Source organism: Mariniluteicoccus endophyticus, from assembly GCF_054780035.1.
The window spans coordinates 1-51858 of sequence record NZ_BAAGXC010000006.1 but is presented as its reverse complement, the minus strand read 5'-3'; the positions used below and the strand labels follow the sequence as shown (position 1 = coordinate 51858).

Below are 51858 nucleotides of genomic sequence, written 5' to 3'. Positions count from 1 at the left end.
TGAAGGGGCTGCCCACGGCGATCACCGCGATCTGGCCGGAAGCGGTGGTGCAGACCTGTGTGGTCCATCTGGTCGGCAACAGCCTGCGGTATGCGTCGAAGGCGGACTGGTCGAAGATCACCGCCGCGTTGAAGCGGGTCTAGGTGGCACCGAACCCCGACGTGGCCGCCGACGAGTTCGAGGCCTTCGCCCAGACGTGGGAGGGCAAGTACCCGGCCATGGTGCAGATGTGGCGGCGGTCGTGGGAGGAGTTCATCCCGTTCCTGGACTTCCCGCCCGAGATCCGCAGGATCATCTACACCACCAACGGCATCGAGTCGCTGAACGCCCGGTTCCGGGCCGCCACCCGTCGACGCGGCCACTTTCCCGACGAGGAATCCGCACTCAAGGTCCTCTACCTGTCGATCCGCCACAAGGAACCCAACCGCCCCAACCCGACCGGTCAGGTCTCCGGTTGGAAGAACATTCTCAACATCTTGTCCCTGACCTACGGCGACCGCCTGGGTCTGAACTGACCAACCTCACTTACACAAAGAATCTGACAGACCCGGTCAATGAGATCGCGGAGTCGATGCGCGTCAACGGATGGCAGGGTGCACCAATCGACGTGGTGGAACTGAATGGCCAGCGTGTTGTGGTGGATGGGCACCATCGCCTCGCGGCTGCGCGCCGCGCAGGCATTGATGTCCAGTACCGGGTTGTCGATCCATCAACGGTGATTGGTCCAGGTCGGTACACGTCGATCGACGACATCCTCCAATCGACGTACTCCGTGGGCCGGGATAGGTTGCGATGACTCCCGGTGAGATCGTCGAGGCATTCGTGCAACTGACGGCCCAATGCCTAGATGCGCTTGTCGTGAGGTTCGAAGGGACCGAGCGGCCAACGATCTGGACGGGTGTGCTTCTTCAACCTCGAGACGGGAGCCATCTGGTGCGATCCGGTGCGCTTGACTGCTTGGGGACCTTTAGGCTCCATGGTCGTGGCTGTCGGTTCGAGTTGGAGTCGGGTGCGGATGTTGATGTGGATTGGGACGCTGAAGGCCGGGCGGTATTCGATTCTTGGCGAGTCCTGATGTATGCCCGCTCGATCGGTGAGGCTTCTGTAGACCAGGAGAGCTTGCGCCAGGCTGCTTTGGACGCGGTCGCGGTTGTCGCGATTGGCCCTGACACGTTCACGTGGCCGCATCGGCGGTATGACCTCACCGTTGGTGGCGTGTGATGCGGCGCGTCCTCTTGGCGTTCGTGGCGGCGCTCCTGGCGTTGGTTGGGTTGGTGTCGCCAGCGGCTGCCGCCCGGCCGGTTTCGGTGGTGGGTGCTGCCACCTACGCCTACGACTCTCCGGTCTACGACGCACCTGCAACTGCGAGCGATCGTGGTTCGCAGGTCGTGGGTTCCACCGATACCACCGACAACGGATCCGTGACGGTCGTGCAGGTTGAATCGCCCCGGGTTTCGTGGAGGGCGGGTTATGCCGTGCTGGCGGTTGCCGGGGCACGGTTGAGTGCAGCGTAGTAGGTGGTTTCGTGCTCGGCGGGCGGGGTGTCGTTGCAGTGGCCGTGCAGGCGTCGGTGGTTGTACCAGTCGACCCAAGACCAAGGTCGCGGCCTCGACGGCCTCGATCCCGCTCCAAGGGCCCTCTCGCCAGATGTGCTCCTTCTTGTAGAGCCGGTTCACCGCTTCGGCGGCGGCGTTGTCGTAGGAGTCGCCGATAGACCCGACCGAGGCCTCGATCCCGGCCTGCGCGAGCCGTTCGGTAGAGGAAATGGCGACGTACTGGACGCCGTGGTCGCTGTGGTGCACCAGCCCCTCGAGGGTGTCCTCACCTTCCTGACGGCGTGACCAGATGGCCTGCTCCAGGGCGTCCAACGCGAGGTCGGTGCGCAGGTGGTTCGCGACTCGCCAGCCCACGATGCGTCGCGAGTACAGGTCGGTGACGAACGCGACGTACACGAACCCCGACCAGGTCGACACGTAGGTTATGTCGGCGACCCAGCGGCGGTTGCGGGGCGGGCGCGGTGAAGTCTCGCTCGAGCCGGTCCGCGGGGAACTCGACGGCCTTGGTGGGGCGGCGCGTGGTCGTGGGGTGTCGCTTGTTCGGCACGCCGGCCAACCCCAGCGCTCCCATGCGTCGCTCCACGGTGCAGCGGGCGACGTGCTCGCCGGGATACTCGCGCGCCAAGGCCTTCCACATCTTCCGGACGCCGTACACCCCGCGGTTCGCAGCGTGCACCGTGGTGATCCGTTCGTCCCAGACCGCGTCCGTGCGCGAACGCGCCGATGGCGGGCGGGACTTGCGGGCGTAGTAGGAGCTGGGGGCGATCTGGTGGCCGGCCTCGGCCAGCGTGGAGCAGATCGGCTCGACCCCGTGCTCATCACGGTGCTCGTCGATGAACGCGTCGACGTCACTCAGCGGCGGTCGAGCTCCGCCTGGGCGAAATACGCACTCGCCTGGCGCAGAATGAGATTCGCGCGCCTGAGCTCGCGGTTCTCCTTCTCGAGCTCAGCGATCCGAGCGGCGTCAGCGCTCGTGGTCCCAGGCAGCTCCCCGTCGTCGACCCGGGCCGCCTTGACCCAGTTCGGCAAGGTAGCGCCGTTGATCGCCAGCTGCTCACCCACGGCCAGACAGGCCTTGTTCTGCGACAACCTCGGCTCAGCAGCGAGACGATCACGCACCAGGCGGATCGCTCGCTCACGCAACTCCTCGGGGTACTTCTTCGGTGCGGGCATATCTGCATCCTCTCGGCAGATCAGACCCTCCACCACACCCGGGGCGACTCAGAGGGCTACCGCGACGTGTTGGGAATGTGGGTCGGCCCTTCGGGTGGGGAGGGTGCGAAGCAGTGGATGAACATGCTGACAGACCTGAAGAATCGTGGGATTCTCGACGTGTGCATCGTGTGTTGCGACGGGCTGAAGGGGTTGCCGCCGGCGATCACCGCGATCTGGCCGGCCGCGACGGTCCAGACGTGTGTGGTGCATCTGATGAGGTCGAGTCTGCGGTATGCGTCGAAGGCGGACTGGCCCAAGATCACCGCGGCGTTGAAACGGGTGTATGTCGCGCCGAGCGTGGACGCCGCCGAGGACGAGTTCGAGTGGTTCGCCGAGGCCTGGCAGGGCAAATATCCGGCGATGGTGCAGATGTGGCGCAGGTCGTGGGAGGAGTTCATCCCGTTCCTGGACTTCCCGCCCGAGATCCGCAAGATCATCTACACCACCAACGGGATCGAGTCGCTGAATGCTCGGTTCCGGGCCGCGACCCGGCGCCGGGGACACTTCCCCGACGAGCAGTCCGCGTTGAAGGTCCTCTACCCCGCCATCCGGCACAAAGAACCGAACCGGCCCAACCCCACCGGCCAGATCGCCGGCTGGAAGAACATCCTGAACGTACTAGCCCTGACCTACGGCGACCGCCTGGGTCTCAACCAACCAACACCACTTACACAAAGAATCAGACAGACCCCCCTGGCCCGGATCTTCCGAGTGCGGGCCGGTTCGAAGTCAACCGAGTTGTTGGTGGTCAGGACGTTGTCATACGCGGGGCCGTAGTTGATGGGATCCCGCGCATCGGAACGGCGTTCACGCCATGACCGCCCTGTCTGTTCGGCTCGTCGGTCTGATTAGGCTCGTCGCAGAGAATCTCTCGGCGTCAGATCGCGAAGCCCTCGTCGCCCAGGCCGACGCAGCTACCGTCATCGCGGAAATCAGTGGCCGTTCGGTTGATGTCGACGTTTCACATGACCTCCCCGCCATATCGCTGCCGAATGGTCCGGTTCATCCCGTCCCCGCCGTCGTTGTTGATGGCAAGCTCTGCGGCGAGCTGATCGTCTGGGTCCGCGGTGGACGTCTCATTGGGGTTGAACAACCGTGGTTCGGCGATGAACCGCCGACCGAGTGGCCAGAGGTGGCTTCTCTTGACTTTGCCTGAGACGTCCCGGGGCGACTCAGAGACCGTCCGATACGATCCGCCTGCCCACTGGAAATGGTTCTACGACTTCTACCACCGGTCCCACCTCCCCCTCCGGTAGATCGGGTCTGATGCTCCTATCTGGTGTCAAGCTGCTGTGAGCCATTCTCGGTAGCGGTGGGCGAGGTCGTCGCTGCGTCTCTTGCCGAGTTCGATCTCTCGGAGATTCGTGCGAGACCGACCGTCCGATCACGCACTGTGCCGATGAGGCGCGGGTGTAGGCTGCCCGTCGCACAACTTGAAGGACGTGCGGATCAGGGAAGCCGGTGCGATTCCGGCGCTGACCCGCAACCGTGAGGCCCTCGGGCCGAGCCGGAGCACTGCCCCGCGCGTCGACTGATTCACCGAACCCGTCGTGGACTGCGGGGAAGGGCCGGTACGCCGGGTCTTCGCGTGGTCTCCGACCACCGAGGAGCCCACATGTACGCCCTTCGTCGCCTCGCCGCCGCACTGCTGGTGGCCATCGGCGCCCTGTCCCTGATCGCGCCGCCCGCCCACGCGGAGGACGGCTACCGCTACTGGTCGTTCTGGCAGGCCACCGGCACGACGTGGGACTACGCGCAGAAGGGCGCCGACGGCATCGTCCCCGACGACGGTCAGGTCCTCGGCTGGCGCTTCGCCTCGGCGGGCATGAACGACCGGCGCACGCCGCGCGCGGCCGGTGACTTCGCCCAGATCTGCGCCGCCGCCCCGGCCGAGGACGGCAAGAAGCGCGTCGCCGTCGTCATCGACCAGGGCACGCCCGCCGACGCGCCGATCGCCGCCACCGACAAGCCCGACGGCAAGGTCAACGGCACGTGCGTCGTCGCCGCCCCCGAGGCCACCGCCGCCGACGTGCTCGCCCAGGTCGCCGACGTCCGCAAGGAGAAGGGCAAGACCTGCGGCATCGGCGGCTACCCGGCCACCGCCTGCACCGACGCCGTACGCATCGACGCGCCCGCCAAGGACGAGACCCTGCCGCTGACCGTGACCGCGCCGAAGGGCTCGTCGAAGGCCACCGCGGCCCCGGCCCCCGCGCCCGACACCGCCGAGAAGGCCACGCCGGTCCTGCCGTGGGTGCTGGCCGCCGCCGTGCTGCTCGTGCTCGCCGCCGGCACCTGGTGGATGCGCAGGCGCCGCACCGACGAGAACGCCTGACGTGCAGGCCGTCCACTCACCGCGCAACCCCCGGGCCCTCCACCCGGGGGCGTGGTGGCTGTGGGCGGCCGGGCTCGCCGTCGCGGCGAGCCGCACCCTCAACCCGGTGCTGCTGGTCCTCGTCGCCGCCGTCGCCGGGTTCGTCGTCGAGGCCCGGCGCACCGACGCGCCGTGGGCCCGCGCGTACACCGTCTTCCTGAAGGTCGCGCTCGTCGTGATCGCGCTGCGCGTACTCCTGCAGGCCGTGCTGTCGACCTACTCCCAGGGCTCCCACGTGCTCGTCGTCCTGCCGCAGCTGCCGCTGCCCGAGGGCGTACGCGGCGTCAAGGTCGGCGGAGTCGTCACCTGGGAGGCCGTCCTGTCGGCGCTGTACGAGGGCGGCCAGCTCGGCATCATGCTCGCCTGCCTCGGCGCCGCCAACGCGCTCGCCTCCCCGCTGCGGCTGCTGCGGTCGCTGCCCGGCGCGCTGTACGAGGCGCAGGTCGCCTGCGTCGTCGCGCTCACGTTCGCGCCGCAGATGGTCGCCGACGCCCGCCGCGTCCACGCCGCCCGCCGCCTGCGCGGCCAGCGCGTACGCCTCGCCACGGTCTTCGGCACCACGATGATGCCCGTCCTGGAGTCGGCGCTCGACCGGGCCGTCGCGCTGGCCGCCGCCATGGAGTCCAAGGGCTTCGGGCGTACGCGCCACCTCGGCCGCGCCGCCCGCGTCACCACCACGCTGGTCTCGCTCGGCGGCATCATCGGGCTGCTCGTCGGCGCGTACGGGATGGTGTCGGCGGCCATGGCGCCCGCCGTCGCCCTCGGCGCGCTCGCCGTGGGCGTCGTCCTGCTGCTCGGCTCGCTCGCGCTGGGCCGCGACCGCGCGGTCCGCTCGCGCTACCGGCCCGACCCGTGGGCGCTGCCCGAGTGGCTCGTCGCCGCCTGCGGCGCGGTCCCCGCGCTCGTCTTTGTCGTCCTCGGCACGCTCGGCCTCGGCGGCCTGAAGCTGCCCGGCCCGCTCGCCGCCCCGCCGGTCGAGGTCCTGCCCGTCGCCGCCGTGCTCGTCGCCGCCCTGGCCGCGTTCGCCGCGCCCGACCCCCGCGTACGCGCCGTCCCCGCGGCCGCCGAGGCCGCCGAGCCCGCCCCCGAGCGGGGGCCGGACCCCGAGGAGGTGCCCGCATGATCCGGCTCACCGACGTCGCGCTGACCTACGACGGCGCCGACCGGCCCACGCTCCACGACGTGACGTTCGAGGTCGAGGAGGGCGAGCTCGTGCTGCTCGTCGGCGAGACCGGATCCGGCAAGTCGACGCTGCTCAAGACCCTCAACGGGCTCGTGCCCCACTTCACCGGAGGCCGGCTGTCCGGAACCGTCGAGGTCGCCGGCCGCTCCACCCGCGACTGGCGGCCCCGCGATCTTGCCGACGTCGTCGGCTTCGTCCACCAGGACCCGCTCGCCTCGTTCGTCACCGACACCGTCGAGGACGAGCTCGCGTACCCCATGGAGAGCCTCGGCACCGCCCCCGACGTGATGCGCGTCCGTGTCGAGGAGACCCTCGACCTGCTCGGCCTGGCCGGCGTACGCCGCCGCACGCTCACCACCCTGTCCGGCGGCCAGCGCCAGCGCGTCGCCATCGGCGCCGCGCTCACCGCCCACCCGCGCGTGCTCGTCATGGACGAGCCCACGTCCGCGCTCGACCCGCAGGCCGCCGAGGACGTGCTGGCCGCCGTGCAGCGCCTCGTCCACGACCTCGGCCTGACCGTCGTCATGGCCGAGCACCGGCTCGAACGCGTCGTCCAGTACGCCGACCGCGTCCTCGAGCTCGGCGGCGGCACGGTCGTCGCGGACGGCGACCCGGCGAGCGTGATGCGGACCGCCGCCGTCTCCCCGCCCGTGGTCCACCTGGGTCGCGCGCTCGGCTGGGACCCGCTGCCGATGAGCGTCCGCGACGCCCGCCGGCGGGCCGCCCCCGTGCGCGCCTCCCTCGCCGACGCCCCCGCCCCCGCGCGCCCGACCGGCGCGAACGGACCGGTGCTGGCCACGCTCGACCACGTGGCCGTGCGTCACCCCGGCCCGGTCGTCGCCCTCCGCGACGTGTCGCTGGCCCTGCGCGGCGGCGAGGTGTGCGCCGTCATGGGCCGCAACGGGGCCGGCAAGTCCACGATCCTGTCGACGCTCGTCGGGCTGGTGCGGCCCGCGTCCGGCTCGGCCCGCGTCGGCGACCTCGACCCCGCCCGCGCCCGGCCGCGCGACCTCGTACGCCGCGTCGGGCTCGTCCCGCAGGACCCCGCCGACCTGCTGTACGCCGCGACCGTCGCCGACGAGTGCCGCACCGCCGACCGCGACCTCGGCGTACCCGCCGGGACGTGCCGCGACCTGCTCGACCGGCTCGCCCCGGGCATCGACCCCGCCCAGCACCCGCGCGACCTGTCCGAGGGCCAGCGCATGTGCCTCGCCCTGGCGGTCGTGCTCGCCGGCGACCCGCCTCTGCTGCTGCTCGACGAGCCGACGCGCGGCCTCGACTACGGCGCCAAGGCGCGGCTGGCCGCCCACCTCGCCGGGCTCGCCGCCGAGGGCCGCGGCGTGGTCATGGCCACCCACGACGTCGAGCTCGTCGCCGAGATCGCCCACCGCGTGGTCGTCGTCGCCGACGCCGACGTGGTCGCCGACGGGCCGACCGCCGACGTCGTCGCCGCCTCCCCGATGTTCGCGCCGCAGGTCGCGAAGGTCATGGCGCCCGCGCCGGTGCTGACCGTCGACGACGTGCTCGCCGCCACCGGGCGGGCGGGGGAGTCGCGATGAGCCACAACACCATCCCGTTCGGCCTCCGCTCGGCCGTGGTCCTCGCCCTCGCCTCGCTGGTGGGGCTCATGGCCTTCACCTGGCCGCTGGTCGTGCCCATCCAGCAGGCCGCCGCACGCTCGTCGTCCCACTCGACCGACGCGCCGTGGCTGTTCGCGCTGCTGCTGCCGCTGCTGGCCGCGGTCGTCCTCGCGCAGATCATCGACGGCGGGATGGACGCCAAGGTCGTCGCCCTGCTCGGGATGCTCACCGCCGTCGTCGCCGGCCTGCGCGCGCTGAGCCCCGGCACCGCCGGTCTCGAGCCCGGCTTCTTCATGCTCATCGTGGCTGCCTACGCGTTCGGGCCTGGCTTCGGGTTCGTCCTCGGCGCGCTCGGCATCGTCGCCGGCGGGCTGTTGACCGGCGGCATCGGACCGTGGGTGCCGTTCCAGATGTTCGCCTCGGGCTGGGTCGCGCTCGGCGCCGGCCTGCTGCCCAAGCCGCGGCGCGAGGCCCGCTGGGGCCACGTGGTGCTGCTGGCGGCGTACGCGCTCGCCGCGGGGCTGGCGTACGGGCTGGTGATGAACCTGTGGTTCTGGCCGTTCGCGCGCTTCGAGTCTGGGCTCACGTTTGACCCGGGCGCGCCGCTGGCCACCAACGCCGTGCACTACGCGCGCTTCTGGCTGGTGACCTCGCTGTTCTGGGACCTGCCCCGCGGGGTGGTGTCCGCGCTCCTCGTGCTGGCGTTCGCCAAGCCGCTGCTGCGGGCGTTCGCCCGGGTCGGTCGCCGCGCGGCGTTCGGCGCCGAGGTCGCGTTCGACTGAGCCGGATCGCACGCGCGACGCGCCCTCGACGGCTCCTGCCGGCGTGTCATGTCGCTCCGCGTGCGATCGAGCTCGCCCTCAGGTGCGCAACGCCTCCCTGACCCAGGCGACGACCTGCCCCGGCTGCTCATCGAGCATCTCCGGCGTGATCCGCAGCACCCGCCACCCCATCGCCTCGAGGTCGTTGTGGCGACTCCGGTCGTGCTGGAACGCCTCGAACCCGCCGTGAAACTGCCAGGAGTCGATCTCGACGGCCACCTGCTCCCGGTGGAAGGCGACGTCGAGGTAATACCAGTGGTGGTTCGCCCTGACCAGGGCGTTGCCGGCCCACCCCGTGATGCCTGCCCGCCGCAGGAGCTGATGGAAGTTCGCCTCCGGGCATGACCAGGGTGTCGCTCGTGCGTCCCTGGCGGCCCGCCGCCGCGCGGCGTTCCCGCGGGTGCCCCGGTGAGCCACAGCCGCGACCTCGAGCGCCAGCGGCGTGACCTTCTTCTTGCGGAGGGCGGTGTGGATGGGGCCGGAGCCCTCCACGGCGGCGATCTGGAGCAGCGAAAGTGCGGGTTCGACGTGGGGGACGGGCGTGTCGAGCACGTGCTCGGGGGCGATGACGCCCCTGGAGGCACGGAACCAGCCCTCGCTCACCCGCCACTGGCGCGGCGAGCTGAAGGTCAGCTGCTCGGGCCACGTGTCGCGGCGCAGGTGAAGGGCTGCGGCCGACGCGCCGGTCAGCACGGCATCGCGGTCGTAGGCGTGGATCGCGGCTGCCCTGACCGCGGGGCGCCGTTCGGTGCCGGCCCGGACATAGGTGCCGGGCAGGATTCGGGACAGCTCGCCCGCGCGGGCGGCCCGCCCGACGCGGTTGCGGTTGGACTTCGTGAGGCGGACGACGGCCTCGCCGCCGAGGAGCGAGTCGATGGACATGCCTGAGAATGGTTCGCGGGAGTGCGGAAACGTCTCGCGCGGACCTGACCTGGGGATGGGCTTTCCCCGATCGACCCGAGTCACCTGTGGACAGCGAGCTCGATCGCACGCGGGGCGAAACGACACGCCGGCGGGAGGCGTCGGGGGTGCGCCCTCAGTGCGATCCGGCTCAGGCGGCGGGCAGGCGCAGCGTGAACTCCGTGAATCCCGGGCGCGAGGTGACCTCGGCGGTGCCGCCGTGGGCCTCCATCACCGACTGGACGATCGCCAGGCCCAACCCGGTCGAGTCCTTCGACACCCCCGAGCGCGTGCGCGCCGAGTCGGCGCGGACGAACCGCTGGAAGACCGTGGGCTGGATCTCCGGCGCGATGCCCGGCCCGTCGTCGGTGACGGTGATGACGGCCCGGTCGCCGTCGCGGCGCACCGCGACGGTCACCTCGGTGCCCTCCGGGGTGTGCTTGCGGGCGTTGGCGAGCAGGTTCGCGACCACCTGGTGGAGGCGGTGCGGGTCGGCGTGGGCATATACCTCCACCTCGGGCAGGTCCACGCCCCAGTCGTACGCCGCGTCCGCCGCCTGGGCGTCGCTGACCGCGTTCAGGACCAGGTCGCGGAGGTCGACGCGGGTCAGCTGGAGGTCGGGCTTGGAGTCCATGCGGGCCAGCAGGAGCATGTCCTCTACCAGGCCCGACATCCGCTCGGCCTCCGACTCGACGCGCGACATCGCGAAGGCCGTGTCGGGCGGCAGCTGGTCGCGGTCGCGGCGCGTCAGCTCGGCATAGCCGCGGATCGCGGCCAGCGGGTTGCGCAGCTCGTGCGACGCGTCGGCGACGAACTGGCGCACCTTCGACTCGCTCGCCCACCGCGCCGACAGCGCGCCCTCGACGTTGTTGAGCAGGTGGTTGAGCGCCGAGCCGACCTGGCCGACCTCCGTACGCGGGTCCGCGTCCTGGGGGGCCACACGCACCGGCAGTGCGACCTCGCCACGGTCGAGGTCGAGCTGCGAGACCTGCTGGGCGGTGCCGGCGAGCCGGTTCAGCGGGGCGAGCGCCGACACCACGAGACGGCGTACGGCGAACACGGCCAGCGCGATGCCCAGCAGCGTCAGCAGCACCGCCATGCCAACCATCTCGGCCAGCGTGTGCTTCATGTCGCGCAGGGGCAGGGCGACGATCTGGACGCCGTCGGGCCGCTCCACCGCCTTCACCCGGTAGTCGCCGAAGCCCGGCACGTCGACGGTCTCGCTGCCGCGGTCGGGCTCGACCTGGAGCAGGCGGGCGATGGCCTCCGCCGACAGGGTGCGCTGACCGTCGGCGTCGTCGGAGACCACCGAACCGGTGCCGAAACCCGTCGACGTGTTCATCCGTACCACGATGGTGCCGACCGGCTGGCCCATCACCGCGGTGGGCGGGCCCCCGCGGTCACCACCCCACTTGTCGCGGGGCCCGCGCTCGACCTGGCGCGACGTCGCCGCGTCGAGCTGGCGGTCGAGCGAGCGCGTCATCAGCTGGGACGTCGACAGCACCGTCAGCGTCGACAGCAGGATCGCCGTGAGCGCGACCAGGACGGTCACGTGCACGGCGAGGCGGCGACCGAGCGTGCCGCGGCCCAGCGGCGAGATCGGCTCGAGCTCGGCGCCCCGGCCATGCTGTGGGTGGGCGATCGGCTGTGGGTGGGGCACCGGCTGCGGGTGGGGGAGCGGCTGCGGAGGCAGGGACATGGCGTACGCGGCCTCAGACCGCCGGGCGCAGCACATAGCCGGCGCCGCGCATCGTGTGGATCATGGGCGCACGGTCGTGATCGATCTTCTTGCGCAGGTAGGAGATGTAGAGCTCGACGACGTTGGCCTGGCCGCCGAAGTCGTAGTTCCACACGCGGTCGAGGATCTGCGCCTTCGACAGGACCCGGCGCGGGTTGCGCATCAGGTAGCGCAGCAGCTCGAACTCGGTCGCGGTGAGGTTGATCTGGTCGCCGCCGCGGGTGACCTCGTGGGAGTCCTCGTCGAGGGTCAGGTCGCCGACGACCAGCATCGAGTCGGCGCGCACCAGCGAGGCACCGGAGCGGCGCAGCAGCGCGCGGAGGCGGGCGATGACCTCCTCCAGCGAGAACGGCTTGGTGACGTAGTCGTCGCCGCCGGCGGTCAGGCCGCCCACGCGGTCGGCGACGGCATCTTTCGCGGTGAGGAAGATGACGGGGATCTCCGGCTGCTCCGCGCGGATGCGGCGCAGGACCTCCAGGCCGTCGAAGTCGGGCAGCATCATGTCGAGCACGATCGCGTCGGGCCGCACCTCGCGGGCGACCTTCACCGCCTCCGAGCCGGTGCCGGCCGTGGAGACCTCCCAGCCCTCGTAGCGCATCGCCATCGACAGCAGCTCGGTCAGCGACCGCTCGTCGTCGACCGTGAGCACGCGGATGGGCGAGCCGTCGGGGCGGGTGAGCGCGGGTTCCTTCGTCGTCATGCATCAACTGTGACACCGCTGTGTGGGGCTGGGCTATGCGAATCCTGTGTGAAGTCTGTGAGGGGTCGGCTGGAGCGCGGCGCACGGCTGTGGTGGGGTGGGCACATGATCGAGCAGCGGGACCTGGGCGGGCTGGACTGGTTCGTCGTCCGCGGCGAGGTCGAGGACGCGTACGCGGAGCTCGGCGAGGCCTGCCGTGACCGCATCCGCCGCGCCGTCGGCAGCGCGGCGGTGATGGGCCCCGTGCACCGCCGCGCCGAGCGGTCCCCGTTCCTCGGCGACGTACTCGCCGCGACCCGACGCTCGCCCCGGCACGCCATCCTGCGCGGCCTCGCCCGCGGCGCCGACGTGCCCGTCGCCGAGATCGAGCTGCTGAACCTTCGCGGCGACCTCGGCACCGACGGCCTCGGCTGCACCGACGTGGCGCTGCGTACGCCCGAGGGCGTCGTCTCGGCCCACAACGAGGACAACGAGGCCGACTTCGACCCCGTGGCGCTCACCCTGCGCGTGTCGGGTGAGCCTGCGCGCTGGGTGTTCTGGACGCCGGGGATGGTGCCCGCCAACACCTATGTCGTGGGTGAGCGCGGGTTGGCGTACGGCTGCGACTCGATCACTGTGCCCCGGCCCGCTGCGGCTCAGGGGCGCCACTTGGCCGCGTACGCGCTGGCGGGCGCTGGCTCGCTGGCGGAGGTGCGCGATCTGCTGCCGCGTACGCCGTCGGCCGGTGGCTTCCACTACGCGGTGACGGACTGGACCACCGGCGCTTACGCGGGGTTCGAGCGTGTCGCCGACCGGTGTGTGGAGATGCCAGAGGCGCCGGTGCAGTGGCACACCAACCACCTGCGTGTGCTCGACGGCGACGAGCCTTCTGAGAACAGCCTCGTCCGCGGGCGCACGGCCTCGGGCTGGGTGATGCCGTCAGGTGATCCGGTCGGGTGGTGCCTCGACCAGCTGGCGCGTACGCCGATGCCCGACGGCGTGCACCGTCCCGGCGCGACGCTGGGGACGATGGTGCTCGACACGCGCCCGCCGACCGCGCGGCTCACGATCGCCGCGGGCGGGCGTGACCCGGTCACGTGCGAGATCGGTGACCTGCTTGTGTGATCTCAACCGCGCCACCTGTAGAAGATGCCGCGACGTCGTCCCGCCGGGCTGGAGGGCTCCAACACTCCTTGTTCTGCGGAGCCTTCAGCTCGTCGACCGAGGAGTCAGGCCGGGTCGTAGTCGCTGACGTTCGTGGAGCCTGTGGCGCGCGGCTTGGCGGCGTCGATGTCGTCGAGCTCATCGTCGGTGGTGCGCTTGAACAGCTGGTCGATGGCGAGGCGGCCGGCACCGAAGACGGTGAGCAGCAGCGCCAGCCCGGCCTGGACGCCGAGGTATTCGAAGCCGCCGTTGCTGAGGAACGGGCCCTTGAAGTAGCGGGTCCACAGGATGATCATCACGAACTCGACCGTGAGCGCGAGCGAGACAAGCGGTGTCAGGAGGCCGAACACGAGGAACAGGCCACCGATGATCTCCAGCAGGGTGCCGCCCCAGGCCATGACCATCGGCTGAGGGGTGCCGAACTGCGCGAGGAAGTCGATCTGCTTCTGCATGCCGCCGTCGCCGGTCCACCGCTGCCAGCCGCGCAAGATGAGCAGGGCACCGAAACCGACGCGAACGATCAGCAGGGCCAGGTCGCGCAGGGCGTGGATCAGGCCGGCCATGGGGGTTCCTCCTCGAGTGGATGCCTGACCACCCTAACGGCCCGGACGCCGATCTCCGCGCGGAAACGCCACGGGACCGTACTCGCCGTTGGCCCCGCAGGCGTCGCCCGTCGCGGTCGCGGGACGCGTCGTAGGCGGGATCGGTGATGGGTGCCGCGTCCCGTCAGTGCTCGCGCGAAGCGCCGGGGGACCTGACGATGGCGGGGTGCGGCGGCGTACCGTGGCCCTCGACCATTCGAGGAGGAACCATGACCACCAACGTGAAGGCCTGGGCGGCCCCGGCCGCCGCCGCGCCGCTGGAGGCGACGACCATCGAGCGTCGTGACCTGCGCCCCGACGACATCCGCATCGAGATCCGGTACGCGGGGATCTGCCACTCCGACATCCACACCGTGCGCGGCGAGTGGGGCGAGCAGCGCTACCCGATCGTGCCCGGCCACGAGATCGCGGGCGTGGTCACCGAGGTCGGGTCGGCCGTGACGAGGTTCGAGGTCGGCGACCACGCCGGCGTGGGCTGCATGGTCGACTCGTGCGGGGAATGCCCGCCCTGTTCCGCCGGCGAGGAGCAGTACTGCGACCGCGGTGCCGTGTTCACCTACGCCTCCCACCACCCCGACGGCGAGGTCGCCCAGGGCGGCTACAGCCAGCAGATCGTCGTCACCGAGGGATTCGCCCTCCACATCCCCGACTCCATCCCGCTCGACCGGGCCGCGCCGCTGCTGTGCGCCGGCGTCACGACGTTCTCGCCGCTCGAGCACTGGGGCGTCGGCCCCGGCACCCGCGTCGCCGTCGTCGGCATGGGCGGTCTGGGCCACATGGCCGTCCAGATCGCCGCGAAGATGGGCGCCGAGGTGACGGTGCTGTCCCAGACCGAGGACAAGAAGGCCGACTCGCTGCGGTTCGGCGCGAAGGACCACCGCGCCACGGCCGACGGCGAGGTCTTCGGCGAGCTGAGCCGCTCGTTCGACCTCATCCTCAACACCGTGTCGGCGAAGATCCCGCTGAACAAATATCTGGGGATGCTCGACCTCGACGGCACGATGGTCAACGTCGGCCTGCCGACGGACAAGCTCGAGTTCAACGTCGGCCTGCTGACCTCACGTCGCCGCTCCATCGCCGGCTCCAACATCGGCGGCATCGCCGTCACCCAGCGCATGCTGGACTTCTGCGCCGAGCACGGCATCGCCGCCGAGGTCGAGGTCATCGGCGCCGACCGCATCAACGAGGCGTACGACCGCGTGGTGCGCTCCGACGTGCGCTACCGCTTCGTCATCGACACCGCCACGCTCTGACGGGCCACGCCCCGACCGGGGCGGGAATTGCGCCGGCCGGCGGTGGGATCCCACCGCCGGCCGGCGTCGTCTCGGTCGGCTCAGGCGATCTCGACGTGGTCGATCTGGGCCCAGCGGTCGCCGCGGGCGAAGCGGATCGTGTTCTGCCCCGCCTTCAGCCGGACGTTGATGCGGGCCTCGCGGACGGTGCCCCAGCCGGTGTTCGGGTAGGAGATCGTGCCCTGCGACACCCCGTTGGCCGACACCTTGTGGGTCGCGGCGCCGAAGCCGGCGTCGTACGCGACGTTCGCGGTGTAGTCGCCGGCCGTCGGCACCCACACGTTCATCTCGACGAACGAGTCGGCGTAGTCGATCTTGCCGACGGTCGCACCCTGCGAGTAGCGCGAGCTCTTCATGACCTGAGCGTGGTTGACCCGGCCGCGCTCCGCCTCGTAGCGCACGCGCGAACCGCGCACGACGGGGTTGCCACCGGGGAACCCGAGGTCGGCCACGTAGACGCCGCGCGCGGTGCGCTTGGAGTCGAGCCAGCCGTGGAACACGATCTTGTCGCCCTGCGGCGTGGAGACGATGTCCTGGCCGCCGGGGCCGTCGACCTTGCCGTTGAGCGAGGCGTTGGTCATCAGCGGGCGGTACGCCTTGGTGAACGTCCCGGTCAGCGACGTCGCCGTCGCGTACGAGGTGAAGTAGGAGCCGTTCCAGAACTCGCCGCCGGAATAGAAGAGGACGTACTTGCCGCCGCGCTTGACCATCACGGGCGCCTCGATGATGCCGTGCTCGTGGGGCGCGTCGTTCGAGATGAGTGCGCGGCGGGCACCGATCTTGGTCATGCCGTCGGGGCTGAGGCGCTGCAGCCATAGCGTCGTGCGCTGGCGGATCGCGTTGCCGTCGTTCTTGTAGATCAGCCACAGGCTGCCGTCGGTGTCGCGGAATGTGCTCGCGTCGATGGCGCCGCCCTCGCGGGAGTCGCACTGGAACGACTTCGCATGGGGCGTGAACGGGCCGAGCGGGCTGGCTGCGCGGGCGATGCCGATGCACTGGCGGCCGGTGGCGCGGTCGTTGGCCGTGAAGTACATGCGGAAGTCGGTCGGCCCGATCTGGGTCACCTCCGGCGCCCAGTAGTGCTTGCCGGTCGACCAGGGCGCGTTGGCCGGCATGACGTCGCGCGGCGCGCTCCAGGGGCCGGCCAGTGACTTCGACGTACGCACGGGTACGCGCTGGCCCTGGTTGGTCGCGTACATGTAGTAGGTGTCGCCGACGCGGATGACCTCTGGGTCGGGGTGGTTCGCGGCGACGACCTTCGCCGGAGCGGCCGTGCCGCCGCCGAGCGCGTACGAGGCGCCGGTCGCGGCGAGGGTGGCGGTGCCTGCGAGGGCGGCGGCGGTGACGAGGGCCGTGAGGCGGCGCATGTTGGGCTCCCGCGGGTGAGGGGGTGTTGGGTGCCCCCATCACACCGCCCCCGGGCGTCCGACGCCATCCTCCGGTGTGCGGATCGTTCCACCTTGTGCCAGGTGGCCCCGCCGGTGTCAGGCAGCCAGGCGTGCGCCCTCGGCGAGGTCCTTGATGGTCTGGGCCGCATCGGCGACGGCCGCCGTGAGGTCGCTGTCGCCGCCCACCCGCAGCGTGAGCTCGGTGCGCGAGGGGTCGGCAGCCGGGAGCACATCGAGCGAGCCGAGGTGGTGGACGGGCGAGCCCCACGACAGCGTGGCCTCGGGCTCGTCGATGCGCAGCCACACTGTGGCGTCGCCCTCACTCGTGCGCGGCATGTGGGCGGAGAGGAAGGTCTCGTCGTTGAGGATCCGGAAGAGCTCCGTCGCTGGGAGGTCGACGGTGAGCGCGTGTTCGTGGATGTTCATTGCGGGTCCTGCTTCTCGTACGGCGCAGCCCCCCTATGGGGCCACGATGGTGCCGACCCTTCGGTAGGTCGACGGATCACGGTACGCGGCGGCTCTCGACACGCGTCAAATCGGCGCGCCGGTAGGCTGGGGTGCGAACCGGCCCTGACCAGCCGGGACACGACCCGAGGAGGACCCATGTGCAAGCCCGTCGAGTGCCCGAAGTGCCACAACACCACGTGGCAGGGCTGCGGTGAACACGTCGACCAGGTGAAGGCCCAGGTGAAGCCCGAGGACTGGTGCACCTGCCCGCGCGACTGAGCGCGCTGTCCCGGGCGGCGGTGCGGCCGTCGGCCCGGGTCAGTCCAGGCGCGGGATGCGCCGCAGCAGGAGGGACAGCCCCAGAGCCACCGCCCACAGGGTCGTGACCATCGCGACCACGCCCGGCCAGGCGGCGGCGCTCCACGCGAACCCGACGAGTGCGCCGAACAACGACGAGCCCAAGTAGTAGGCGAACAGGTAGAGCGACGCGGCCTGCCCCGTGCCGCCGCCGCCGAGCGCCGCGCGCGCGGCGACCCAGCCCGACGCCACGCCGTGCGCGGCGAAGAAGCCGGCGGTGAACACGCCCAGGCCCAGCACGACCGCCCACAGCCACGGCGCGAGCGTGACGAGCAGTCCGGCCATGCCGACGAGGATGGCCACCGGGACCACCGCGCGGTGGCCGAACCGGTCGGCCTGGCGGCCGGCGTACGAGCTCGCGAACGACCCCACCGCGTACGACAGGAACACCAGCGACGCCAGCCCCAGCGGCAGCGAGAACGGCGGCGCGGCCAGCCGGAACCCCATGGCGTTGTATGCGGCGACGAAGCCGCCCATCAGCGTGCCGGAGATCCCGTAGAGCGCCAGCAGCGCCGGATCGGTGAGGACGCGGCGCGCGGTCGCCCAGACCTCCGAGGCGCGCGCGGGGACGGCGACGAAGTTGCGCGATCGCGGCAGCAGCACCAGCACGACGACCGAGCACACCAGTCCCAGCAGGCCGATCGAGCCCAGCGCCCACCGCCAGCCGAGGTGGTCGCCGACGAACCCGGCGAGCAGGCGCCCGCTCATGCCGCCGATGGCCGTGCCGCCGATGTAGAGCCCGGTCGCCCGCGCCGTGGTGCTGGGGTGGACCTCCTCGCGCAGGTACGCCGTCGCGACGGCGGGCAGGCCCGCCAGCAGCAGGCCCTCCGCCCCGCGCAACGCCAGCAGCACGGGCCAGGTCGGGGCGGCGGCGCACGCGAGGCCGGCGAGCGACGAGGCGAACAACGAGCCGAGCATCAGCGGAGTGCGGCCCCACATCTCGGTGCCCGGCCCGGCCAGGAGCAGCGCGATGCCGAGCCCTAGGGTCGTCACCGACACCGAGAGCGTCGTGGTGGCCTCGTCTATGCCGAAGACGGTGCCGAGCTCCGGCAGCAGCGGCTGGGTGGTGTAGAGCAGCGCGAACGTGGCGAGCCCGGCGAGGAAGAGCGAGACGACGATCCGCAGGTACGCGGGTTCGCCCGGGCGGTGTCCTGGGAACGCGCGCGTGGACGAGGTCACCCCACAGGCCTATCACGTCGTTCTACGATCGACCTCACGTCTTCGTCGGCGAGAACGTCTACGAGGTGAGGAGGTGCCCATGACCCCACCCGACCTGTCCACGCCAGACCTGCGCCATGCCGAGGTCACGACCACCATCGGACGGCTCGACGTCGTCGTCGACACCACGGCGACGGGCGACGCCGTGGTCGGCATCTATTTCCCCGGCCACTGGACGCGGCCCGACCGCGGCGCATGGGGCCGGACGGTGGAGGTCGAGTCGGTGCCGCTCGTCGGTGAGGTCGTCGGCCAGCTGGAGTCCTACTTCGCGGGTCGGCGTACGTCGTTCGACCTGCCGCTCGACCTGCGCGGTCCCGAGTTCCAGCAGCGGGTGTGGGCGGTGCTCCAAGAGATCCCTTACGGCGCGACCATGACCTACGGGGCGATCGCCGCACGCCTGGGCTCACGGAACGCCCAGCTCGTGGGCCAGGCCGTGGGGCACAACCCGGTGTCGGTAGTGGTGCCGTGCCACCGTGTCATCGGTGCGGACGGGACGCTGACGGGCTATGCCGGGGGCGTGGACCGCAAGTCCTGGCTGCTCGAGCTCGAGGGGGCCGCGCCGCCGTCGCTGTTCGACGAGGTCCCCACGTTCGGCCAGTCCTGATGCGCAGCCCCTTCGACGCGGCCGTGGCCGAGCACGGTGCGACGGTCCTGCGGGTGTGCCGGGCGATGCTCGGCCCGGTCGACGCCGACGACGCCTGGTCCGACACGTTCCTCAAGGCGCTGCGCGCGTGGCCCGAGCTGGCCGACGACGCCAACGTGGAGGCCTGGCTGGTGACCATCGCCCGTCGTGCCTGCCTCGATTCCCTGCGGCGGCGTACGCCCGTCCCCGTCGACCGCACGCCCGACGGACCGTCGACGCTGGGCAATCCCGCCCCGCCCGAGCCGGTGTGGCAGGCGGTCGCCGGGCTGCCGCCGCGCCAGCGCGACGTGCTGGTGCTGAAGTACGCGGCGGGGCTGCCGTACGCCGAGATCGCCGCCCGGCTGGGCGGCACCCCCGAGGCGGCCCGCCGGGCCGCCTCCGACGCGCTGCGGGCCCTGCGAGCCCAGAAGGAGTCCCTGTGATGACTGTCGACCGCGACCTGCTCGACAGGCTCGACCCTCCGGCGGTCTCCGACGCCGACGTGCGCCGCCTGAGGGTGGGTCTGGCGCGTCGTGCCGCCGGGGCGGGGTTGGTGGACGTGGCCTGGCGTCACTTCGACTCGCCCTTGGGGCGCCTCACCCTGGCGGCGACGGAGCGCGGCCTGGTCCGTGTCGCGTTCGCCGACGAGGGTGACGTCCTCGACCTGCTCGCCCGCGAGGTCTCCCCGCGGGTGCTCCACGAGCCCGACCGGCTCGACCCCGTCGCCCGCGCGCTCGACGACTACTTCGCGGGCCGCCCGATGGCCGAGGTCGACCTCGACCTGCGCCTGGCCCACGGGTTCCGCAGGGAGGTCCTCGACCAGCTGCGGACGATCCCCCACGGCCAGACCCGCAGTTATGCCGAGGTGGCGGCGGCCGCCGGCAGCCCCCGCGCCGTGCGCGCGGTGGGAACGGCCTGCGCGCTCAACCCCGTCCCGGTCGTCGTGCCCTGCCACCGGGTGGTGCGCTCCGACGGGACGCCGGGCGCCTACCGGGGCGGCACGACCGCCAAGCGGACGCTCCTCGCGCTCGAGCACGTGGGCTGAGCGGCGCCCGTCCGCGCGCACCTCGGGCCGTGCGCGTGGAGCACAGCCGATTGACGGTCGGCCCCCGTACGATGGCCAAGTGATCCGTCTCGTCCGCCTGCTGCTGGCCGGGCTGCTGGTGCTCATGCCCGCGCTCGTGCCCGGCGTCGCGTACGCGAACGACGAGCAGGCCGCGACGATCACCATCGACCAGTTCGACCCCGCCGTCCCCGCGCGCGAGTCGACGATCACGATCCGGGGCCGGGTGACGAACACCTCGGGCGAGACGCTGACGCTGGCCCAGGTGCTGATGTGGCGCGACTGGTCACCCGTCACCACCGCCGAGGGTCTGGCGGCCACGCTGACGTCCGCGCCGACCCAGCCCTACGGGGGCCGCGTCACCGAGCCGGGTGCGTTCCAGAACCTCACCACCGACGCCAAGCCCTCGCTGGCGCCGGGGGAGACCGTCCCCTTCCAGGTGCAGGCCGCGGTGAGCCAGCTCGAGCTCCCGCGCACCGGTGGTGTCTACCTGATGGGGGTCCACGTCGTCGGCAAGGCGGGGCGACGCGGCAACGCCACGCTTGGCCGTGCGCGGGTCCTGGTGCCGCTGCCGCGCCAGGGCACCGCGGCCGCCCAGACCGACCAGGTGCGCGTCCCGACGGTGGTCGTGCTGTCGAGCGCTCCTTCGATGGTCGCGCCCGGGGTGTTCTCCGACGACCACCTCGCCGACGAGCTCGCCGCCAACGGCCGCCTGAGCCGGCTCATGCGGGCGGCGGCGCGTCCCGACGTGTCGTGGGCGATCGATCCCGCGCTGCTGGAGTCGGTCCGGGCCATGGCGACGGAGTCGGGCTACCAGGTGCGCCAGACCGATGGCGCGACCTTCCCCGGCACGGGGAGCGCGATGGCCAGGCGCTGGCTGGCCGACTACGAGAGCCTGCAGGGGCAGCGCGGGTTCCGTACGCCGTTCGCCGTCCCCGACATGGCCACGATCGCCCACCAGGGCCTCGAGGAAAGCTTCCGCCGCGTCCAGGCCGCCGGTGAGCAGGTCTCAGAGACGTCGTCGTTGCCGCTGCTCGGTTATGTCCGCGAGGGCCAGGTCGACGCCGAGACGGTTGCGTGGCTCGAGCGCCTCGAGCCGGCCGTCATCCTCGCGTCCGACACCACGACCTCCCAGTCCTACCTGACGCCGCTGACCACGGCCCCGCTGCTGGCCTACGACCCCAACGCGTACGCCGGCGGCCCCGGGCCCGAGCCGCGGCTGACGTCGGTCCACGTGCGCCAGCGCGTGCTGGCCGACACGTGGGTCGCCGCGGCCGCCCACGCGGCCCCACAGGTCCATGTCGTCACGGAGGGCGCGGAGGCCGACGCCGACATCGCCGCGGACGCCCCGTGGATCAAGCGCATGCCGCTGACCGACCTGCTGCGCGAGAAGCCGGCGGAGTGGAACCAGCAGCTGGGCTACACCACCCAGATGCGCGACCGCGAGCTCGACCCGGCCCAGCTCGACCAGATGCGTCAGGTCAGCCGCGCCCAGGCCGCGTACGCCGAGATCCTGCCCGACCCGGTGCCCCGTCAGCGGCTGACGAACTCCCTCATCGCACGCACGTTGTCGAGCTGGTGGCGGGGCGACCCGGCGGCCTACCGCACCTGGGTCGAACCGCTGCTCGCCGAGTCGCGCGACCTCCTCGGCGGTGCCAAGATCAACCTCACCTCCCAGCGCACGGTGATCATGTCCGGCCAGAGCGGGTCGTTCCCGATGACGGTGACGAACAAGCTCGACCACCCGGTGCGCGTGGCGATCGACTTCACCTCCGACCAGCCCCAGCGCCTGTCCTTCGCGCGTCACAACGACATCGTGGTGCCGGCGCAGCAGTCGACCACGGTCAACGTGACCGGCCGCGCTGCCGCCAACGGCCCGGTCATGGTGACCGCCCAGCTGGTGACCCCCGACGGCACCCGGATCGGCCGGGGCCGCCGGCTCGAGGTGCGGGCCACCAACTTCGGGTTCGTCGGGTGGATCATCGTGGTGGCCTCGGGCGTCGTGCTGATCTCGACGACGGCCTTCAGGATCCGCCAGGTCGCGCGTGAGAGGGTGGCGTCGATCGCTGCACGCCGCGTGACCACGAGCGACGCCCCGCAGGACGACGAGCAGGAGGAGGGGAGCCAGGAGTGAGCGAACGTCCCGGTGTCTCCGACGACACCCAGCCCCACTCGCTGTCCGCCGCCGACCTGCCCACCGGGCGCATGGACCCGGTCGAGCTCGAGGACACGATCCGCCCCGAGTTCGAAGACACGGTCCGTCCCGAACCCGGGCCGGCCGCCGATGACGACGACTCCCCGGCGACGAGTCGGCTGGTCTCGGCCGGGGCGCTGATGGCGGCGGGCACGATGGCCTCCCGCATCCTCGGCTTCGTCCGGGTGATGCTGCTGGCCTTCGTGATGGGCAACGGCTCGCGCCAGGCCGACATGTTCGAGCTGGCCACGGTGGTCCCGACGTCGCTGTACATCCTGTTCGCCGGCGGTGCCCTCAACACGGTCCTCGTGCCGCAGATCGTGCGGGCGGTGAAGAACGACCCCGACCGGGGCGAGGCCTACACCAACCGCATCATGACGGCGTTCCTGCTGATCATCGGCTCGATCGCGGTGGCCATCACGGTGGCCGCGCCCTGGGTGATCGGCCTGTACGCCCACGGCACGTGGCGCGCGCCCGAGATGGCCGCCCACTACCAGATGATGGTCTTTCTGGGCTATCTGTGTCTGCCGTCGGTGTTCTTCTACGGCGTGTTCTTCCTGCTCGGCCAGGTCCTCAACGCCCACGACCGGTTCGGCCCCATGATGTGGGCACCGATCGCCAACAACGTCGTCCAGGTGGGCGTGCTGCTGACCTACCTGGGCGTGTGGGGGCGCTCCGACGGCTCGGCGCCGTTCACCACCCAGCAGGCGCTGCTGCTGGGCGGCGGTGCCACGTTCGGCATCGTGTCCCAGACGCTGGTGATGATCTATTTCCTGCGCAAGCTCGATTTCCGCTTCCGTCCGCGCTTCGACCTGCGCGGCACAGGCCTGGGCCACACGTTCCACCTGGCCAAGTGGACGCTCGGGTTCGTCCTGGTCAACCAGCTCGCGCTCATCGTCGTCGACAAGCTGGCGACGTCGGCGACCGTCGGCGGTGCGGGCGCCGGTCTCGCCGCCTACGGGCGCGCGTACCTCATCTGGATCTTGCCGCACTCGCTCATCACCGTGTCGCTGGCCACGGCCATGCTGCCGTCGGCGTCCCGCATGGCCGCGGAGGGAGACCTCGTCGGCGTACGCCGGGAGACGATGCGGACGATCCGGCTCACGACGTCGGTGCTGCTGCCGGCCGCGGCCGCGTTCATCGCGCTCGCCATGCCGGCCACCCACCTGCTGTTCGGTCACGGCTCGGGCGCCGACGACGCGAAATACATCGGCTGGACGCTGATGGCGTTCGCGATCGGGCTGGTGCCGTTCACGATCCAGTACGTCTGCCTGCGCGCCTTCTACGCGTTGGAGGACACGCGCGCCACGTTCTTCCAGCAGTGCGTGATCGCCGCCCTGAACGTCGTGTTCGCCGTCGTCTTCGTCGTCCCGGTGCAGCGTCCGGAGCTCGTCGCGCCGGGCCTGGCGCTGGCCTACTCGCTGTCGTACGTGTTCGGGCTCGCGCTGTCCTACCACCGCCTCGGCAAGCGCCTGCCGGGCCTGTCGGTCACCGCGCTCGTACGCCACCTCGTCCGCGTCGGCCTGGCGGTCGCGCCCGGTGCGGCGCTGGCGTGGTTCATCACGACGAAGGTCGGCGAGTCGATGCTCGCCCAGGCCCTCGGCCTCGTGGCGGGCGGGCTGGTCGCGCTGGCCCTGTTCTTCGTGCTGGCGCGGGTGCTGCGCATCCACGAGGTCAACGAGATCGTCTCGACGGTGCTGCGCCGCGGCCGGCGCACGCCGGACGATCCCGACGTCGACACCCCCGCCGAGCAGGGTGGTGACACGGCCGACCAGTCGGCCCACCTGGTCGAGCTGGAGGAGGAGCGGGAGGTCGTCTCGGTGCCGTTCCCCGATGCCGAGGCCGAGACCTATCCCGTGGCGGCGGTGGCGGTCGCCGACGATGACGACGACGTCGAGGACACGGCCGAGGAGGTCCATCCGGTGCGGGCGCGTGCAGGCACCGACCTGGCCGGCCGCTATCGCCTCGAGGAGGTGCTCGTACGCCGGGCCACGACCCAGACCTGGCGCGCGTTCGACGAGGTCCTCTCGCGGCCCGTGCTGGTTCACCTGCTGCCCGCCGGCGAGGAGTTCGACCACATCGTTGCCTCGGCGCGCAAGGCGGCGCTGGCCACCGACGCGCGGTTCCTTCGCGTGCTCGACGTGGCCCGCCCGACCCACGAGGAGGCGGGACGCACGTCGCCCGACGACGAGCCCGGTTTCGGGGCCTACATCGTCTGCGAGTACGCGCCGGGGGTGACGCTCGAGACGCTGCTGACCTCCGGGCCGCTCAGCGCGCTGGAGGCGGCCTGGATGGTGCGCGAGGTGGCCGACGCGCTCGCCGGCATGCACGCCCAGGGGCTCTACCACCAGCGCATCTCGCCCGACACGATCATCGTGACCGCGGCGGGCAACATCAAGATCGTCGGCTTCCTGCTCGAGGCGTCGATGTCGCCGCTGCCCATCCGGTTCGCCCACTCCGACGACCCCGAGGTCGTCGACGTGATGGACCTGGGCCGCCTGCTGTACTGCACACTCGTCTCCCGCTGGCCGGGCGGCCACGCGTACGGCATGGCTGCCGCCCCGACCGACTCCGAGGGTGACCTGTTCACGCCGCGTCAGGTCCGGGCGGGCGTCTCCCCGGCCCTCGACCGCGTGTGCGACCAGATCCTCAGCGACCTGCCGCGCGGCAAGGAGGCGCCACTGCGCACCGCCACCGAGGTTGCCGACGAGCTGGGGCGCGTGCTCGGCACGGCCGACGCGTCCCACGACCTCGAGCGGCGCATGCGCTACCCGGTGCCGGTGGTGAACGTCGACGCCGATGAGGCCATGCCGGCCCAGTCTCCCGGCTCGGCGTTCGACGGGGGCGCCGACCCGACCTACTTCGGCGGCGCCCAGGTCGCCTCGGACGACGTCCCGACAGGACGCCAGCGTCCCGTCACCCCGCGTACGCCCGACGACGTCGAGCCCACCGACCCGATCGGGCGTGTCAGCGCGCCGGTGGCGCCGCGTGAGCCGGTACGCCGGCCCTGGATCACCCGGCTGGTCGTGCTGGTGCTGGTGGTGCTGATCGGCTCGTTGATCGCCGTCGCGATGCGGCTCGGTGGTGAGCGTGCGGCTCCCGCACCGACCCCGGCGCCCCACACGCCGGGCGTGCTGCGCATCGTCTCGGCGTCCGACTTCGACCCCCAGGGCGACACCCGCGAGGAGAACCGCGACCAGGTCCCGCTGGCGGTCGACGGCAACCCGGCCACCGCTTGGCTGACGATGATCTACCGCAACCAGGACATGGACAAGGACGGCGTCGGCATCGTCCTCGACCTGGGGGCGCCGCGGGCGGTCAGCGAGGTGACGGTCGCGCTGAAGGGAACCGGCACCTCGCTCGACCTGCGTGTCCCGGCCCGCGACGCAGACTCGGCCGGTGCGACGAGCCCGCCCACCGACCATCGCGGCTGGAAGGTCGTCGCGCGGGCGACCGACGCCGCAGAGGGGGCGCGCCTCGCGCCGGAACATCCGGTGACGACCCGGTTCCTGCTGGTCAACCTGACGAGGCTGCCGAAGATCCCCCAAGGCCACCAGGGTGGTATCGCCGAGGTCACGGTCACCGGCTGAGACTTTCTTCATCACCGGCTCTGGCGTAGTTTGTCCGTGCTGCACATGTGTCGCCCCGGACGCGGTTCGGTTCCGGTCTGTCGGGCGTCACGGTCCTGGGAGAGGGGGGAACGTGTCCGACGAGCGCACGGATCATGAGCTGCTGCGCGCCCACGTGGACGGCGACCCCCAGGCCTTCGGCATCCTCGTCGAGCGACACCGCGACCGCTTGTGGGCGGTGGCACTGCGGACGATGCGCAACCCCGAGGAGGCCGCGGACGCGCTTCAGGAAGCGTACATCTCTGCGTTCCGGCGCGCCCACACCTTCCGCGGCGACGCCCAGGTCACCACGTGGCTACACCGCGTCGTCGTGAACTCCTGCCTCGACCGCATCCGGCGCAACAAGGTACGCCGGGCCGAGCCGCTCCCCGAGGACCCCGACCGGGCGGCCGAGCTCGGGGTGGCCGACGACACCGACGACATCGAGGTGAAGGAGCGCCGGGCCGACGTGGTGGCGGCGCTGGCGCGCATCAACCCCGACCAGCGGGCCGCTCTGGTGCTGGTCGACATGGAGGGCTACTCCGTCGAGGAGGCGGCAGCCATTCTGGGATGTGCGGTCGGCACGATCAAGAGCCGGTGCGCCCGTGGCAGGGCGAAGCTCGTCCCGCTGCTGCAGCACCTGCGCGAGCCGGCTGCTCGAGAATGCCCCCGGCCTCGGGGACAATGGGTGTCCGACCACATGGGTGAGCCCTCAAAGGTTGAGATGTGAGTCACAGGGAACCGGGGGATCCGTGTTCGACGTCCAACCCGGGACACCCCTGCAGGTGTCAGGTGACCGAGAGGTCAGGGCCGCCATCAGGATTGAGGAAATCGTGAGCATTGACGCGACACATGTCACCGTCGACCAGATCGCCGACGCCGGCGAAGACCTGCTGACCCCCGACGAGGCCGTCGTCGTCGAGAGCCATGTCGCCGTGTGTGCCGAGTGTCAGGAGACGGCAGCCGCCGTCGATGCCACCACGGCGCTGCTCGCCGCCGACCCCGCCCCCGCCATGCCCGACGACGTCTTCACGCGGCTCGAGGCCGTCGTGGCCGCCGAGTCCGAGCGCCGCGAGTCGGGCCGGGCCGCGCAGGAGGAGGCCCAGGCCTCCGCCGCCGCGATCCGGCGTACGGCGCTCGGCACGTTCGGCCAGAACCCCGCCTACGGCACGAAGCCCGTCCTGCGGCCGCGCGCCCACACCGCCTGTCAGGAGTGACGCGAGGGGCCCACCCCGACCGACTCCTGCCTGCGCCCAGTTGGTCCCCCGAATCGCCGTTCCGGGGCCAGTTCCTGCCATTCCGGCGAAATTGCCGATTTCTCATCGATTGGGCGAACCCGGCGGCGTGATGTGACGTCACGATGTTCGACCTCGCGCTGAACCGCCGTCACCGCAACGCCGCTCGCCTTGCAGGGGCCGCGTTCAACCCCGTCGTGCTGCTCCTGCGTGTGGTCGCCTGGTCCGGCGAATGGGATGCCGTCCCGCGGACCGACCCAGCGGTTAGGGTGCAGAATCCTAACCAGGGAAGGAAAGCATCATGTCCACCGCAACGGAGCACAAGGAACCACCTCCCCAGCAGTCGAAGGCGCTGGCCGCGGCGCTGAAGAGTTTCGAGGTCATCGAGCGGGTCGGCAACAAGCTGCCGCACCCGTTCTGGCTGTTCGTCATCCTCGCGCTCCTGACGATCGTCGCCAGCGCCGTGCTGAACGCCATGGGCGTCCAGGTCCACCACCCCGCCACCGGAAAGGTGATCGCGGTCAAGAGCCTGCTGACGACCGAAGGCGTCAAGACGATGCTCGGTGACGCCGTCACCAACTATGCGAACTTCCCGCCGCTGGCCACGATTCTGACGACGATGCTGGGCATCGCCGTGGCCACCCGTTCGGGCCTCATCGACACCGTGCTGCGTAACACCGTCACGCGCGTCCCCGGCAAGTTCGTCACCTTCGCCCTGGCGATGACGGCGATGATCGGGCACGTGGCCGGCGATGCGGCGTACGTCGCCCTCATCCCGCTGGGCGCCATGGTGTTCCGCGCGGCGGGGAAGTCTCCCATCCTGGGCGCGATCGTCGCGTTCGTGTCGATCTCCGCCGGCTACGACGCCTCGCCGTCGCTGACGACGACCGACGTCCTGCTGTCCGGCATCACCACGGCGGCCGCGCGCACCATCGATCCGAACGCGCTGGTCACGCCGGTGTCCAACTACTGGTTCGGCCTCGCGTCGTCGTTCGTGGTCGCGCTCACCATCACGGTAGTCGTCGAGACGATCCTGACCCGGCGCAGCGACCTGCAGGTCGACGACGACTACAGGGACGAGGAGGAGGTCACCCAGGAGTCGCTGCAGGTGACTCCGCTGCAGCGTCGCGGCCTGCGCTGGGCCGGTGTCGTGGGCGTGCTCTTCATCGCCACGATCGTCGTGGCGATGATCCCCCACGGCTCGGCCCTGCGTGGCAAGGGCGGCGACATCCCGAGCTCTCCGGTCTTCACCGGCATGGCGCTGGTGCTCGGCATCTTCTTCACCCTGATGGGTGTTGTCTACGGATTCGTGGCCAAGGAGTTCGAGAAGGCCGAGGACGTGGTGAAGGCCATGGCCGGCGGCATCGCCTCGCTGGCGCCGATCCTCGTGCTGTTCTTCGCGATCAGCCAGTTCCTGGCGTACTTCAAGTGGAGCGGGATCGGCGAGGTGATCGCGGTCTCCGGGTCGCACGCGCTGGACCGGTCCGATATGCCGGCCTGGCTGATCCTGCTGCTGATCGCGATCATCATCTCGGTCATGAACTTCGTCATCACGTCCGGGTCGGCGATGTGGGCGCTCGCGGCACCCATCTTCGTGCCGATGCTCATGCTCGTGGGCATCGACCCGGCGACGACTCAGGCGATGTATCGCATCGCCGACTCGGTGACGAACTGCGTCACCCCGATGAGCCCCTACTTCGTGATGGCGCTCGGTTTCATGCAGCAGTACCGGAAGTCGGCTGGTATCGGCACGCTGGCGTCCTTCACGATCCCGATCGCTGGTGTGGTTTGGGTCGTGTGGGTCCTGTTCTTCATGGCCTGGTTCCTGCTGGGCCTTCCCTTCGGCATCGGAAACGGGTGATCCCATGACTCTCGACCAGATCCGCGGGCGCAGCGAGGAGCTGCGCCAGGAATTCCTCGACGACGTGGCGGCGCTGTGCCGCATCGAGTCGAACTCGTACGACCGGCCGGCGCTCGAGCGGTGCGCCGACCACGTCGTGGCGCTCGTACGCAGGCTCTGCGGCGAGCCCACGAGCGTGGAGCGCGTGGAGGGCGGCGAGCACGGGGACTGCTTCGTGCTCACCTTCGCCGGCAGTCGCCCCGGGCGCGTCGCGCTCGTCGGCCACTACGACACGGTTTGGCCCGCTGGAACTCTCGCCGGGTGGGACGTCGCGGACGACGACGAGCGGCTCAGTCTTCCCGGCGTGTTCGACATGAAGTTCGGCCTCGTTCAGGGCCTGTACGCCCTGCGGGTCGTCGACGGGCTGGGGCTCGACCGCCCCGAGGTCGCCCTCGTCATCAACGGCGACGAAGAGATCGGCTCACCTGCCTCGCGACCCACCATCGAGCGGGTGTGCGCCGATGCGGACGCCACACTCGTCCTCGAGGCGGCGGCCCCGGGTGGCGCGATCAAGTCGGGCCGTAAGGGCGTGGGCATCGTGGGCGTGGAGGTGACCGGCGTCGAGTCGCACGCCGGCCTCGAGCCGGAGAAGGGCGCGTCCGCCATCCATGCGATGGCCGAGGTCGTCACCCAGCTCGTCGCCCTCGCCGACCCTGGGGCGGGAACGACGGTCAACGTCGGGCTGGTGGAAGGCGGCAGCGGCTCCAACGTCGTTGCAGGGAGGGCGACCGGGTTGGTCGACATCCGTGTCCCCGATGCCGCAGAGCAGGAGCGCGTCGACCGGGGGCTGGACGGGCTGCGGGCCTCGGACCCCCGCGTACGCCTGCGCCTCGACCGGAACTGGAACCGGCCGCCGATGGCCCTCGATGACACGTCCAGGCCGCTCCTGGGCCGAGTCAAGGACGTGGCCGCACGCCTCGGGCGCCCGCTCGAGGACGTGGCCGTCGGCGGTGCCAGTGACGCGAACTTCGTGGCCGGGATCGGACGCCCCGTGGTGTGTGGTCTGGGGGCCGAGGGCTCGGGTGCCCATGCACGTCACGAGTACGTCGAGCCGGGCTGTGCGCCGTTCCGCATCGCCCTGGTGGCCGGCGTGATCGCGGGGGTGTGACTCAGGGCAACCGGGTCGACTCGAGGAAGCGGCGCAGCACCTCGTTGAAGGCGTCGGGGTTGGTGAGGTTGCTTGGGTAGTAGGCCCGGGGGATCGTCTCCATGCGCGCGCCGGGCACCTGGTTGAGCAGCCGGTGCATCACCGTACGCATCCACGGGGCGCCGTCGCACACCACGCCGAGCGTCGGCATGGTCAGCGACCGCAGCTCGCGGGAGAAGTCGACGGAGTTCTGGGCGCGCTGCTGGAGTGCCTGCTCGTCGAGCCTGCCGTCGGCGATGAACGCGCCGAGCACGCTCGCGGCCTCGGGCCAGCGAGGGATGTACGGCGACATCGCAGACGACCGGAGCAGCGCCTTCGGCAGCCGGTAGACGCTGGGGGTCACGGTCGCCGACAGCTTCATGAGCTTCTCGGTCGGCGTACGCCCGCGGGTCTCGGCCCAGGTGTCGACGAGCGTCAGTGAGCGGACCATCGATGGGTGGTCGATCGCGAACCGCTGGGCGACGGCGCCGCCATAGATCGTGCCGACGACGTGTGCGCGGCGCACCTGCAGCTCGTCGAGCAGGAGGACGAGGTCGTTGGCCTGCGTACGCACCACCTGGTCGACGGGCACGTCGAGCTCGGGGGAGCGTCCGTTGCCGCGCAGCGTGACGGCGATGGCGCGGTGGTCCCGGCCGAAGTGGTCGAGCTGGTGTGCGAACATTCGCTCGTCGCCGCCGATGACGGGCAGGAAGACGATGGCCTCGCCGTAGCCGCGTTCCACGTGATGGATCATGGCTCCAGTATCGGTGGTCGCCCCAGCCCGCCGGGTGTGCGGGTCAGTGCTCGACGATCTTCGTGGGGGTGACGCGCACCACCAGTCGAACAGTGCCCTCGGGTTCGGTCTTCCAGTCCTGTCCCGTGTATTTCTGCGAGAGCTCGTCGATCAGCGAGGCGGGGTCACGCTCGAGCTCGGCGGTGCCGCGGATCTCCACGTAGTGGTAGGGGTTCTCCGGGTCGTACATGAGCAGGCTCACCCGCGGATCTCGGCGCATGTTCTTGGGCTTCTGGCGGCCCTCGACGGTCGAGAAGACGACCTGGTCGCCCTCGCGCCTGACCCACATCGTGGTCAGCTGTGGGGAGCCGTCGGGGTTGATCGTGGACAGCACGGCGAACGTCCTGCCGTCGAGCAGGCGGCGCGCGGACTCGGTCAGTGTGACTTGGGTCATATCCGGTGAACCGCGAGGGTGTCGACGCTATTCCCCGACGGCGAGAGTTGAACTATCAACCAGATTGTCTATAGTGGTGTGCGATTGGTTGAAATATCAATCGCATTGGGGTCACCCCCGTGAGACCACCGCACCCGAACGAAAGCCCGACAAATGCGCAACCTCATCACCCCTCCCTCGACCGTCCGCGACGCCGCACTGCTCGTCACCCGCCTCCTGCTGGGCGTCGTCCTCATCGCCCACGGCTGGCAGAAGTTCAGCGAGTGGGGCATCGCCGGCACGACCCAGAGCTTCGAGAAGATGGGCGTCCCCGGCGCCGCCGTGGCCGCTCCCGTGGCCGCCGTCATCGAGCTCGTGGGCGGCGTGCTCATCCTCCTCGGCGTGGCCACCCCGGCCGTCGCCCTGCTCGTCGCGCTGCAGATGTTCGGCGCGTTCCTGTTCGCCCACACCGGCAAGGGCCTGTTCGTGAAGAACGGCGGCTGGGAGCTCGTCGGCATGATCGGCGCCGCCTGCATCGCGCTCGTCGGTGCCGGTGCCGGTCGCTTCTCCGTCGACGGCCTGCTGGGGCGCCGTGCGGCCGCCGACGACGCCGTCGTCACCCGCGAGGACGAGCGCATCAACGCCTGATCGGCGCGTACGACCCCCGCGTACACGAAGACCACGAGACACAGACGCCGGGCCGCCCCGAGGGGTGGCCCGGCGTCCGTGCGTCCGGAGGGGTCAGGCCTCGGGGTCGAGGCCCTCGATGCGCTGCGCGAGCGCCTCGTCCTTGGCCTCGGCCTCGCTGCGCACGCGCTTGAGGAAGTCCTTCGTACGCTGGTGGCGCGGGTTCTGCAGCACCTGGCTGGGTGCGCCCTGCTCGACGACCTGGCCGTCGGCCATGAAGACCACGCGGTCGGCCACCTCGCGGGCGAAGCCCATCTCGTGGGTGACCACGACCATCGTCATGCCGTCCCCGGCGAGCTGGCGCATGACGCCCAGCACCTCGCCGACGAGCTCGGGGTCGAGCGCCGAGGTCGGCTCGTCGAACAGCATGAGGCGCGGTTCCATCGCCAGCGCGCGGGCGATCGCGACGCGCTGTTGCTGGCCGCCGGACAGGTGGGCCGGGTAGAAGCCGGCGCGGTCGCCGAGCCCGACCTGCTCGAGCAGCTTCAGCGCGTTCGCCCTCGCCTCGGCCTTCGGTACGCCCTTGACCTGGACCGGTGCCTCCATGACGTTCTGCAGCGCCGTGAAGTGGGGGAACAGGTTGAAGCGCTGGAACACCATGCCGATGGACGCGCGCTGGCGGGCGATGTCCTTCGGCCTGCGCACGTGCAGGCGGCCCTTGCGCTCCTCGAGCCCGATGAGCTCGCCGTTGACCCAGATGCGGCCCCCCGTGAGCGTCTCCATCTGGTTGATCAGGCGCAGGAACGTCGTCTTGCCCGAGCCGGAGGGGCCGAGGAGGCAGACGACCTCGCCGGGGTGGACCTCGAGGTCGATGCCCCTGAGGACTTCGACGTGGTCGAAGGACTTGTGCACGTTGACGGCGCGGACGACCGGTTCGCCGCTGCGGTCGACGTGGTCGTCGATGTCGTGCGGGTCGTAGCCCTCGGGCTCGGTGCCGTTCAAGGGTTCACCGGCGGCGGTGCTCAATGGTCTGCTCCCAGTCCCACGGGGACGTCGGGCTTCTTGCCGCCGAACCCCTTGCCGAAGTGACGTTCCAACCAGGCCTGGCCGACCATCAGGATGCTGGTGGCCAGCAGGTAGTACAACGTGGCCGAGATGAGGACGGGGAACGTCTGATAGGTCCGCGAGCCGATCGACTTCAGCTGGAAGAACAGCTCGGTCGACAGCGGGATCGCGATGAGCAGCGAGGTGTCCTTCAGCATGGCGATGGTCTCGTTGCCCGTCGGCGGCACGATGACGCGCATGGCCTGCGGCAGCACGACGCGCCACATGGCCTTGCCCGGGCTCATGCCGAGCGCCTGCGCGGCCTCCTTCTGGCCGGGGTCGACCGAAAGGATGCCGGCACGCGCGATCTCGGCCATGTACGCCGCCTCCGAGGCCGCCATGCCGATCACGGCACCGGCGAAGCCCGCGAAGATCTGGTTGGCATCGAGCGTCAGGAACCGCATGTTCCCGTCGATGCCGAGCAGTTGCATGATCTTCCAGTCGAAGGGCACGCCGAACGAGATGCCGTCCTGGAAGACGATGCCGAGCGCGCCCATGATCGTCAGGAGCACGTAGCGCGGCACCGCGCGGAAGAACCACGTGTACGCCCACGACACAGCCGAAAGGATCGGGTTGTCGGACAGGCGCATCACGGCGAGGATCACACCGCCGATGACACCGAAGAGCATCGAGAGCAGGGTGACGATGAGGGTGCCCTTGATGAACCCCTCGATGACGGGCTTCTGGTTCATCGCCTCGAAGATGAACGGCCAGTCGAACGCGGGGTTGAACAGGAGCATGTTGACGAACATCGCCAGGAGGACGGCGATGACGGCCACGGCCACCCAGCGCCACGGGTGGCGCACGGGGACGGCTTCGATGCGGCCGGGGCGTTCGGCGGCGTCCCCGGCCGTCTCAGGTCGCTTCGTGGTGTCCGACATGGATCAGGGGTTGACCTTGAACTCGGTCACGGCGCCACCCTCGGTTCCCCACTTTTTGAGGGCGTCCTCGTAACCCCCCTCGGACTTGAGCTCCTTGAGCGCCTCGGCCAAGGCCTCGGCGAACTCGGTCTGGTCCTTCGGCACGACGAAGCCGTAGGGGGCGGCGTCGTACATCTGGCCGACCTGCTCGAGCTTGCCGTTGGACTGCTTGATCGCGTACGCGACGATCGGCGAGTCGGCCAGCATGGCGTCGGCGCGGCCCGAGACGACGGCGGCAGTGGCCTGGTCCTGGCCCTCGAACTGGAGGACGTTGATCTTGTTGCCGCCGCACTTCTCCTGGCGCACGGGCAGGTCGTCCTCGTCCTGGACGGTGCCGGTCTGGACGGCGACCGTCTTGCCGCAGACGTTCTCGGGGTCGATGCCCTTCGGGTTGCCCTTGGCGGTTGCCCACGTGGTGCCGGCGTTGAAGTAGCTCACCATGTTGACCTGCTCCTTGCGCTTGTCGTTGATGGTGAACGACGAGACGCCGACGTCGTACTTCTTGCCCTGGACGCCGGTGATGATCGTGTCGAACGACGAGGGCTGCCACTCGACGGTCGTGCCGAGCTTGGCGGCGACCGCGTTGAACAGGTCGACCTCCGAGCCGACGACGGTCTTGCCGTCGGCGTCGAGGAACTCGTTGGGTGCGTAGGAGGCGTCGGTGCCGACGACGATCTTCTTGGAGGACTTGATCTTCTCGGGCAGCTTCGCGGCGAGCGCGTCGTTGACCTTGACGGCCTGGGACGAACCGCCGGAGGGCTTCGCCGCGGTGCCGCCGTTGTTCGACAGCGAGTCGGAGCCGCAGGCGCTGAGTGACAGGACGGTGGCGGACAACAGGGCCGTGAGGGCCAGGGGCTTCGACTTCATGGATCCTCCAGATCGAGCAGATGGTGCGCACATCGTGCCACGCGCGGCCCGGCCCGGGAAGGAGTTTGTACGTCTCGGTACGCGGGCGTGACCCGCCTGAGACCCGCCTGAGACCGGCCGGGGCAGGTGGGGGAGGGCTCACCCTGACTCGACCCTGAATTGAGCCCAAGAGACTCAACCCCGCCTTGCGTGGGGTCGACTCAAGGTGCATAGTTGAGTTCGTGAGGCTCAAGTTGAGCCCTGAAGACTCAATCCTGAGTTACCCGATTCTTTGGAGGAACCACCATGGCTCGTGCAGTAGGCATTGACCTCGGCACCACCAACTCGGTCGTCGCCGTCCTCGAGGGCGGCGAGCCCACCGTCATCCCCAACGCCGAGGGCGCCCGCACCACGCCGTCGGTCGTCGCCTTCGCCAAGGGTGGCGAGGTCTTGGTCGGCGAGGTCGCCAAGCGCCAGGCCGTCACCAACGTCGATCGCACCATTCGTTCGGTCAAGCGCCACATGGGCACCGACTGGAACGTCGACATCGACGGCAAGAAGTACACGCCGCAGGAGATCTCGGCCCGCGTGCTCATGAAGCTCAAGCGTGACGCGGAGGCCTACCTCGGCGAGCCCGTCACCAACGCCGTGATCACCGTCCCGGCGTACTTCTCCGACGCCGAGCGCCAGGCCACCAAGGAGGCCGGCGAGGTCGCTGGCCTGACCGTCGACCGCATCGTCAACGAGCCCACTGCGGCCGCGCTGGCGTACGGCCTCGACAAGGGCGACGGCGACCAGATGGTCCTCGTGTTCGACCTCGGCGGCGGCACGTTCGACGTGTCCCTGCTCGACATCGGCACCGAGGGCGGCAAGTCGTTCTTCGAGGTCAAGGCGACCAACGGCGACAACAAGCTGGGCGGCGACGACTGGGACAACCGGATCGTCGACTGGCTGGTGTCGCAGTTCAAGAACAAGAACGGCGTCGACCTGTCCCAGGACAAGATCGCCAAGCAGCGCCTCGCCGAGGCGGCCGAGAAGGCCAAGATCGAGCTGTCGTCGGCGTCCGAGACGTCGATCAACCTGCCTTACATCACCCTCGGTGAGTCCGGCCCCCTCCACCTGGAGGAGAAGCTGACCCGCTCCGAGTTCCAGAAGATGACGGCCGACCTGCTCGACCGCTGCCGCGCGCCGTTCAATGCTGTCGTCAAGGACGCCAAGATCTCCGTCGGCGACATCGACCACGTCGTGCTCGTCGGTGGCTCGACCCGCATGCCTGCCGTGGCCGAGCTCGTCAAGGAGCTTACCGGCGGCAAGGAGCCCCACAAGGGCGTCAACCCCGATGAGGTCGTGGCCCTCGGTGCCTCGCTGCAGGCCGGCGTGCTCAAGGGTGAGGTCAAGGACGTCCTGCTGCTCGACGTGACCCCGCTGTCGCTGGGTATCGAGACCAAGGGCGGCGTGATGACCAAGATCATCGAGCGCAACACCACGATCCCGACCAAGTCGTCCGAGGTGTTCACCACGGCTGAGGACAACCAACCCTCGGTGATGATCCAGGTCTACCAGGGCGAGCGTGACTTCGCCCGCGACAACAAGTCGCTCGGCAACTTCGAGCTGACCGGACTGATGCCCGCACCGCGCGGCGTCCCGCAGGTCGAGGTCACCTTCGACATCGACGCCAACGGCATCGTCCACGTCCACGCGAAGGACCTCGCCACCGGCAAGGAGCAGTCCATGACCGTGACCGGCGGATCGGCCCTCAACAAGGAGGACATCGACCGCATGGTCAAGGACGCCGAGGCCCACGCCGAGGAGGATCGCAAGCGCCGTGAGGCCGTCGACACCAAGAACGAGGCCGACGCGCTCGTCTTCCGCACCGAGAAGCTCCTGTCGGAGAACGGTGACAAGATCGGCGACGACGTCAAGGCCCCGGTCGAGGAGTCGCTCAAGTCGCTGAAGGAGGCCGTCGAGGGCGACGACACCGACAAGATCAAATCGGCCATGGAGGACCTCAACACGAAGTCGGCCGCGATGGGCCAGGCCATGTACGCCGCAGCCGCGGCCCAGCAGCAGGCATCCTCGGAGTCCGCCGAGGGTGAGTCGGCCTCGTCGGAGTCGACCAGCTCCGAGGACGATGTCGTCGACGCCGAGATCGTCGACGACGAGAAGAACGACAACAAGTGATCCCCGCGGAGGGCCGGTCCGTCCGGCTCTCCCACCTCGGTACGCCGGGCCCGCGTGGCCCGGCGTACCGTGGGAACCCCCCGCAGAACTTCACCTGACCTGGAGAGAGACGTGTCGCACGAGAACGCAAGCACCGAGCCCGGCACCCCCGAGGGCGTCGACCCCGCCGAGGCCACGGCCGAGCAGGGCATGCCCGCCGATCCCATGGCCGAGGTGAAGACCGACACGTCCGACGACGCGGCCCCGGCCGCCGAGGCTCCCTCCGACGAGCCCGCCCCGGCGACCGCCGAGGACGACGAGGCCGCGCGGCTGCGCACCGAGCTCGACGAGCGCACCAACGACCTCAAGCGGCTGCACGCCGAATATGTGAACTACAAGCGCCGCGTCGACCGCGACCGCGACGTGTCCCGCCTGTCCGGCATCGAGGCCGTCGTGATGGATCTCGTGCCGCTGCTCGACAACCTGCGCATCGCCCGCGAGCACGAGGGCGAGCTGACCGGCGGCTTCAAGCTGCTGGCCGACGAGCTCGAGAAGGTCACCGCCAAGCACGGCCTCGAGGCCTATGGCGAGAAGGGTGACCCGTTCGACCCCCAGATCCACGACGCGCTGATGCAGGCCCCTCAGCCCGACGTCACCGAGCCGCAGTGCCTGGACGTGATGCAGGTGGGCTACCGCCTCAAGGGCCGCGTCGTGCGCCCGGCCCGCGTGGCCGTGGCCGTGCCCGCCGAGTGATCGGCACCCCCGAAGACCGCCGCTGACCCGGCCCCGCCGGTCCAGCCCCCCGAAGGACCCCAGGAGACGCCCATGAGCACCAAGGACTGGCTCGAGAAGGACTACTACAAGGTTCTCGGCGTCTCCAAGGACGCGAGTGCCGACGAGATCAAGAAGGCGTTTCGCAGAATCGCCCGCGAGAACCACCCCGACCAGAACCCCGACAACGCCGCGGCCGAGAAGCGATTCAAGGAGGCGTCGGAGGCCAACTCGGTGCTGTCCGACACCAAGAAGCGCAAGGAGTACGACGACGCCCGCCGCCTGTTCGGAGGGGGTGGCGGCTTCCGCTTCCCGCGTGGCGGCGGCAGCGGTGGCATGGGTGGGGCGCCCACCGCCGAGGACCTGTTCCGCAACGCGCAGGGTGCCGATCTGGGTGACCTGTTCGGCGGGCTGTTCGGCGGCGGCGCCCGCGGCGGGACGACGCGTACGACCGGTGGTCGCGGCCCGCGCCGCGGCACCGACGTCGAGGGTGAGGTGACCATCGACTTCGTCGACTCGGTCGACGGCACGACGGTCCCGATTCAGCTCGTCTCCGCCGAGGCCTGCAAGTCGTGCCACGGCACCGGCGCCCGCTCGGGCACCGTCCCGTCGGTCTGCGCGACCTGCCAGGGCTCCGGCATGCGCACGTCCACCTCGGGTGGCGTGTTCGCCGTCTCCGAGCCCTGCCCCGACTGCCGTGGCCGGGGCTTGGTCGTGGAGGATCCGTGCCCCGACTGCAACGGCTCCGGCCGCGGGAAGTCGACCCGTACCATGCAGGTCCGCATCCCCGCCGGCGTCTCCGACGGCCAGCGCATCCGCCTCAAGGGCAAGGGTGGCTCCGGCGAGAACGGCGGCGCGGCCGGCGACCTCTATGTGATCGTCCACGTGCGCCCGCACGGCCTGTTCGATCGCTCCGGCGACAACCTGACAATCACCGTCCCCATCACGTTCACCGAGGCGGCGCTCGGCGCCGACATCGAGGTGCCCACGCTCAAGGGGCCGAAGGTACGCCTGCGCGTGCCCGCTGGCACGCCCAACGGGCGCAAGCTGCGCGTACGCGGCCGCGGTGTCGCCCGCAAGGACGGCTCCCACGCCGACCTGATCGTCACCGTCGAGGTCGTCGTGCCCGAGTCGCTGCCCGTCGCGGCCCAGGAGGCGCTGCGCGCGTACGCCGCGGTCGCCAACGAGCCCGATCCGCGACGGAGACTCGAGTCGTGAGCCCCCGTACGCCGGGCGACGGCCTGCAGCTCGTCGACAGGGACGCGCCGATCTTCGTGATCTCGGTCGCCGCCCAGCTGTCGGGCATGCACCCCCAGACCCTGCGGTCCTACGACCGCATGGGTCTGGTCTCGCCGCGGCGTACGTCGGGGCGTGGGCGGCGCTACTCGCCGCGCGACGTCGCGAAGCTGCGCCTCATCCAGCGGCTCAGCCAGGAGGAGGGCATCAACCTCCAGGGCATCCGCCGCATCCTCGAGATGGAGGCCGAGATGGACCTGCTGCGCGACCAGGTCGACGAGCTCCGCGAGCTGCTGCGCATGGCCCACTCCGCGCCCGCCGGGTCGCGCGTGTTCACCGCCGACCAGACCGGGGGCGTGCGTCTGACCCCGGCCGAGCAGCGTGCGGCCCGCCAGTGGCGTGCTCCCCGCGCGCTCCCCGGCCGCTGAGGCGTCCATAGAGGATCATTCCGGGACTTCCGACGACGCGTGTCCGGGCGGACCCACCTAGCGTGGGGGACCTCCCGACCCCCGAAGGAAATCCACCATGAAGCTACGTGCCCTGTACGCGGTCGCGGCGGCCTCGGCCGCCGTCACCACCGCTGTCGTCGCCGTCCCGAGCGCGTCCGCCGCCGATGCCGCTGAGCAGAAGGCCTTCATCGAGCGTGTGGCCCCCATGGCCCAGGCCGACCAGGCCAAGCACGGCGTGCCTGCCTCCGTCACCATCGCGCAAGCGATCATCGAGTCCGGCTGGGGCGAGTCCGACCTCACGAAGGAGGCCCGGAACTTTTTCGGCATCAAGTGCAGGCCCGAGGGTGACAACGGCCCGTTCGCGATGAAGGAGTGCACCTTCCGCGACACCAAGGAATACATCAACGGTGAGTGGGTCGTCGTGAAGGAGCCCTTCCGTCAGTACCGCACCGACACCGACTCGTTCTACGACCATGGCTATTTCCTGAAGTCGCGCCCCTGGTATGTCGAGGCCTTCAAGCACACCGACGACGCCGATCAGTTCATCCGCGAGGTCCACAAGGGCGGATACGCCACCGATCCCGGCTATGCCGACAAGATCATCGCCAAGATGAAGCAGTACGACCTCTACCGCTACAACAAGCCGACCCCGACGCCGAAGCCCACTCCGACCCCCACCCAGACGCCGAAGCCCACCCAGACGCCGAAGCCCACCCAGGTCGTCGACAACGGCGATGCCGACCGCTTCACGGCGTCGTCGAGCTGGGGCGTCTCGGCGTACTCCTCGCAGCGCATGGGTGCGGACTATCGCTTCACCCAGCCCGAGGCCGTCGCCGACGCCGCCTGGTACAGGTTCGACGTGCCGACGAAGGGGCGCTACCGCATCGAGGTCCGTCATCCGTCCGGCTCCGGCTACTCGAAGGCGGCCCCGCACGTCGTCGTGACCTCCGCCGGCCAGAAGGTCGTGACGGTCGACCAGACCACTGGTGGCGGCACCTGGAAGTCGCTCGGCACCTACGATCTGGCCGCGGGTGACCGCGATGTCGTGGGCGTCTCGCGCTGGACCTCGGCCGAGGGCCTCGTCGTCGCCGACGCGGTGCGCATCATCCGCGTCGCCTGACTCCGACCGCGATGCGGTCTCCGTTCTCCGAGCGAGCGCCAGCGAGACGAGGAGCTCCTCGTCTTCGGCCGCAGGCGGCCTTCGCTCGGGGAGCGGGGGTGGGCTTCCGATGGTGTGGGATCATGGATGGCTGTGTCGACCGAACGTGAAGTGCACCAGTCCCGCCCGGACACGCTGTCCGAGGTGGAGGGATTCCGTCGCTTCATGCAGGAGTACAAGTTCGGCCTCGACGAGGTCATGACGAAGATCAACATCCTGCGTGAAGACCTGCTGTCGGGGCCGGGCGACTGTCCGATCGAACACGTCTCGGCCCGGCTCAAGACGCCTGAGTCGCTGCTCCGCAAGGCCACGCTGCTCGGGGTGCCGCTCACGCTGGAGGCCTTCGCCGACCACATCCCCGACCTGGCCGGCGTACGTGTGGTCGTGTCGTTCCTGTCCGACGTGTCATCGGTGCGCGACATGATCCTGCAGCAGCCCGACATCCACCTCGTCGAGCTGAAGGACTATGTGAACAACCCCAAGCCGAACGGCTACCGGTCGCTGCACCTCATCGTGGACACGCCCGTCCACCTGGCGTCGGGACCGACTACGAGCCGGGTGGAGATCCAGATCCGCACCTCGGCGATGGACTTCTGGGCGGCGCTGCAGCACAAGATCAACTACAAGTACGTCGGCCAGGTGCCACCCACGCTGCTGGAGGAGCTCACCTCCGCCGCAGACGTGGCCATGCGCCTGGACGAGAAGATGCAGGCGCTGCACCGGGAGATGCATCCGGGCTGATGTCAGCCCCAGCCGCCCAGGGCCGCTCGATGGCGCCCAACGCCCCGTCGACCAGCGCCGCGCACTGGCGGGCCCGCAGGTCGTCCACGGCGCGTGCCACGACCTCGGTGTAGAGCCCCGGCTTGTCGTCGAAATACTTGTGGACCTCACCAAGCAGGTGAGTCTGACTCACCAGTGATCCGAAGGAGAAGCATGAGCACCGAGTGGACTGACCACGCGATCTTCTGGCACGTCTTCCCGCTGGGCTTCACCGGCGCCCAGGCCGCCGGCGACGAGGGCCACCGCTTCGGCCATATGGGCGCCTGGCTCGACCACGCCGTCGAGCTCGGCGCGTCGGGGCTGCTGCTCGGCCCGGTGTTCGCCTCCGAGTCGCACGGCTACGACACCACCGACCACCTCCGCATCGACCCGCGCCTGGGCGACGACGCCGACTTCGACGCGTTCGTCGCCGAGGCGAAGGGCCGCGGCCTGCGCATCGTCCTCGACGGCGTCTTCAACCACGTCGGCCGCTCGTTCGGCCACGAGGACTGGTGGAAGCGCTCGCCCGAGGGGCACCCCTGGTGCTTCGAGGGCCACGACGCGCTCGTCGAGCTCGACCACGCCAACCCGGAGGTGCATGCGTACGTCGCCGACGTGATGAGGCACTGGCTGCGCCGTGGCGTCGACGGCTGGCGCCTAGACGCGGCGTACGCCACCCCGGCCGAGTTCTGGACCCACGTGCTGCCCCCGGTCCGCGAGGAGTTCCCCGACGCATGGTTCGTCGGCGAGGTCATCCACGGCGACTACCCGGGCATCGTGCAGGCCTCGACGATGGACTCCGTCACCGATTACGAGCTGTGGAAGGCCACCTGGTCGTCGATCACCGACAAGAACCTCTTCGAGCTCGACTGGGCGCTGCAGCGCCACAACAGCTTCCTCGACACGTTCGTGCCGCTGACGTTCGTCGGCAACCACGACGTGACCCGCATCGCCACGAAGGTCGGCGCGGACGGCGCCGTCGTCGCCACCACCGTGCTGATGACGGTCGGCGGCGTCCCGTCGGTCTACTACGGCGACGAGTACGCCTACGCCGGTGAGAAGTACGAGCGCGTCGGCGGTGACGACGAGGTCCGGCCGCTCATGCCCGCGACCCCCGACGAGGTCGCGCTCGGCCACGAGATGCTCCGCACCCACCAAGAGCTCATCGGCATCCGCCGCCGCAACCCCTGGCTCGTGCGTGCCCGCACCGAGAAGCTCGCGCTCACCAACACCGAGATGACGTACGCCTGCCACGGCCCGGCGGGGGAGCGGCTCGAGGTCGCGATCAGCCTCGACCCCGTGTCGGTGGTGGTCCGCGACGGCTCCGGGGAGCTGTTCCGCCGCTGAGGTGACACATGTCATGGCGGGGCCGTGAGCGGCTCATCCGAAGCCGTGAGCCCACGCACCGGGCAGGTCGCCGAACCGACCCCACGATGGAGATGTCTTTACGAGAAGGAGCCATCCCCATGATCGAGACCCTGCATCAGTTCACCGCACAGCTCCCGCCCCCTCTCCAATGGCTGGGGGTCCTCGTGCTGTCGATGATCCCGCTGGTGGAGTCCCACTTCGCGGCCACGTTGGGCGTGGTGGCCGGGCTGCCGCTGCCGCTGGCGGTCCTGCTCGCCGCCGCGGGCAACCTGGCGGTCATCACCCTGCTGGTGCGCGGCGCGACCGGCGTACGCAATCGCCTCACCGCCGGCCGTGACGAGACGCCGCGCCAGGCGAAGATCCGCCGCGCCCTCGACCGCTGGGGGCTGATCCCCGTCTGCCTCTTCGGCCAGATGGTCGTCCCCAACCAGATCGTGGCCCCCACGCTCGTCGGCCTCGGCGCCCGCCCGGAGCGGGTCGTGCGCTGGACCGCCGCCGGCATCGCGCTGTGGGCGCTCGTCTTCGGTGGCCTCGCCGTCGCCGGGGTCAGCTTCCTGGTCTGATCAACGGGGACTGGTGGCGCACGCGTCGGCCGGGGACAATCGACACATGCCCGACCGCGAGCCACTCGTCGAGGAGCTCGACGCGGCCGAGTCACGCTGGGAACCCCCGGTGTGGCTCGCGCCGTTGGTCGTCCTTGTGGCCGCGGTGGTCGCCCTGGCGGTCCTCGTCGTCCCGCCGGCGATGCGCTGGCTCGCTCCGGTCGTGGTGACCCAGCAACAGCTCGGTGCGGTGTTCGAGCCCCGGCTCACCGTCGGGGAGACGTCGTGGGCGTGGCCCTACCAGGACCGCGCGGGCACGCTCGGCGCGGGCTTCTGCGAGGGTGCCATGGCCCAGACGTTCGCGCCCGTCGAGCAGATCTGGGTCGCCGAGAGCGAGAAGGACTCCGGGGTGGTGTTCAGCGGCGCGTTCGCCGACGGCCCGGCCGCGCAGGACGCGTACGAGACGCTCGTCGACCGCTACGAGGGCTGCGGCGCCGAGTGGTTGAAGGTCACCGCCAGCGGCGAGCGGGAGATCGACGGCGCGGTGCTGCGCGGGTTCTCCATCGAGTCGGTGGGGCGGTTCCGGTTCCAGACGCTGCGGCGCGAGCTGAGGTTCGTGCGCTACGGCAATACCGTCGCGATCTTCGTGGGCGAGCGTGTGCCCGCCGACGACGACCTCGCCGCCGCCTGGCGCGGTGGCGTACGCCGGGCGGCCGGGCGCTGAGCCAGCCCCGCGGCTCGTACGCGCAGGTCTGGGCGATGGTCACGCGAACGGGTCGTACTCCACGCCGACGACCAGGTGCTTCACGGTGCCGTCGGGCAGGCGTACGTCGATCTTCATCCCGTCGGCGAGCTGGCGCCCACGTCGCGTCTCGACCTCGCCGTCGACCTTCACCCGGCCGCCCTGGATCCACTCGCGCGCCTCGCCGCCGGTGTCGGCCAGCCCGACGTACTTGAGGAATTGCCCGAGGCGGATGGGTTCAGTCATGGCGTCATTCTCCCGTACGCGGCGGCAGGCCCAGCAGCGGACGCAGGTCCTCGAGCGAGGGCACCTCGTGGTCGGCGTCGTCGTCGACCGGCATGTCCGGGTTCTCCAGCATCACCGCGCGGATTCCCGCGCCGTGGGCCGCGACGGCGTCGATCGGCCGGTCGCCGACGGCCAGGCAGTCGGCCGGGTCGAGGCCGTGGCGCTCCAGCAGGACGCTGAACATCGTCGGGTCAGGCTTGCGCGGGTAGCCGTCACCCGCCGACACGAGGTCGTCGACGACCAGCCCCAGACCCGACAGAAGCGACGTCGCGCTCGCCCGGTCGCGGTGGGTGACCACCAGGTTCAGCCCGCCCGCGGCGCGTACGTCGGCGAGCAGCCTGCGCGCCCCCGGCATCGCGGGTGCGGGCTCGGTCTCCCAGCGGCGCTTCAGGTCGGTGTTGGCCTGCGCGAGCTCGTCGCGGTCGATGGCGTACCGCTCGGCGAGCGCGTCGATCGCCTCGTCGGTCGACCGGCGCGTCAGTCGCGCCACCTCGAGCAGGTCGATCGCGTGGCCGTGGCGCCTGACGACCGCGGCCAGGGCCGCGTCCAGCTGGGGATAGGTGTCGACGAGCGTCCCGCCCTGGTCCCAGAAGAGGTGCCGGTACATGCCACAAGTCTCCCACCGGCCCCGGTGGCGTCCGGGACGGGGAAGGCGTGTGGACACGTCCGCGGGGTCGACCATATGGTCGCGACGTGAGTGACGACGACACCCGCGCCGGCAACACCCGTGCGCTCGAGCAGGGCATCCACACCGACCTTCGCCGGCAGATGACCTACGGCTCCTACCTGGGCCTCGACACGCTGCTGGCCTCCCAGCACCCGGTGTCGCAGCCCGAGCACCACGACGAGCTGCTGTTCATCATCCAACACCAGACCTCCGAGCTGTGGCTGAAGCTGATGCTCCACGAGATCCGCTCGGCGATGGAGCTGCTGGCGCGCGACGAGATGCGTATCTCCCTCAAGCGCGTCGCCCGCGTCAAGCACATCCAGCGCACCCTCACCGAGCAGTGGTCGGTGCTGGCGACCCTCACCCCCACCGAGTACGCCGAGTTCCGCAGCTTCCTCGGCAAGGCGTCGGGGTTCCAGTCGTGGCAGTACCGCGCCGTGGAGTTCGCGCTCGGCAACAAGCACCGCGGCATGCTCAAGGTCCACGAGTCCGACCCTGCCGCGCACGCCGTCCTCGCCGAGGTGCTCGAGGCGCCGAGCCTGTACGACGAGTTCCTGCGCTGCCTCGCCCGCCGCGGGTACGCGATCCCCGCCTCCGTGCTCGAGCGTGACGTGACGGTCGCCCACGTGATGGACGACGACCTCGTGCGCGTGCTCACCGACATCTACGAGAACGCCGAGGACCACTGGGACGTCTACGAGGCCTGCGAGGAGCTCGTCGACCTCGAGGAGAACTTCCAGCAGTGGCGCTTCCGCCACCTCAAGACCGTGCAGCGCACCATCGGCATGAAGACCGGCACCGGCGGCTCGTCAGGCGTCGGCTTCCTCCAGCGCGCGCTCGACCTCACGTTCTTCCCCGAGCTGTACGCGGTACGCACCGAGATCCGCGACCTGCCGAACCCGTTCTCCGAGCGAGCTGCTGTTTCCCCGGCCTCCGAGCGAGCGCAACGAGACGAGGAGTGACCATGGACCTTCGTGCCCGCGCCGCAGAGCTCGACGCCGCAGACCCCCTGGCCCGCACCCGTGACCTGTTCGTCCCTATGGGCGAGGGCGAGACAGCCGTGCAGGCGTACCTCGACGGCAACTCGCTCGGTCGCCCGCTGAAGGCGACACAGCGACGGATCAACGAGCTGATCGAGGGAGCTTGGGGCACGCGCCTGATCCGCTCGTGGGACGAGCAGTGGATGGACCTGCCGCTGCGGCTCGGCGACGAGCTCGGCCGGGTGTGCCTGGGTGCGGCCGCCGGCCAGACTGTGATCGGTGACTCGACGACCGTCATGCTCTACAAGCTGCTGCGCGCCGCAGTGGCCGCCGCGCCGCAGGGCCGCGACCAGCTCGTCGTCGACACCGAGAACTTCCCGACCGACCGCTACGTCGCCGAGGGGGTGGCCCGCGAGCACGGCCTGGAGCTGGTCTGGATCACCCCCGACCCCGATGCGGGGGTCACGCTCGGCCAGGTGACCGAGGCGCTGACCGAGCGCACGGCCGTCGTGCTGCTGTCGCACGTGGCGTACAAGTCCGCGTACGTCGCCGACCTGCCCGCCATCACCGCGGCCTGCCATGATGCCGGCGCGCTGGTGCTGTGGGACCTGTGCCACTCCGCCGGGGTCGTCGTCTCCGACCTCGACGCCCACGACGTCGACCTGGCGGTGGGCTGCACGTACAAGTTCCTCAACGGCGGCCCCGGCGCCCCGGCGTTCGGCTACGTGACCGCGCGCCTGCAGGAGCGGCTGGTGCAGCCGATCCAGGGCTGGATGGGCCACGCCGACCCGTTCGAGATGGGCCCCGGCTATGCGCCGGGGCAGGGCATGCGCAGGTTCATCTCCGGTACGCCGCCGGTGCTCGGCATGGTCGGCATCGCCGACACCGTGGCCCTGATCGACGAGGTCGGTCTGGGCACGGTGCGCGAGAAGGCCGCCACGCTCGGTGAGTTCGTCGTGGAGGCGGCCGACGCGCTGCCCGGCGTGCGCGTGGTCTCGCCGCGCGACCGCGACGTCCGCGGCGGGCACGTCACCCTGTCCCACCCGCGGGCCCGGGAGATGTGTGCCGAGTTGTGGTCGCGCGAGGTCGTCCCCGACTTCCGCAACCCCGACGGCATCCGGCTGGGTCTGTCGCCGTTGTCCACGTCGTACGCCGAGGTCGCCGCCGCGCTCGACGTGATCGCGGACGTCGCCGCCGCGTACGCCTGATGCCGTCGTTCCGCGCCACCCTGCAGATCCTCGACCTGCGCCCGGGCCACCGGCCCGAGGAGGTGCTCGACCGCGCGGTGGAGGCCGTCGGCAGCCGCACCACGGTGGAGGCGAAGGACGTCGACATCCGCCGCGGCGTACCGCAGATCCTCGTGCGTTTCACCGTGGCGAACTCGTCGGACGCCGAGGAGGTCAGCGACGCCCATGCGTGCGCCGAGGCCATGCGCGAGCATGTCGCGGTCGTCGCGCGCACCGGTCGCTTGCAGGTGCTGCGCCGTGTGAAGGGACGCTGGGTCCCGCGCTGATCGGGTCGATCAGCGACGGGTCGAGGTGGACGTCGCGGGTGCGACGGCGACGGCACGATTCGAAGCGATCCGAGGTGTGCCTCTTGCCACATGTCGCAGGCTCTCGACGGGCGACGCCAGACGTGCGTTCTGGTATCCGGGACCCCTGTGGTCTCCTGTCGGAGGCGTGGGGCAGTCTGGTGTCTGGCCCCGGTCAGGGTTGATCGAAGTGGATAGTTCGCATAGGTCACGCCTATCGCAAGGATTGTCACAAACGATTGACTCTGGCTGTCAAACTTTGCCGGTTTGATATACGATTCTTATCGAAAGCAGTCCACCACTGACGAAGGAGACAGACCCAGATGTCGCTCATCAACACCAAGATCCTCCCGTTCAAGACCATGGCCTTCAAGGCCACCGAGAAGGACTTCGTCGAGGTCTCCGACGCCGACGTGCTCGGCAAGTGGGCCGTGTTCATCTTCTACCCGGCCGACTTCACCTTCGTCTGCCCGACCGAGCTCGCCGACATGGCCGAGATCTACGAGGAGCTCAAGGGTCTTGACGTCGAGGTCTTCGCCGTCTCGACCGACTCCCACTTCGTGCACAAGGCCTGGCACGACGCCTCCGCAGAGATCAGCAAGATTAACTACTACATGCTGAACGACTCCAACGGCGTCATCACGAACAACTTTCAGAACATGCGTGAGGGCGCCGGCCAGGCCGACCGTGCCACGTTCATCATCGACCCCGATGGCGTCATCCAGGCCATGGAGGTCACCTGCGAGGGCGTTGGTCGTCGCGCCGAGGACACGCTGCGCAAGGTCAAGGCCGCCCAGTACGTCCGCAACCACCCGGGCGAGGTCTGCCCCGCCAAGTGGGAAGAGGCCGAGAACGCCCAGACGCTGAAGCCGGGCATCGACCTCGTGGGCAAGATCTGATTCAGGTCTGATCACCACCGCTCTCCGAGCGAGCGCAGCGAGACGAGGAGTCCGCTGCGCTCGCTGGAGGCGGGACACCTGAGGTCTGAACATCGCTGGCTCTTCGGCCCGGCCGAATCGCTTGCCGCGTCCAGAACTCGAACCTGTCAAGACCGTACGCCGGACCCGGCGTACATCGGCGTACCCATTTGGAGGAAACGTGCTCGACCAAGACCTCATCGCCCAGCTGAAGCAGCTCCTGGAGAACGTGCGCGAGCCGATCGAACTGCAGTCCTCGCTCGACGACTCCCTGCCCAAGTCGAAGGACATGGCGGAGCTGCTCGACGAGATCGCCGCGTGCTCCGACAAGGTGACCCACAAGCGGGTCGACGACGACGAACGCAAGCCGTCGTTCGCGATCGTCCGCCCGAGCCAGCCGGAGATCGCCGTACGCTTCGCCGGTCTCCCGCTCGGCCACGAGTTCTCGTCGCTGGTCCTGGCACTGCTGCAGGTCGGCGGCCACCCGGTCAAGGAGTCCGAGGACATCGTCGAGGCGGTCAAGAACCTGCCCGGCGAGTACGAGTTCGTCACCTACATGTCGCTGTCGTGCCAGAACTGCCCGACCGTCGTGCAGGCGCTCAACGCGATGGCCGTGCTGAACCCGAACATCAAGCACACCGCCGTCGAGGGGTCGCTGTTCCAGAGCGAGGTCGAGGAGCGCCGCATCATGGCCGTCCCGACCATCTACCTGAACGGTGAGGAGTTCGGCTCCGGCCGCATGGACATCGCCGACTTCGTCGCCAAGCTGGACCACGGTGCGGCCGAGCGCGCCTCGAAGGGCCTCGACGAGAAGGATCCCTTCGACGTGCTCGTCGTCGGCGGTGGCCCCGCCGGCGCCGCGGCCGCGATCTACTCGGCCCGCAAGGGCATCCGCACCGGCATCGCCGGCGAGCGCATCGGCGGTCAGGTCCTCGACACCATGTCCATCGAGAACCTGATCTCCGTTCCCTACACCGAGGGGCCGCAGCTGGCCGCCGCGCTCGAGGACCACATGTCGCGCTACGAGATGGACGTCATGAAGTCCGTCCGCGCCGAGAAGCTCGTGCCCGCCTCCGAGGAGGGTGGCCTCCACAAGGTCGTCTTCGAAGGTGGCGGCGAGCTGCAGGCCAAGAACGTCATCATCTCCACGGGCGCGCGCTGGCGTACGCTCGGCGTCCCCGGCGAGCAGGAGTACCGCAACAAGGGCGTCACGTTCTGTCCCCACTGCGACGGCCCGCTGTTCAAGGGCAAGCCGATCGCCGTCATCGGCGGCGGCAACTCCGGTGTCGAGGCCGCGATCGACCTCGCCGGTGTCGTCGGCCACGTGACCGTCGTCGAGTTCCTCGACGAGCTCAAGGCCGACACCGTCCTGCTCCGCAAGCTCGAGTCGCTGTCGAACGTCGACGTCATCACGTCGGCGCGTACCACCGAGGTCGTCGGTGATGGCGGCCAGGTGACGGGCCTGAAGTACGAGGACCGCACCTCCGGTGAGGAGAAGCAGATCGACGTCACCGGCGTCTTCGTCCAGATCGGCCTGCTGCCGGTGACGGAGTGGCTGAAGGACTCCGGCGTCGAGATGACCGAGCGCCACGAGGTCAAGGTCGACGACCGCACCGCCACCAACATCCCCGGCATCTTCGCGGCCGGTGACTGCACCACCGTGCCGTACAAGCAGATCGTGATCTCGATGGGCCAGGGCGCCACCGCCGCGCTCGCGGCCTTCGACCACATGATCCGCCAGGCGCCCGCCCAGGTCGGCAGCGAGCCCGCCGACACCGGCGAGCGCGACAACGTGCCGAACGAGTCCAGCCTCGCGTGAACCTCCGAGACCTGGAATACCTGGTCGCGCTCGACGAGCACCGTCACTTCGGTCGGGCGGCGTCGGCTGCGTACGTCTCGCAGCCGACGCTGTCCACCCAGCTCAAGAAGCTGGAGGCCGAGCTGGGGGTCGACCTCATCGAGCGCGGCTCCCGGCAGGTCCTGTTCACCGCCGCCGGTGAGCGGGTCGTACGCCGGGCCCGGCGCGTGCTCGCCGAGGTCGAGGAGATCCGGCAGATCGCGCAGCGTGCGCAGTCGCCCCACGCGGGGTCGGTGCGGATCGGCGCCTTCCCGACGCTCGCTCCGTACCTGCTGCCGCACATCGTCGGACCGCTTCACCAGGCGTTCCCCGACCTCGAGCTGCTGCTCACCGAGGACAAGACCGAGGTGCTGCTGGACTCGCTGCGGGCGGGATCGCTGGACGCCGCGCTCGTCGCGCTGCCCGTGCTGGACGAGTCGCTGCACGTCGAGCCGCTGCTGCGCGAGGACTTCCTCCTCGCCGCACCCGCCGACCACGAGATGGCCACCGCCGGACCGGTCGCGTCCGCCGACCTGGCCAGCGAGGACCTCCTCCTGCTCAGCGACGGCCACTGCCTGCGCGACCAGGCGCTCGCGGTGTGCAAGCTGTCCGGCGCGCAGGAGCGACGCGGGTTCCAGGCCACGTCGCTGGAGACGCTGCGCCACATGGTTGCGTCCGGCGTGGGTGTCACGCTCCTGCCGCGGCTGGCGGTCTCGTCCCCCGTCCAGCCGAACCCCGGGCTGGTGCTGCGCGAGTTCGTCGACCCCGCACCCCACCGTGACATCGCGCTCGTCTGGCGGCGTACGCACGTCCACCGCGACCTGCTCGTCGACGTCGCCGCGGCACTGCGCGAGGCCGCGGTCCGCATGCCGGTCACGGTTCTGGACTGAGCTGCGCGAGCTCGATCGTCCCGACGCCGCGACGACACGCCCGTGCGGGCGCTTCTGGAGGCCGGATGGGGACGATCGGGCTCAGTCGTGCGGCAGGAGCATCGTCACCGTCAGCGTGGTGGGCTCGACGGCCTTCACGGCGTGGCGCAGCATCGGCGTCAGGTGGAGCACCTCACCGGGCTGCAGCTCGATCGTGCGGTCGGGCAGCGTGAACTCGACGCGGCCGCGCATCACCTGGATCAGGACGGGGTGACGCGCCGCGTGCTCGCGCAGCTCGTCACCGGCGGCGAACTCGAACGCGACGATCTTGGCGCTGTCGTTGTCGAGGACGGCCTTCGCACCGGGGCGCCCGTTGCGGCCGGTGGACTGGCCGACGATCTCGCGCACCTCGGTGGTGGTGCCCTCGTCGGTGCCGGCGCGCCGGCTCTGGTCGACGTGGCCCTCGGTGGGGTCCTGCTCGGTCATGGTTCCTCCTCGTGTCCGGTCCCTCGACCTTAGGAGTCGCGTACGCGCCTCCGACCGGCGGGCCCGATGCTGGTGGCGTCACGCCCCAGGCGCCGCCCGACGTGGACCGACGGTCAAGTCCCGGGTAGTGGTGTAGCGGTGGGTGTTCCTTCGTTGGGGGTCAGGCTGTGAGAGCGGG

General features: G+C 70.3%; 49 protein-coding genes, 3 pseudogenes, 1 riboswitch and 1 other annotated feature. Of the genes and pseudogenes, 36 read left to right on the top strand and 16 right to left on the bottom strand.

What is annotated here, in order from left to right:
- A pseudogene (locus tag ACYVGD_RS02350) lies at positions 1 to 515 on the top strand (IS256 family transposase); the annotation flags it as partial.
- 277 nt (positions 516 to 792) lie between these two features.
- The gene (locus tag ACYVGD_RS02345; RefSeq protein WP_460741366.1) at positions 793 to 1221 is read left to right on the top strand and encodes a DUF6896 domain-containing protein; all 429 of its coding nucleotides are present in this window, start codon (positions 793 to 795) and stop codon (positions 1219 to 1221) included.
- A gap of 247 nt (positions 1222 to 1468) precedes the next feature.
- On the opposite strand, the pseudogene ACYVGD_RS02340 reads toward ACYVGD_RS02345, so the two are convergent.
- Positions 1469 to 2729 (bottom strand): annotated as a pseudogene (locus ACYVGD_RS02340) (IS3 family transposase).
- Positions 2314 to 2445, bottom strand: a sequence feature (AL1L pseudoknot). Its footprint overlaps the pseudogene before it by 132 nt.
- A 51-nt stretch (positions 2730 to 2780) precedes the next feature.
- Between ACYVGD_RS02340 and ACYVGD_RS02335 the strand changes: the two are divergent.
- The 6 genes and pseudogenes from ACYVGD_RS02335 to ACYVGD_RS02310 form a co-directional block, all read left to right on the top strand.
- A pseudogene (locus ACYVGD_RS02335) lies at positions 2781 to 3425 on the top strand (IS256 family transposase); the annotation flags it as partial.
- Between the two features lie 160 nt (positions 3426 to 3585).
- Complete coding sequence (locus ACYVGD_RS02330; RefSeq protein WP_460741365.1) at positions 3586 to 3927, top strand: hypothetical protein; 342 nt, start codon at positions 3586 to 3588, stop codon at positions 3925 to 3927.
- A gap of 235 nt (positions 3928 to 4162) precedes the next feature.
- Positions 4163 to 4309, top strand: a riboswitch (cobalamin riboswitch).
- A gap of 77 nt (positions 4310 to 4386) precedes the next feature.
- Positions 4387 to 5103 carry an SCO2322 family protein gene (locus ACYVGD_RS02325; RefSeq protein ID WP_460741364.1) on the top strand — a complete coding sequence of 239 codons (717 nt, stop codon included), beginning with the start codon at positions 4387 to 4389 and terminating at the stop codon, positions 5101 to 5103.
- Between the two features lies 1 nt (position 5104).
- Positions 5105 to 6265, top strand: a complete 1161-nt coding sequence (locus ACYVGD_RS02320; RefSeq protein ID WP_460741363.1) for an energy-coupling factor transporter transmembrane component T — start codon at positions 5105 to 5107, stop codon at positions 6263 to 6265.
- On the top strand, positions 6262 to 7884 hold the full coding sequence (locus tag ACYVGD_RS02315; protein WP_460741362.1) for an ABC transporter ATP-binding protein: 1623 nt from the start codon (positions 6262 to 6264) through the stop codon (positions 7882 to 7884). Before ACYVGD_RS02320 ends, ACYVGD_RS02315 begins: the two co-directional genes overlap by 4 nt.
- On the top strand, positions 7881 to 8687 hold the full coding sequence (locus tag ACYVGD_RS02310; RefSeq protein ID WP_460741361.1) for an ECF transporter S component: 807 nt from the start codon (positions 7881 to 7883) through the stop codon (positions 8685 to 8687). The genes ACYVGD_RS02315 and ACYVGD_RS02310 overlap by 4 nt, the downstream gene beginning before the upstream one ends.
- 78 nt (positions 8688 to 8765) lie before the next feature.
- Here the strand turns inward: ACYVGD_RS02310 and ACYVGD_RS02305 are convergent, their stop codons facing one another.
- From ACYVGD_RS02305 to ACYVGD_RS02295, 3 genes are all read right to left on the bottom strand, one after another.
- The gene (locus ACYVGD_RS02305) at positions 8766 to 9608 is read right to left on the bottom strand and encodes a DUF559 domain-containing protein (RefSeq protein ID WP_460741360.1); all 843 of its coding nucleotides are present in this window, start codon (positions 9606 to 9608) and stop codon (positions 8766 to 8768) included.
- 169 nt (positions 9609 to 9777) lie between these two features.
- Entirely contained in the window at positions 9778 to 11325 is a 1548-nt protein-coding gene (locus ACYVGD_RS02300; protein WP_460741359.1) for a sensor histidine kinase, read from the bottom strand.
- A gap of 13 nt (positions 11326 to 11338) precedes the next feature.
- Positions 11339 to 12064, bottom strand: coding sequence for a response regulator transcription factor (locus ACYVGD_RS02295; RefSeq protein ID WP_460741358.1), 726 nt, complete (start codon positions 12062 to 12064; stop codon positions 11339 to 11341).
- A 105-nt stretch (positions 12065 to 12169) separates the two neighbouring features.
- Here ACYVGD_RS02295 and ACYVGD_RS02290 point away from each other — a divergent pair, with 105 nt between their 5' ends.
- Positions 12170 to 13168 carry a C45 family autoproteolytic acyltransferase/hydolase gene (locus ACYVGD_RS02290; protein ID WP_460741357.1) on the top strand — a complete coding sequence of 333 codons (999 nt, stop codon included), beginning with the start codon at positions 12170 to 12172 and terminating at the stop codon, positions 13166 to 13168.
- Between the two features lie 104 nt (positions 13169 to 13272).
- Here ACYVGD_RS02290 and ACYVGD_RS02285 read toward each other — a convergent pair whose 3' ends face one another.
- Positions 13273 to 13770 carry a DoxX family protein gene (locus tag ACYVGD_RS02285; protein ID WP_460741356.1) on the bottom strand — a complete coding sequence of 166 codons (498 nt, stop codon included), beginning with the start codon at positions 13768 to 13770 and terminating at the stop codon, positions 13273 to 13275.
- A 248-nt stretch (positions 13771 to 14018) separates the two neighbouring features.
- Between ACYVGD_RS02285 and ACYVGD_RS02280 the strand changes: the two genes are divergently transcribed.
- A complete protein-coding gene (locus tag ACYVGD_RS02280; RefSeq protein WP_460741355.1) occupies positions 14019 to 15062 on the top strand; it encodes an NAD(P)-dependent alcohol dehydrogenase in 1044 nt (347 codons plus the stop codon).
- Positions 15063 to 15142: 80 nt separating this feature from the next.
- Here ACYVGD_RS02280 and ACYVGD_RS02275 read toward each other — a convergent pair whose 3' ends face one another.
- Both ACYVGD_RS02275 and ACYVGD_RS02270 read right to left on the bottom strand, forming a co-directional pair.
- Entirely contained in the window at positions 15143 to 16468 is a 1326-nt protein-coding gene (locus ACYVGD_RS02275) for a family 43 glycosylhydrolase (RefSeq protein ID WP_460741354.1), read from the bottom strand.
- Between the two features lie 117 nt (positions 16469 to 16585).
- Positions 16586 to 16915, bottom strand: coding sequence for a hypothetical protein (locus tag ACYVGD_RS02270; RefSeq protein WP_460741353.1), 330 nt, complete (start codon positions 16913 to 16915; stop codon positions 16586 to 16588).
- A gap of 177 nt (positions 16916 to 17092) precedes the next feature.
- On the opposite strand from ACYVGD_RS02270, the gene ACYVGD_RS02265 reads away from it, so the two are divergent.
- Positions 17093 to 17215 (top strand): hypothetical protein, encoded by a 123-nt coding sequence (locus tag ACYVGD_RS02265; protein ID WP_460741352.1) that lies wholly within the window; start codon positions 17093 to 17095, stop codon positions 17213 to 17215.
- 39 nt (positions 17216 to 17254) lie between these two features.
- On the opposite strand, the gene ACYVGD_RS02260 is transcribed toward ACYVGD_RS02265, so the two are convergent.
- Positions 17255 to 18472, bottom strand: a complete 1218-nt coding sequence (locus ACYVGD_RS02260; protein WP_460741351.1) for an MFS transporter — start codon at positions 18470 to 18472, stop codon at positions 17255 to 17257.
- A gap of 79 nt (positions 18473 to 18551) precedes the next feature.
- On the opposite strand from ACYVGD_RS02260, the gene ACYVGD_RS02255 reads away from it, so the two are divergent.
- From ACYVGD_RS02255 to ACYVGD_RS02215, 9 genes are all read left to right on the top strand, one after another.
- Positions 18552 to 19115, top strand: a complete 564-nt coding sequence (locus ACYVGD_RS02255; protein ID WP_460741350.1) for a methylated-DNA--[protein]-cysteine S-methyltransferase — start codon at positions 18552 to 18554, stop codon at positions 19113 to 19115.
- A complete protein-coding gene (locus ACYVGD_RS02250; protein WP_460741349.1) occupies positions 19115 to 19576 on the top strand; it encodes an RNA polymerase sigma factor in 462 nt (153 codons plus the stop codon). Before ACYVGD_RS02255 ends, ACYVGD_RS02250 begins: the two co-directional genes overlap by 1 nt.
- On the top strand, positions 19576 to 20178 hold the full coding sequence (locus tag ACYVGD_RS02245; protein ID WP_460741348.1) for a methylated-DNA--[protein]-cysteine S-methyltransferase: 603 nt from the start codon (positions 19576 to 19578) through the stop codon (positions 20176 to 20178). The genes ACYVGD_RS02250 and ACYVGD_RS02245 overlap by 1 nt, the downstream gene beginning before the upstream one ends.
- 79 nt (positions 20179 to 20257) lie before the next feature.
- Positions 20258 to 22330: a DUF6049 family protein gene (locus ACYVGD_RS02240; protein ID WP_460741347.1), complete on the top strand. Its 2073-nt coding sequence runs from the start codon at positions 20258 to 20260 to the stop codon at positions 22328 to 22330.
- Positions 22327 to 25980, top strand: a complete 3654-nt coding sequence (murJ, locus tag ACYVGD_RS02235) for a murein biosynthesis integral membrane protein MurJ (RefSeq protein WP_460741346.1) — start codon at positions 22327 to 22329, stop codon at positions 25978 to 25980. Before ACYVGD_RS02240 ends, murJ begins: the two co-directional genes overlap by 4 nt.
- 112 nt (positions 25981 to 26092) lie before the next feature.
- On the top strand, positions 26093 to 26728 hold the full coding sequence (gene sigM / locus ACYVGD_RS02230; protein WP_460741345.1) for an RNA polymerase sigma factor SigM: 636 nt from the start codon (positions 26093 to 26095) through the stop codon (positions 26726 to 26728).
- A gap of 103 nt (positions 26729 to 26831) precedes the next feature.
- Positions 26832 to 27215, top strand: a complete 384-nt coding sequence (locus ACYVGD_RS02225) for a hypothetical protein (protein WP_460741344.1) — start codon at positions 26832 to 26834, stop codon at positions 27213 to 27215.
- Between the two features lie 319 nt (positions 27216 to 27534).
- Positions 27535 to 29094 (top strand): AbgT family transporter, encoded by a 1560-nt coding sequence (locus ACYVGD_RS02220; RefSeq protein WP_460741343.1) that lies wholly within the window; start codon positions 27535 to 27537, stop codon positions 29092 to 29094.
- Positions 29095 to 29098: 4 nt separating this feature from the next.
- Positions 29099 to 30241, top strand: a complete 1143-nt coding sequence (locus ACYVGD_RS02215; RefSeq protein ID WP_460741342.1) for a M20 family metallopeptidase — start codon at positions 29099 to 29101, stop codon at positions 30239 to 30241.
- A 1-nt stretch (position 30242) separates the two neighbouring features.
- On the opposite strand, the gene ACYVGD_RS02210 is transcribed toward ACYVGD_RS02215, so the two are convergent.
- Together ACYVGD_RS02210 and ACYVGD_RS02205 are read right to left on the bottom strand one after the other, a co-directional pair.
- Complete coding sequence (locus ACYVGD_RS02210) at positions 30243 to 31013, bottom strand: alpha/beta fold hydrolase (protein WP_460741341.1); 771 nt, start codon at positions 31011 to 31013, stop codon at positions 30243 to 30245.
- Positions 31014 to 31056: 43 nt separating this feature from the next.
- Complete coding sequence (locus tag ACYVGD_RS02205) at positions 31057 to 31446, bottom strand: PPOX class F420-dependent oxidoreductase (RefSeq protein WP_460741340.1); 390 nt, start codon at positions 31444 to 31446, stop codon at positions 31057 to 31059.
- A gap of 153 nt (positions 31447 to 31599) precedes the next feature.
- On the opposite strand from ACYVGD_RS02205, the gene ACYVGD_RS02200 reads away from it, so the two are divergent.
- On the top strand, positions 31600 to 32073 hold the full coding sequence (locus ACYVGD_RS02200; protein WP_460741339.1) for a DoxX family protein: 474 nt from the start codon (positions 31600 to 31602) through the stop codon (positions 32071 to 32073).
- A 93-nt stretch (positions 32074 to 32166) separates the two neighbouring features.
- Here ACYVGD_RS02200 and ACYVGD_RS02195 read toward each other — a convergent pair whose 3' ends face one another.
- Genes ACYVGD_RS02195 through ACYVGD_RS02185 form a run of 3 tightly spaced genes read right to left on the bottom strand, consistent with a single transcriptional unit; the run spans position 32167 to position 34943 of the window.
- On the bottom strand, positions 32167 to 33015 hold the full coding sequence (locus ACYVGD_RS02195) for an amino acid ABC transporter ATP-binding protein (protein WP_460741367.1): 849 nt from the start codon (positions 33013 to 33015) through the stop codon (positions 32167 to 32169).
- Between the two features lie 59 nt (positions 33016 to 33074).
- Positions 33075 to 34037 carry an amino acid ABC transporter permease gene (locus ACYVGD_RS02190; protein ID WP_460741338.1) on the bottom strand — a complete coding sequence of 321 codons (963 nt, stop codon included), beginning with the start codon at positions 34035 to 34037 and terminating at the stop codon, positions 33075 to 33077.
- Between the two features lie 3 nt (positions 34038 to 34040).
- Positions 34041 to 34943 carry an ABC transporter substrate-binding protein gene (locus ACYVGD_RS02185; RefSeq protein WP_460741337.1) on the bottom strand — a complete coding sequence of 301 codons (903 nt, stop codon included), beginning with the start codon at positions 34941 to 34943 and terminating at the stop codon, positions 34041 to 34043.
- 285 nt (positions 34944 to 35228) lie between these two features.
- Between ACYVGD_RS02185 and dnaK the strand changes: the two genes are divergently transcribed.
- From dnaK to ACYVGD_RS02140, 9 genes are all read left to right on the top strand, one after another.
- Positions 35229 to 37103, top strand: a complete 1875-nt coding sequence (gene dnaK / locus ACYVGD_RS02180; protein WP_460741336.1) for a molecular chaperone DnaK — start codon at positions 35229 to 35231, stop codon at positions 37101 to 37103.
- 111 nt (positions 37104 to 37214) lie between these two features.
- Positions 37215 to 37835 carry a nucleotide exchange factor GrpE gene (grpE, locus tag ACYVGD_RS02175; RefSeq protein ID WP_460741335.1) on the top strand — a complete coding sequence of 207 codons (621 nt, stop codon included), beginning with the start codon at positions 37215 to 37217 and terminating at the stop codon, positions 37833 to 37835.
- A 72-nt stretch (positions 37836 to 37907) separates the two neighbouring features.
- Entirely contained in the window at positions 37908 to 39071 is a 1164-nt protein-coding gene (gene dnaJ / locus ACYVGD_RS02170) for a molecular chaperone DnaJ (RefSeq protein WP_460741334.1), read from the top strand.
- On the top strand, positions 39068 to 39517 hold the full coding sequence (locus tag ACYVGD_RS02165; protein ID WP_460741333.1) for a heat shock protein transcriptional repressor HspR: 450 nt from the start codon (positions 39068 to 39070) through the stop codon (positions 39515 to 39517). The genes dnaJ and ACYVGD_RS02165 overlap by 4 nt, the downstream gene beginning before the upstream one ends.
- 97 nt (positions 39518 to 39614) lie before the next feature.
- Positions 39615 to 40658, top strand: coding sequence for a golvesin C-terminal-like domain-containing protein (locus ACYVGD_RS02160; RefSeq protein WP_460741332.1), 1044 nt, complete (start codon positions 39615 to 39617; stop codon positions 40656 to 40658).
- A 126-nt stretch (positions 40659 to 40784) separates the two neighbouring features.
- Positions 40785 to 41438, top strand: a complete 654-nt coding sequence (locus ACYVGD_RS02155; RefSeq protein WP_460741331.1) for a GTP pyrophosphokinase — start codon at positions 40785 to 40787, stop codon at positions 41436 to 41438.
- 192 nt (positions 41439 to 41630) lie between these two features.
- A complete protein-coding gene (locus tag ACYVGD_RS02150) occupies positions 41631 to 42803 on the top strand; it encodes an alpha-amylase family protein (protein ID WP_460741330.1) in 1173 nt (390 codons plus the stop codon).
- A 119-nt stretch (positions 42804 to 42922) separates the two neighbouring features.
- On the top strand, positions 42923 to 43387 hold the full coding sequence (locus tag ACYVGD_RS02145) for a hypothetical protein (RefSeq protein ID WP_460741329.1): 465 nt from the start codon (positions 42923 to 42925) through the stop codon (positions 43385 to 43387).
- A 46-nt stretch (positions 43388 to 43433) separates the two neighbouring features.
- A complete protein-coding gene (locus ACYVGD_RS02140; RefSeq protein WP_460741328.1) occupies positions 43434 to 44090 on the top strand; it encodes a hypothetical protein in 657 nt (218 codons plus the stop codon).
- 39 nt (positions 44091 to 44129) lie between these two features.
- Here the strand turns inward: ACYVGD_RS02140 and ACYVGD_RS02135 are convergent, their stop codons facing one another.
- Both ACYVGD_RS02135 and ACYVGD_RS02130 read right to left on the bottom strand, forming a co-directional pair.
- Complete coding sequence (locus tag ACYVGD_RS02135) at positions 44130 to 44354, bottom strand: RNA-binding S4 domain-containing protein (RefSeq protein ID WP_460741327.1); 225 nt, start codon at positions 44352 to 44354, stop codon at positions 44130 to 44132.
- 4 nt (positions 44355 to 44358) lie between these two features.
- A complete protein-coding gene (locus ACYVGD_RS02130; RefSeq protein WP_460741326.1) occupies positions 44359 to 45000 on the bottom strand; it encodes an HAD-IA family hydrolase in 642 nt (213 codons plus the stop codon).
- Positions 45001 to 45086: 86 nt separating this feature from the next.
- Here ACYVGD_RS02130 and kynA point away from each other — a divergent pair, with 86 nt between their 5' ends.
- From kynA to ACYVGD_RS02100, 6 genes are all read left to right on the top strand, one after another.
- Positions 45087 to 46022: a tryptophan 2,3-dioxygenase gene (gene kynA / locus ACYVGD_RS02125; protein WP_460741325.1), complete on the top strand. Its 936-nt coding sequence runs from the start codon at positions 45087 to 45089 to the stop codon at positions 46020 to 46022.
- A 2-nt stretch (positions 46023 to 46024) separates the two neighbouring features.
- On the top strand, positions 46025 to 47248 hold the full coding sequence (locus ACYVGD_RS02120) for a kynureninase (protein ID WP_460741324.1): 1224 nt from the start codon (positions 46025 to 46027) through the stop codon (positions 47246 to 47248).
- On the top strand, positions 47248 to 47553 hold the full coding sequence (locus ACYVGD_RS02115; RefSeq protein WP_460741323.1) for a hypothetical protein: 306 nt from the start codon (positions 47248 to 47250) through the stop codon (positions 47551 to 47553). The genes ACYVGD_RS02120 and ACYVGD_RS02115 overlap by 1 nt, the downstream gene beginning before the upstream one ends.
- Before the next feature lie 341 nt (positions 47554 to 47894).
- A complete protein-coding gene (gene ahpC / locus ACYVGD_RS02110; protein WP_460741322.1) occupies positions 47895 to 48470 on the top strand; it encodes an alkyl hydroperoxide reductase subunit C in 576 nt (191 codons plus the stop codon).
- A gap of 199 nt (positions 48471 to 48669) precedes the next feature.
- Positions 48670 to 50307: an alkyl hydroperoxide reductase subunit F gene (gene ahpF / locus ACYVGD_RS02105; protein WP_460741321.1), complete on the top strand. Its 1638-nt coding sequence runs from the start codon at positions 48670 to 48672 to the stop codon at positions 50305 to 50307.
- Positions 50304 to 51215: a LysR substrate-binding domain-containing protein gene (locus ACYVGD_RS02100; RefSeq protein WP_460741320.1), complete on the top strand. Its 912-nt coding sequence runs from the start codon at positions 50304 to 50306 to the stop codon at positions 51213 to 51215. Before ahpF ends, ACYVGD_RS02100 begins: the two co-directional genes overlap by 4 nt.
- Positions 51216 to 51296: 81 nt before the next feature.
- On the opposite strand, the gene ACYVGD_RS02095 is transcribed toward ACYVGD_RS02100, so the two are convergent.
- Entirely contained in the window at positions 51297 to 51680 is a 384-nt protein-coding gene (locus ACYVGD_RS02095) for a cupin domain-containing protein (RefSeq protein WP_460741319.1), read from the bottom strand.
- Positions 51681 to 51858 lie beyond the last annotated feature (178 nt).

Excerpts from the sequence above, each read along its gene's own strand:
- ACYVGD_RS02255 (WP_460741350.1), top strand. The coding sequence starts at position 18,552 with ATGACCCCACCCGACCTGTCCACGCCAGACCTGCGCCATGCCGAGGTC.
- ACYVGD_RS02115 (WP_460741323.1), top strand. The coding sequence starts at position 47,248 with ATGCCGTCGTTCCGCGCCACCCTGCAGATCCTCGACCTGCGCCCGGGC.
- ACYVGD_RS02330 (WP_460741365.1), top strand. The coding sequence starts at position 3,586 with ATGACCGCCCTGTCTGTTCGGCTCGTCGGTCTGATTAGGCTCGTCGCA.
- ACYVGD_RS02130 (WP_460741326.1), bottom strand. The coding sequence starts at position 45,000 with ATGTACCGGCACCTCTTCTGGGACCAGGGCGGGACGCTCGTCGACACC.
- ACYVGD_RS02215 (WP_460741342.1), top strand. The coding sequence starts at position 29,099 with ATGACTCTCGACCAGATCCGCGGGCGCAGCGAGGAGCTGCGCCAGGAA.
- ACYVGD_RS02155 (WP_460741331.1), top strand. The coding sequence starts at position 40,785 with ATGGCTGTGTCGACCGAACGTGAAGTGCACCAGTCCCGCCCGGACACG.
- ACYVGD_RS02200 (WP_460741339.1), top strand. The coding sequence starts at position 31,600 with ATGCGCAACCTCATCACCCCTCCCTCGACCGTCCGCGACGCCGCACTG.
- ACYVGD_RS02295 (WP_460741358.1), bottom strand. The coding sequence starts at position 12,064 with ATGACGACGAAGGAACCCGCGCTCACCCGCCCCGACGGCTCGCCCATC.
- ACYVGD_RS02325 (WP_460741364.1), top strand. The coding sequence starts at position 4,387 with ATGTACGCCCTTCGTCGCCTCGCCGCCGCACTGCTGGTGGCCATCGGC.
- ACYVGD_RS02250 (WP_460741349.1), top strand. The coding sequence starts at position 19,115 with ATGCGCAGCCCCTTCGACGCGGCCGTGGCCGAGCACGGTGCGACGGTC.
- ACYVGD_RS02160 (WP_460741332.1), top strand. The coding sequence starts at position 39,615 with ATGAAGCTACGTGCCCTGTACGCGGTCGCGGCGGCCTCGGCCGCCGTC.
- ACYVGD_RS02185 (WP_460741337.1), bottom strand. The coding sequence starts at position 34,943 with ATGAAGTCGAAGCCCCTGGCCCTCACGGCCCTGTTGTCCGCCACCGTC.
- ACYVGD_RS02095 (WP_460741319.1), bottom strand. The coding sequence starts at position 51,680 with ATGACCGAGCAGGACCCCACCGAGGGCCACGTCGACCAGAGCCGGCGC.
- ACYVGD_RS02290 (WP_460741357.1), top strand. The coding sequence starts at position 12,170 with ATGATCGAGCAGCGGGACCTGGGCGGGCTGGACTGGTTCGTCGTCCGC.
- ACYVGD_RS02140 (WP_460741328.1), top strand. The coding sequence starts at position 43,434 with ATGCCCGACCGCGAGCCACTCGTCGAGGAGCTCGACGCGGCCGAGTCA.
- dnaJ (WP_460741334.1), top strand. The coding sequence starts at position 37,908 with ATGAGCACCAAGGACTGGCTCGAGAAGGACTACTACAAGGTTCTCGGC.
- ACYVGD_RS02315 (WP_460741362.1), top strand. The coding sequence starts at position 6,262 with ATGATCCGGCTCACCGACGTCGCGCTGACCTACGACGGCGCCGACCGG.
- ACYVGD_RS02270 (WP_460741353.1), bottom strand. The coding sequence starts at position 16,915 with ATGAACATCCACGAACACGCGCTCACCGTCGACCTCCCAGCGACGGAG.
- ACYVGD_RS02150 (WP_460741330.1), top strand. The coding sequence starts at position 41,631 with ATGAGCACCGAGTGGACTGACCACGCGATCTTCTGGCACGTCTTCCCG.
- ahpC (WP_460741322.1), top strand. The coding sequence starts at position 47,895 with ATGTCGCTCATCAACACCAAGATCCTCCCGTTCAAGACCATGGCCTTC.
- ACYVGD_RS02135 (WP_460741327.1), bottom strand. The coding sequence starts at position 44,354 with ATGACTGAACCCATCCGCCTCGGGCAATTCCTCAAGTACGTCGGGCTG.
- ACYVGD_RS02145 (WP_460741329.1), top strand. The coding sequence starts at position 42,923 with ATGATCGAGACCCTGCATCAGTTCACCGCACAGCTCCCGCCCCCTCTC.
- ACYVGD_RS02265 (WP_460741352.1), top strand. The coding sequence starts at position 17,093 with ATGTGCAAGCCCGTCGAGTGCCCGAAGTGCCACAACACCACGTGGCAG.
- ACYVGD_RS02210 (WP_460741341.1), bottom strand. The coding sequence starts at position 31,013 with ATGATCCATCACGTGGAACGCGGCTACGGCGAGGCCATCGTCTTCCTG.
- ACYVGD_RS02245 (WP_460741348.1), top strand. The coding sequence starts at position 19,576 with ATGACTGTCGACCGCGACCTGCTCGACAGGCTCGACCCTCCGGCGGTC.
- dnaK (WP_460741336.1), top strand. The coding sequence starts at position 35,229 with ATGGCTCGTGCAGTAGGCATTGACCTCGGCACCACCAACTCGGTCGTC.
- ACYVGD_RS02310 (WP_460741361.1), top strand. The coding sequence starts at position 7,881 with ATGAGCCACAACACCATCCCGTTCGGCCTCCGCTCGGCCGTGGTCCTC.
- ACYVGD_RS02275 (WP_460741354.1), bottom strand. The coding sequence starts at position 16,468 with ATGCGCCGCCTCACGGCCCTCGTCACCGCCGCCGCCCTCGCAGGCACC.
- ACYVGD_RS02220 (WP_460741343.1), top strand. The coding sequence starts at position 27,535 with ATGTCCACCGCAACGGAGCACAAGGAACCACCTCCCCAGCAGTCGAAG.
- ACYVGD_RS02190 (WP_460741338.1), bottom strand. The coding sequence starts at position 34,037 with ATGTCGGACACCACGAAGCGACCTGAGACGGCCGGGGACGCCGCCGAA.
- ACYVGD_RS02345 (WP_460741366.1), top strand. The coding sequence starts at position 793 with ATGACTCCCGGTGAGATCGTCGAGGCATTCGTGCAACTGACGGCCCAA.
- ACYVGD_RS02305 (WP_460741360.1), bottom strand. The coding sequence starts at position 9,608 with ATGTCCATCGACTCGCTCCTCGGCGGCGAGGCCGTCGTCCGCCTCACG.
- ACYVGD_RS02300 (WP_460741359.1), bottom strand. The coding sequence starts at position 11,325 with ATGTCCCTGCCTCCGCAGCCGCTCCCCCACCCGCAGCCGGTGCCCCAC.
- ACYVGD_RS02280 (WP_460741355.1), top strand. The coding sequence starts at position 14,019 with ATGACCACCAACGTGAAGGCCTGGGCGGCCCCGGCCGCCGCCGCGCCG.
- ACYVGD_RS02285 (WP_460741356.1), bottom strand. The coding sequence starts at position 13,770 with ATGGCCGGCCTGATCCACGCCCTGCGCGACCTGGCCCTGCTGATCGTT.
- ACYVGD_RS02120 (WP_460741324.1), top strand. The coding sequence starts at position 46,025 with ATGGACCTTCGTGCCCGCGCCGCAGAGCTCGACGCCGCAGACCCCCTG.
- ACYVGD_RS02205 (WP_460741340.1), bottom strand. The coding sequence starts at position 31,446 with ATGACCCAAGTCACACTGACCGAGTCCGCGCGCCGCCTGCTCGACGGC.